The following is a 55,424-nucleotide window of genomic DNA, read 5'->3' as shown; positions in this document are numbered from 1 at the left end:
TCAAGCCGGCCAGCCTCGCCTGGCGTTGGCCCGACCTGCCCGCCGCCCGGCCCTTCCACTCTCGCGCCCCGCCTGCCTCGCCCGTCTTCGCCTGATCGCGCGGCTGCGGTGTGAACCGCCGCCCGCGCTTCGTCATCGAATTCGAATCGCGAGCCATGTCCTCCCCTATTCATTTCTCCTCGGCGGTGCGCCGCACCCCGCTGGCGGCCGTTGCCGCCTTTCTCGTCACCGCCGGCTTCACCGCTGGCGCCTCGGCTCAGGAAGCCGCGACTCCGGTTGCCCCTCAGGCCGCCCCGCAAACCCTCAAGGAAGTGGTGGTCACTGCCAATCCGCTCGGCAGCGACCTCAACGACATGGTCGCGCCGGTCTCCTCGCTCGGCGGGGACGCCTTGGCCGTGCGCCAGGCCAGCACACTCGGCGAGACGCTGAACAGCCTGCCCGGTGTGACCTCGACCTATTTCGGCCCGAACTCGAGCCGGCCGATCATCCGGGGGCTCGATGGCGACCGTATCAAGGTGCTCCAGAACGGCGGTTCCACGCTGGACGCCTCCACGCTCTCCTATGACCACGCGGTGCCCATCGACCCGCTGGTGGCCGAGAAGATCGAAGTGGTACGCGGCCCGGCCGCGCTGATGTACGGCGGCAGCGCCATCGGCGGCGTGGTGAATGTGATCGATAACCGCATCCCGCGCGACCCGATTACCGGCGTGAGCGGCGCGGCGGACGTGAGCGGCACCATCGGCGGCGACAAGGGCCGCAACGCCAGCGGCCTGATCGAGGCCGGCAATGGCCAGTTCGCCGTGCACGCCGACGCCTTCGTGCGCCAGACCAGCGACCTGAAGATCCCCGGCTACGCACGCAGCGGCAACCTGCGCGCCACCCAGCCGCTGCCCGAGGGCGAGAGCGAGGCCTACGGCAAGATCCCGAACACCAACGCGCACCAGGAAGGCGGCGCGATGGGCGGCGCCTACACCTGGAGCGACGGCTTCGTCGGCGCCAACTTCTCGACCTATCGCAACGACTACGGCACCCCGGCCGAAGCCGACGCGCGCATCAAGATGCGCCAGGACCGCTACGCGGTGGAGGGCGAGGCGCGCAATTTGTCGAACAACACCGGCGGCTTTATCGAGGCGGTGAAGGGCAAGTTCAGCTACACCGACTACGAACACCGCGAGATCGAGGACGGCGAGACCGGCACGATCTTCAAGAACCACGGCTGGGACGCCCGCCTGGAAGCCACGCACGGCAAGATCGGCAACATGACCGGGGTGATCGGCACGCAGTTCGGCCACACCAACTTCTCCGCGCTGGGCGAGGAGGCGTTCGTGCCGAGCACCGCCACGGACAACGCCGCCATCTTCGTGTTCGAGGAAATGCCGCTGGTGGCCTCGGGCGACCTGAAGCTGAACCTCGGCGGCCGGCTGGATCACAGCAGCGTCAAGGCCAGCGCCAACGGCAACGACCGCTTTACCGATGCGAACCGCAGCTTCAACGCGGGCAGCGCTTCGGCCGGGCTGCTGTGGAAGCTGGACCCGGTGTGGTCGGTGACCACGAACCTGTCCTACACCGAGCGCGCGCCCACGTTCTACGAGCTGTACGCCAACGGCCCCCACCTGGCCACCGGCTCTTACGAGGTAGGCGACCCCAACGCGAACAAGGAGCGCGCCACCTCGCTGGACCTGGGCGTGCGCTTCAAGCAGGGCGCGCATAGCGGCTCGCTCTCGGGCTACTACAGCCGATTCCAGAACTACCTGGCGCTGGTGAATTCGGGCAGCTTCCGCGACGCGGAAGGCAATGTGGTGGCCGCCGGCAGTGACGGCGCGCTGCCGGAGCTGCAATACCTCGGCGTGCCGGCCACGCTGTATGGCTTCGAGGCCGAAGGCAAGACGCGGCTGCTGCAGAAGATGCTGACGACCAGCGACACGCTGGACTTCGAAGCCCGCGCCGACTACGTCCACGGCGAGAACCGCAACACCGGCGAGGCCCTGCCGCGCCTGTCCCCGCTGCGGCTGGGCGGCGCGCTGGTCTACGGCGCCGGCCCGTGGGGCGCGCGCATGGACGTGAACTGGAACGCGCGCCAGAGCCGCGTGCCGAGCGGCGACACGCCCACCGACGCGTACACCACGCTGGGCGTGGCGCTGACGTACAAGCTCAAGGTATCGGGCGTGCAGACGCTGTTCTACGTGCGCGGCGACAACCTCACCAACGAGGAAGCCCGCAGCGCCACGTCGATCCTGCGCGACATCGCCCCGCTGCCGGGCCGCAGTGTCAAGATCGGCATGCGGACGTCGTTCTAAGGGTCAGCCCCCCGAGAACCACTCCGGCACCAGCGAGTACACCGCCGCCGCAACCGGCCTGCCGCGCAGGATCAGCCGGTTGCGGGCGATGCACTCAAGCGTGGCGCCGATCTTCACCGCCACGGCGCGGCTCGCCACGTTGGCCTCGGCCGCCACGATCTCGATGCGGGTCAGGCCGAGCCCGTGGAAGCCATGGCAGGCCATCATCGTTGCCGCGCCCGCCGCCAGCCCCTGCCGCTGGCGGCTCTCCCGAATCCAGTAGCCCAGGTTGCCGAGGTTGTCCTCCGGCCGGATCTGGTTGATCGCCACGCCGCCGTAAAGCTCCCGGCCATCGGGCGAGAACACGCCGATGTCGAACGCGGAGCCATCCGCCATATTGGCGTCGCAGCGCGCGAACCACTCCTGGGCGTCCAGCGTGTTGTAGTCATGCCGCGCCCACGGCATCCAGGCGCCGACGGTGGCCATCGACTCCCGCACCGCCGCCGCGAACGGCAGCACATCGGCCGCACGGAACGGCCGCAGCATGAAGTCCTTGCCCCGCAGCGGCGGCATCATGGCCCGGCGCCTCAGTCGCGGTTGTGGACGGTCTCGCCGTCCAGCGCCAGCGCGCCCACCGCCGCCAGCCCGCGCAGGGACTGGGCGAAGACCGTCTCGAACGGCGTCTCGGCCATGAAGCGCGCGTGGATGCGCTGCATCAGCGGCGTGCCGTGCATCCACGCCAGCAGCGCGGTGCGCGACATCGACTGCTGCTCCAGCAGCTTGAACTTCACCAGCACCTTTACCGCGTGGCTGGCGTTGCGCAGCGGGTCGCCGCGCAGGTGGGCCAGCCGGCCCTGCGCGCGCGCCACCGCCTCGGACACATCGCCGAACACGCGGCCATGGCCGGGGATGACGAGGCGGGCGTCGAGTTCGGCGATGCGCGCCAGCACGGCGGCCTGCTCCGCGAAGCCGCTTTCGCCGTCGAGTTCGGGAAAGATCACGCCGAAGCCGTTTTCCCAGAGCGCGTCGCCCGAGATCAGGATGCGCGGCCCGGGGGCGAACAGCATGACTGCGTGCGGGTCGTGGCCCGGCGCGGCCACCACGTGCCAGTCGAGCCCGCCCAGGCGCAGGTGGTCGCCGTCGTGCAGCAGCGCGTCGAAGGTGAAGCGCTGGCACTGCTGGCCGGTGGCCACGAAGCTCAGGGCGTCGTCATTCCATGCGGACACCGCCGCCGCCTCCGCGGCCGGGATCGACGTGCGTGGCTGCCAGCGCGCCTGCAGCGCGGCGTTGCCGCCGCAATGGTCCGAATGGAGATGAGTGTTGATGACCTGCCGCAGGGGCCGGCCATCGAGCGCCGATGCGACCAGCGCCTCGGTCTGGGCGGCGTGGGTCAGGTAGCCGGTATCGACGAGCGCCGTGTCGCCAGTCTCGTCATCGACCAGCAGCACGTTGTTGGCCGACAGCCAGCCGCGCTCGAACACGCGGACGGACGGCGGCAAAGAGGCGGAAAAGGAAAGCGGCGCGTTCATGCCCCGTCTCCGCCCAGCCACGCCACGCGCGCAGGCAGCAGCGCCCAGACGCGCCGGCGCTCGGCATCATCGGCCTGGGACCAGCCGGCGATTTCCTCGATGGTGCGCAGGCAGCCTTCGCAATAGCCGGTCACCGGGTCCATCTTGCAGACGTTGCGGCACGGGGACGCCACCGGCGACGTCCCCAACGCGGCTGCGGCGCCGCGCGTGAGGTCGGCTTGCAGGCGGCGCGCGGCGGGCGGGAGCACGGCGGACATCGCGCGGGTCAGTTAGCCACCGGCGCCACCTGCGCCGCCACGTCGGCAACTTCGGCGCCGGTCATGGCCTGGAGCTGGTGCGGCGTGAGGTTGAACACCGCGTGCGGATGGCCGGCGGCGGCCCACAGGCTCTCGTAGCGGAACAGGTCCTGGTCGAGCAGCATCACGGGCGGCACGGCGTGGCCGATGGGGCAGACGCCGCCAATCGCATAGCCGGTCTTCTCGCGCACGAACTTCGCATCGGCCTTGCCCAGCGGGCCCACGCGGGCGGCCACCTTGGCCTCGTCCACGCGGTTGCTGCCGCTGGCGATGACGAGCACCGGGGCGTCGTCCGCCACGCGCCGGAAAATGATCGACTTGGCGATCTCCGCCACGCTGCAACCGAGCCCGGCGGCGGCTTCGGCCGAGGTCTTGCCGGTGGCCGGCAGCATCACCACCGGGCGGTCATGGCCGATGCCGGCGAGCAGGTCGGCCACGCGCTGCGCGGCGTCGGGCAATTCGCCGAGTTCGTTCGGCTCGTTGGATGCGGGGGACGCGCTCATGGGTGGATTCTCCTTATCTATCTATATAGGGGGCAGCTCAGGTGCAGACCGCCGCGTCGTCCGCCGCCGCCCACTTGGTCAGCAGGGCGCGGCCCACGCGCGAGTTGTTCGGGCGGCCGATGGCCTGCGAGATGTAGTCGCCGGTGCGCACCACCGCCTCCAGGTCGATGCCGGTATGCAGCCCCATGCCGTGGAGCATGTAGAGCACGTCCTCGGTGGCCACGTTGCCGGTGGCGCCCTTGGCGTACGGGCAGCCGCCCAGCCCCGCCACGGACGCGTGGAAGATGCCGATGCCCACTTCCAGGCTGGCCAGGATGTTGGACAGCGCCTGCCCGTAGGTATCGTGGAAATGACCCGAGAGCCGGTCGATCGCAAACTCCATCGACGCCGCGCGCATCACTTCCTGCACCCGCGCGGGCGTGCCGACGCCGATGGTATCGGCGATGTCGATCTCGTCGCAGCCCAGGTCGCGCATGCGGCGCACCACGTCCACCACGTCGTGGACGGACACCTCGCCCTGGTAGGGGCAGCCCAGCGTGCAGGAGATGCTGCCGCGCAGCCGCACGCCGGCTTCCTTGGCGGCGGCCGCCACCGGCTCGAAGCGGGCGATCGACTCGGCGATCGAGCAGTTGATGTTCTTCTGCGAGAACGCCTCGCTGGCCGCGCCGAAGATCACCACCTCGTCGGCCCCGGCCGCCACGGCGCCCTCGAAGCCGCGCAAGTTCGGCGTCAGGGCCGAATACAGCGTGCCGGGACGGCGCTGGATGCGCGCCATGACCTCGGCGCCGTCCGCCATCTGCGGCACCCACTTGGGCGAGACGAACGACGCGGCCTCGATATTGACGAAGCCCGCGTCGGTGAGCTGGTTGATCAGCGTCACCTTGACGTCGGCGGGCACCATCGCTTTTTCGTTCTGGAGCCCGTCGCGCGGGCCCACTTCGACGATCTTCACGTACTGGGGCATGGTCATGGCTGTCTCCTCGGTTCCTTGTCTGGACGTGCCGGCCCGGCTCAGTAGCCGCGATGCAGGTCCACCACGCCGGCAATCGGCTTGCCTTCGGCCAGCGCGCGGATCTTGCCGGCGATCTGGGCGATGCTGTCCTCGCGCAGCGTCAGCGCCGAGATATGCGGCGTGATGGTGATGCGCGACTCCTGCCAGAACGGATGGTCGGCCGGCAGCGGCTCGGTGCGGAATACGTCCAGCGTGGCGCCGGCGATCTGCCCTTCGCGCACGGCGGCCAGCAGGTCGTCTTCCACCAGGTGCGGGCCGCGCGCCACGTTGATCACATAGGCGCCACGGGCCAGGCGGTAGAGCAGGCCGGTGTCGATGATGTCCTCGGTCTCGGTGGTCAGCGGCAGCACGTTCACCAGCACGCGCAGGCCGTCGAGGAAGGCGCGCTGGCCGTCCTCGCCATGGAACGACTCCACGCCTTCCACGGCCTTGGCCGAGCGGCTCCAGCCGCGCACCGGGAAACCGAAGCCGGCCAGCGTGCGGGCGATGTGGGCGCCCAGCGTGCCGATGCCCATCACGCCGATGGTGAAGTCGGCGCGGCGATGGGGCTTGAGGAATTTCCACGTGCCGGCGCGTTCCTGGGCGTCGTAGGCGTCGAGCTTGCGGAAGTAGCGCAGCACGGCGGCGGTGACGTATTCGGCCATCTGGGCGGCCATGCCGGCGTCATCGAGGCGCACGATGGGCACGCCGGCCGGCAGCGCGTCGGGGTCTTCGTCGCGCAGGCGCAGGATGCCGTCCACGCCGGCACCGAGGTTGAACACGGCGCGCAGGTCCTGGCGGCCACGCAGCATGGCCACGGGCGGACGCCAGACCACGGCGTAGTCGGCGGCCTCGCCCTGGCTTTCCTCCCACTTCAGGCATTGCGCCTCGGGCAGCGCCTCGGCAAAGCCTTCGATCCAGGGTTCATAGCGGCCATCCGGCACGTACAACTGCAACTTCATCTCGACTCCAGTTCTTTTCGGGGGTGTTGTGGGGGCATTTTGGCACGGCAGACCCTGCTTTGCTCCCCTCTCCCTCTGGGAGAAGGGAGCAAACCGTCAGGCAGCCGTTGGCTCCGCCACCGCGAACGCCAGCAGTTGCGCGCCTTCCGCTACCTGCTCGCCCACGCCGTAGAGCACCTCGCTGACCACGCCGTCGGCGGGGGCGCTGATGGTGTGTTCCATCTTCATGGCTTCCATCACCAGCAGCGGGGTGCCGCGCGTGACGGTGCTGCCGGGCGTCACCATCACGGCGATGACCTTGCCCGGCATCGGGGCGGTGAGCTTGCCGCCCTCGCTCTCGGCCTCGCCGGCGTGGCCCAGCGGGTCCAGCCACGCCAGTTCCGTGTGCCGGCCGGCGGTGAAGACGTGGAACATGTCGCCCTCCACGTGCACCTGGCCGTGGGTGCGGCGGGTGCCCAGGTCCACGCGGATGTCGTCGGCCTTGAACACGTAGGCGAACGGCGCCGCCTGATCGGCATAGATCAGCGTGCTGCGGCGCGGGTCGGCGCGCAGCACCACTTCCACCTTGTTGCCGCGATGCGAGAAGTACAGCGTACGGGACTCCCGGCCGTTCAGGCGCCACGGGCCGGCGTGGGTCCACGGCGAGTGCCGGTCGGCCTCGTCGATGCGGCGCGTGCGGGTCTCGCGCTCGAGCAGCGCAGCCACGGCCAGCGCGATGGCCTCCATGCCGGCCGCCTTGGGCGGCGGGAACAGCACCGCCTGGTTGCGTTCGATCAGGCCGGTGTCGAGGTCTGCCGTGCGGAACGCCTCGGATTTGACCAGCCGCTGCAGGAAGGCGACGTTGGTTTGCAGCCCCACCACGTGGTAGCCGGCCAGCGCCTGCTCCATGCGCGCCAGCGCCGCGTCGCGGTTGGGGCCCCAGACGATCAGCTTGGCGATCATCGGGTCATAGAACGGGCTGATGGTGTCGCCCTCGCGCACGCCGGCATCGATCCGCACGCCTGCCGGGCCGTGGGAGTCCCCGCCAAGCATGAACTGCACCGCCGGCGGCGTACGCAGGAAGCGCAGCGTGCCCGTGGACGGCAGGAACTGGTTGTCGGGGTTCTCGGCGTAGATGCGCGCTTCCAGCGCGTGGCCGTCGATGCGGAGCTGCTCCTGCGTCAGCGGCAGCGGCTCGCCGGCCGCCACGCGCAACTGCCACTCCACCAGATCCTGGCCGGTAATCATCTCCGTGACCGGATGCTCCACCTGGAGGCGGGTGTTCATCTCCATGAAGTAGAACGAGCCGTCCTGATTGGCGATGAACTCGACCGTGCCGGCGCCGACGTAGCCCACGGCCTTGGCCGCCGCCACCGCCGCCTCGCCCATCGCGCGGCGCCGTTCCTCGGTCATGCCGGGCGCGGGGGCCTCCTCCAGCACCTTCTGATGGCGCCGCTGCACCGAGCAGTCGCGCTCGAACAGGTAGACGCAGTTGCCGTGGGTGTCGGCAAAAACCTGGATCTCGATATGGCGCGGGCGGGTCAGGTATTTCTCGACCAGCACCTTGTCGTCGCCGAAGCTGGCCGATGCCTCGCGCTTGACCGAGGCCAGCGCGGCCTCGAAGCCCTCGCCCGCCTCCACCACGCGCATGCCCTTGCCGCCGCCGCCCGCGCTGGCCTTGATCAGCACCGGGTAGCCGATGCGGTCCGCCTCGCGGCGCAGCAGCGCCGGGTCCTGATCCTCGCCGTGGTAGCCGGGCACCAGCGGCACGGACGCGCTTTCCATCAGCTGCTTGGCCGCGCTCTTGCTGCCCATGGCGTGGATGGCCGAGGCCGGCGGGCCGATGAAGACCAGCCCTTCGGCGGCGCACGCCTGCGCGAACGCCTCGTTCTCGGACAGGAAGCCGTAGCCCGGGTGGATGGCCTGGGCGCCGGTCTCCTTCGCCATCTCGATGATGTGGTCCGCGCGCAGGTAGCTGTCGCGCGCGGCCGGGCCGCCGATATGCACGGCTTCGTCGCAGAACGCCACATGGCGCGCGTTCGCGTCCGCATCGGAGTAGACGGCCACCGTGCGAATGCCCAGCCGGCGGCACGTGGCCGCCACACGGCAGGCAATCTCGCCACGGTTGGCGATCAGGATCTTGTTGAACATGGCTCCTCCTTTGTTTCCCTTGTTATCCGGGGGGCGGCCAGTTGCTTACCTCACGGCAGGGCCGTCATCCCGCGTAGCCTTCCGCGCGGATGTCGAGCCGGGCCAGCAGCGCGCGGTCGCGCTCGGCCTGCGGGTTGCCGGTGGTCAGCAGCTTTTCGCCATAGAAAATCGAATTGGCGCCGGCCATGAAGCACAGCGCCTGCAACGCTTCGTCCATGGCCTCGCGGCCGGCGGACAGGCGCACCATCGCGCGCGGCATGGTGATGCGTGCCACGGCAATCGTGCGAACGAACTCGAACGGGTCCAGCGCTTCGGTGCCCGCCAGCGGCGTGCCCTCCACCTGCACCAGGTTGTTGATGGGGACCGACTCGGGGTACGGGTCCAGGTTGGCGAGCTGGGCGATCAGGCCGGCGCGCGCCTCGCGTGCCTCGCCCATGCCGACGATGCCGCCGCAGCAGACGTTGATGCCGGCGCCGCGCACGTGGCCGATGGTGTCCAGGCGGTCCTGGTAGGTGCGCGTGCCGATGATCTTGCCGTAGAACTCGGGCGAGGTATCGAGGTTGTGGTTGTAGTAGTCCAGGCCGGCGTCAGCCAGGCGCTGCGCCTGCTCGGCCTTGAGCATGCCCAGCGTCACGCAGGTCTCCAGGCCCATCGCCTTGACCTCGCGCACCATGTCGATCACCGGCTCCAGATGGCGGTCCTTCGGGCTGCGCCAGGCGGCGCCCATGCAGAAGCGGGTGGCGCCGTTGGCCTTGGCGTTGCGGGCGGCCTCCAGCACGGCGTCCAGTTCCATCAGCTTCTCGGCCTTCACGCCGGCGTCGTGGTGCGCGCTCTGCGGGCAGTAGCCGCAATCCTCCTCGCAGCCGCCGGTCTTGATCGACAGCAGCGTGGAAAGCTGCACCGTGTTGGCGTCGAAGTGTTCCCGATGCACCTGCTGCGCGCGGAACAGCAGGTCGTTGAACGGCAGCGCGAACAGCGCGGCGACGTCATCGACCCGCCATGCGGCGTTTTCATCACGCTCGGCGGCGGCTTGCAGGTTGCGGGCGGACTGGCGCAGGGCGTCGGCAGAAATCGTGGCGACGGTCTGGGCGGAGGTCTGTTGGGATTGTTGGGCTTGTTGGGTCATGGTCTTTTGCGGATTCTGTGTAGTCGGGGCTCAGTCAGCGGACTGGGCCACGGCGGTGTATCGGATATGCGGCGGCATGCTGGCCAGCAGCGGGGCGAGGTCGAGTTCCGTCGCCGCCACGGCGGGGGCCACCTGCCAGGGCAGCTCGCCCAGGCAGGGCGCGCCGAGCGCGTCGTGCAGCGTGGCGATGTTCTCGTGCGGCAGCAGCATGTCGGGGTCGATGCGGTTGGCGATCCAGCCGGCCAGCGTGAGCCCGCGCGCCCGCACCGCGTCGGCGGTCAGCATCGCGTGGTTCAGGCAGCCAAGCCGGACGCCCACCACCATCACTACGGGCACGTTGAGCATTTCGGCCAGGTCGGCGGTGTTCCAGCGCGCGGCGCCCACGTCGAGCGGCACCTGGAAGCCGCCCACGCCCTCCACCACCACGGCTTCGGCGCGATGGCGCAGCGACGCGAACGCGGCCTGGATCGGCTCGCGCGTGATGCGCAGCCCTTCCATGGCCGCCGCCAGGTGCGGAGAAACCGGCGTGCGCATCAGGAACGGGCACATCTCCTCCTGCGGCACGATCACCGAGCCGGCGGCGCGCAACTGCTCCACGTCGTCGTTCTGCCAGCGCTCGTCCAGCCACTCGCCGCCACTCGCCACCGGCTTCATGCCGACAGTGGTGTAGCCCGCCGCGTGCAGCGCGTGCAGCAGCGTGGCCGTGGCGTGGGTCTTGCCGACGCCCGTATCGGTGCCGGTGACGAAGCAGGCCACGCGGCCGGGCTTCTTCTGCGCCTTGTCGATATCCGTCATGCGGCCTCCCGGTGCGGGATGGCCCGCGCGATGGCATCGAGCAGCCGCTGCACGTCCTGCGCGGTGTGCGAGGCGGACAGCGTGATGCGCAGCCGCGCGGTGCCGGCCGGCACAGTCGGCGGCCGGATGGCGCCCACGCGGATGCCCTCGGCCTCCAGCGCGGCAGACAGCGCCAGCGCGGCGGCGTTGTCACCGACGATCAGCGGCTGGATCGCCGTGTCGCTTTCGCCCAGCGTCCAGCCGGCCTGCGCGGCCAGCCGGGCCAGTCCGTCGCGCAGCGTGGCAATCAGCCCGCCAAGCTGCGCGCGGCGTTGGCGCCCTTCCTCACCGGCGATGATCGCCAGGCTCGTCAGCAGCGCGTGCGCCACGGCCGGCGGCGCCGCCGTCGTATAGATATAGGGGCGCGCGGTGTTCACCAGATGCTCGATGATCGTGGCGTGCGCCGCCACGAACGCCCCGGCCACGCCGGCGGCCTTGCCCAGCGTGCCGATATAGATCAGCCGTTCCGAGCGCAGGCCGAGGTGCTCCAGCACGCCCCGCCCGTTCTCGCCCAACGCGCCGAAGCCGTGGGCATCGTCGACGATGATCCACGCATCGTGGCGTTCGGCCAGCGCCAGCAGGCCAGCCAGCGGCGCGATATCGCCATCCATGCTGAACACGCTGTCGGTAACGATCAGCTTCAGGCCGCCGGTGTGGGCGGCGAGCTGGGCGTCCAGCGCGGCGAGATCGCCATGCGGATAACGCTGCACATCGGCTCGGGCCAGCCGGGCCCCGTCGATCAGCGAGGCGTGGTTCAGCGTCTCGCAAAACAGCGTCGCGCCGGCGGTGCCGAGCGAGGTCAGCACGGCAAGGTTCGCCATGTAGCCAGTGCAGAAGTACAGCGCCTGCGCCTGCGGGATATGCGGCGCCAGCCACCGCGCCAGTTCCTGTTCGAGTTGGGCGTGCGCAATCGAATGGCCGCTGACGAGGTGGGAAGCCCCGCTGCCGGCGCCATAGCGACGCGCGCCATCGGCCAGCGCCTCGGCAATCGCCGGATGGTTGGCCAGCCCGAGGTAGTCATTGCTGCTGAAGGTCAGCAGCGGCACCGGCCTGGCGTCGATGGCGCCGACCGACTGGTGCGGCGCGCAGGCCGTGTGGGCGATGCGGCGCCGGCGCGTGAGCGCCTGGGCTTCGCGGTCGGCGGCGGCGCGGGTCAGTTGCTCAAGCAGCATGGCGCACCTCCGGCATCGGTCCCGCCACCGCGTGCAGCGTGGTGAGCAGCTGCTCGCCCAGCCATTCGGCGAGTTGCTGGTCGAACACGTACGGCGGCATCAGATAGAGGGTGTTGCCGATGGGGCGCGCCAGCACGCCCTGTTCGCGCGCGGCCAGATGGAAGCGCGACGCGAAATCGGCGCCGGCGACCTCCGGGTCCACATCGGCAGCCCAGATCATGCCGCGCTGGCGCACGTTGACGAGGCGCGGGTCGGCGGCCAGCGGCGCCATGGCGTCGGCCAGCCAGCGGGCGCGCTCGCGGTTGCGGGCGAGCACGTCTTCCGCGTCGAACAGGTCGAGCGTGGCCAGCGCGGCGCGGCAGGCCAGCGGGTTGCCCGTGTACGAGTGCGAATGGAGGAAGCTGCGCGCGATGTCGTCGGCGACGAAGGCGCGCTGGATCTCCGGCCGCGACAGCACCAGCGAGAGCGGCAGGTAGCCGCCGCTGATGCCCTTCGACAGGCACAGAAAGTCTGGCCACGCGTGGGCGGGCAAGGCTTCACCCTCCTGACGCTCGCGCGCCTGCTCCCAGGCGAAGAAGGTGCCGGTGCGGCCACAGCCCACGGCAATCTCGTCGGCAATCAGGTGCACGCGATAGCGGTCGCACAGCGCCCGGGCGCCTTCCAGATAGGACGGGTCATACATCGCCATGCCGGCGGCGCCCTGCACCAGCGGCTCGACGATCAGCGCGGCGATCTGGCCGGCGCGTTCGCGCAGCAGCGCTTCCAGGTCGGCCAGCGCGCGGGTGGCGACATCGGCGGCGCTCTCGCCGGGATTGGCCTGGCGGGCGTCCGGCGACATCACCACATGGGCGCGGCGCGTGAGCGGGGCGTAGGCGTCGCGGAAGATCTCCACATCGGTCACGGCCAGCGCGCCCACCGTCTCGCCGTGGTAGCCGTGGCGCAGGCACACGAACTCGCGCTTGGCCGGCAGGCCGGTGTTGTGCCAATAGTGGAAGCTCATCTTGAGCGCGATCTCCACCGCCGACGCGCCATCGGACGCATAGAAGGTGTTGCCGAGCGCCCCGCCGGTGAGCGCGGACAGCCGCTCGGCCAGCGCCACGGCCGGCGCGTGCGTGCAGCCGGCCAGCATCACGTGTTCGAGCGTCTGCATCTGGTCCGCCAGCGCGGCGTTGATGACCGGGTTGGCGTGGCCGAACAGGTTGACCCACCACGAACTGATGGCGTCGAAGTAGCGGCGGCCGTCGGTGTCGATCAGCCACGGGCCCTCGCCGCGTGCGATGGCCAGCGGCGGCTCGTTGGCGCCCGCGTCGGGCCGCAGGCGCGTGCACGGGTGCCACACGGCGCGCTGGCTGCGCGCGGCGAGTGATCCGTCAGCCGCTGGGGAAGAAAGGTGTTCCGGATGTTCCAAGGGAAGCCTCCTTTGTTGTCCGTCCACGCCGGCGCCACGCCGGACGAGGCCGGGGCGCGCTGGCAAGCAGGACGGAATGGGGAGGCTCATGGTAGGAAGGTCCTTGGGGACTTGGCAAACCGGGCTGCCCCGGCACGTTAGCGGCAACTTGACCGAGGTTGCGCGATGTTGGCGGATGCGGTGACGCGCGCGCCGCCCCATTCGGGCTTCCAGCCGCTAACGTCCGGCATCGTCCCGAAACAAATCGGCAGAAAAATCATTGCGGACGCCAGGCCGGCGCGCGTTTTTCGAGGAAAGACCGCACGCCCTCGCGCCCTTCCTCGGACGCGCGGATCGCCGCGATCCGGTTCGCGGTGTCGGCCAGCAGGTCGTTGTCGATGGCCCGCCCCGCCACTTCCTGCACCAGCCGCTTGCTCTCGCGCACGGCGTTGGGGCTGTTGGCGACCAGCGCGGCGGCCACCTCGGCCACCTTGGCGTCCAGTTGTGCAGCCGGCACCACGGCATGGACGAAGCCGAGCCGCAGCGCCTCGGCGGCGTCGAACCGCTCCGCCGTGATGAAGTAGCGCCGCGCGGCCTGCTCGCCCATCGCCCGGATCACATAGGGGCTGATGGTGGCCGGCAGCAGGCCGAGCTTGGCCTCGGACAGGCAGAAGTTGGCCGGTTCGGCGGCCACGGCGATGTCGCACGCGGCCACCAGGCCCACGCCACCCGCGTAGGTGTCGCCGTGGATGCGGGCGATCACCGGCTTGGGGCAGGCCCAGATGGTGTGGAGCATCTGGGCCAGCGTCAGGGCATCGGCACGGTTCTCGTCGTCCGTGTAGCCGGCCATCTTCTTCATCCAGTTCAGGTCCGCACCCGCGCAGAAGGCCGGGCCGGTGCCTGCCAGCACGATGGCGCGCACGTCGGGGGTATCGCCCAGCGCGCGGAACGCGCCGGTCACCTCGGCAATCACGGTTTCGTTGAACGCGTTGCGCACGTCCGGGCGGTTCAGCGTGACCGTGGCAACGTGGTGCGCGGCGGTCACGTTCAGCGTGGTGAAGTGCATGGTCTCTGTCTCCGGGGCATCGATGGGGGTGTCAGGAGGCGCGCTCGGTGGCGCCGGCTGGCTTGGGCGGGTCTTCCGGCGCGTCGTCGAACGGCATGCCGATATGGTGGAAGAAGGCGTCCACCTCGGGCAGCCACAGCGCGATGCCGTGGCGGCTGCTGAACAGCTTGTGGGAGTCGCCCTCGAACTCGCCCACGTCGACGAAGCGCGCGTCGGCGGCCGGGCCGCTCGCGGTCGCCTTGTAGTTGTTGTACAGCCGCTCGGGCAGCGGCCAGGGCCAGAAGCTGTCGTTGTCGCCGTAGAACCAGAGCGACGGGTAGCGCGCCGTGCGACCGTAGTCGCCGAACGCATCGATCAGGTTGTTCTCCCAGCCGGCGCACGCGGCATTGCGCAGGCCGCCGGCGAAGTTGACCACGCCGCGCACGCCCGGATAGCCGATGGCGGACAGCGCCATGGTCGAGAGCCCGCCATGCGACTGACCGATCACCACGATGCGGGTCGGGTCCACATAGGGCTGCTGCACGAGGTAGTCGAGCGCGGCGATGACATCCTCGGCCTGCGCCATGCCGTTGGCGCTGATGTTGCAGCTACCGCCCACGTAGGCGCCGCCGGACTTCGAGAAGCCCTGCCGCATCGGCAGCGCCACCACGTAGCCGCGCCGCACGAACTCCGCGCTCTGCGCGGCAAAGCGCGCGCGGCCCTGGTAGGCGGGCTTGCCGGGCGCCTTGCCGTGGTTGATCACCACCAGCGGGTAGCGGCCATCGGCGGCGGGCCGGAAAATGGTCGTCTCCAGGTCCACGTTGGCGTCCGCGCCGGCCTTGGGCACCATCACCACGCGCTCGATCGTGCGCGGCGGCAGCGCGGCCAGTGCCGACTGGGCGACGGCCGCCCCGCACAGCGTGACGCAGGCCAGCGCGACGGCAACGCCGCGAACGAGGGGGGCAAGGCGCAACATGGTCAGACCAGAAAAAATGCGGTGAGGGAAAGGTCGAAACGGGTACGGCAAAAACGTGGCTGACTGGCGGGCCTACATCCGGAACACGCCGAACTTCATGTCGCCGATGGGCGCGTTGAGGCTGGCGGACAGGCCCAGGCCGAGCACGGTGCGCGTCTGCGCCGGGTCGATGACGCCATCGTCCCAGAGCCGCGCGCTGGCGTAGTACGGATGGCCCTGATGCTCGTACTGGTCGCGGATGGGCTGCTTGAACGCCTCTTCCTCATCGGCGCTCCACTTGCCGCCGCGCCCCTCGATGCCATCGCGCCGCACCGTAGCCAGCACGCTGGCCGCCTGCTCGCCGCCCATCACCGAAATCCGCGCGTTCGGCCACATCCACAGGAAGCGCGGCGAGTAGGCCCGGCCGCACATGCCGTAGTTGCCGGCGCCGAACGAGCCGCCGATGATGACCGTGAACTTCGGCACCTGCGCCGTGGCCACGGCGGTCACCATCTTGGCGCCATTGCGGGCAATGCCTTCGTTCTCGTACTTGCGGCCGACCATGAAGCCGGTGATGTTCTGCAGGAACACCAGCGGGATCTTGCGCTGGCAGCACAGCTCGATGAAGTGCGCGCCCTTGAGCGCCGACTCCGAGAACAGGATGCCGTTGTTGGCGATGATGCCGACCGGGTAGCCCCAGATCCGCGCGAAGCCGCAGACCAGCGTGGTGCCGTAGCGTGCCTTGAATTCGTCGAATTCCGAGCCATCGACGAGGCGGGCGATGACCTCGCGCACGTCGTAGGGCTTGCGCGTGTCGGTGGGGATCACGCCGTAGAGTTCTTCGGTGGGATACAGCGGCGGCGTCGGCTCGTGCAGGCGGATCTGGTCCGGCTTGCGCCGGTTCAGGTGCTGGACGATATTGCGCGCCAGCGACAGCGCGTGGTGGTCGTTCTGGGCGAAGTAGTCGGCCACGCCGGACAGCCGGGTGTGGACGTCCGCGCCGCCCAGGTCCTCGGCGCTGACTTCCTCGCCGGTGGCCGCCTTCACCAGCGGCGGGCCGCCCAGGAAGATCGTGCCCTGGTCCTTGACGATGATCGACTCGTCGCTCATCGCCGGCACGTAGGCGCCGCCGGCCGTGCAGGAACCCATCACCACGGCGATCTGCGGGATGCCCTTGGCGGACAGGTTGGCCTGGTTGTAGAAGATGCGGCCGAAGTGGTCGCGGTCCGGGAAGACATCGTCCTGATTGGGCAGGTTGGCGCCGCCCGAATCGACCAGATAGATGCACGGCAGGTTGTTCTCTTCGGCGATTTCCTGCGCGCGCACGTGCTTCTTGACCGTGATCGGGTAGTAGGTGCCGCCCTTGACCGTGGCGTCGTTGCAGACGATCACGCACTCCTGCCCGGCCACCCGGCCGATGCCGGTGATGATGCCGGCGCCGGGCGCGGCGTCGTCGTACATCTCGTACGCGGCCAGTTGCGACAGCTCCAGGAACGGGGTGCCCGGATCGAGCAGTTGCTGCACGCGGTCGCGCGGCAGCAGCTTGCCGCGACCCAGGTGCTTGGCGCGGGCGGCTTCGCCGCCGCCTTCGGCCAGTTTGGCGATGCGGGCCTTGAGGTCCGCCACCAGCGCCTGCATGGCCTCGGCGTTGGCCTTGAAGGCTTCCGAGCGTGCGTTCAGTTTGGTTTCCAGCGTGGGCATGTCTCGTCCTGTTCTTTGTCTCGTTCCCGCTTACCGCTTCCCTGCCAATCCCTACCCCTGATCCTGCCCGAGCATCTCGCCATCGACATAGAGCCAGCGCGGCGTCTCCCCGGCCTCGCGCGGCTCGAACACAAAGCGGCTGCGCTCATGCAGCCGCCACGCGCGGCCACCCACCTTGTAACGGGCGACGAATTCGACGATGGCGTGGGTGTCGTCCTGCTGGGCGTGGGCCTTGACCGTCAGCCCGAGCCAGCGCGTCTCGCGCTCCGGGGCCAGGTCGTTCGGGCAGGTGGTGGCGTGCCAGGTCTGGCGCAGCCAGTCCACCAGCCCCTTGACGTAGGCGCTGTAGCGCGAGCGCATCAGCGCCTCGGCGTTCGGCGGCAGCGCCTCGCCGCGATGAAAGCGCCCGCAGCACGCGGCGTAGTCGGCATGGCCGCACGGGCAAGGCTCGGGACCGGCGCGCTGAGGGCGGCTTGGACTCATCCGATCAGCTCCGGCAGTTGGCGCATGTCAGTGAAGATGGCGCGTGCGCCGGCTTCGCGCAGCTCGCGGGCGTCGTTCAGCGCGGCGTAGCCGAGCACGGTCATGCCCGCCGCCACGCCGGCCGTCACGCCGGTGGGGCTGTCTTCCACCACCACGCAGCGCGACGGATCGACACTCATCGTGCGCGCGGCCAGCAGGTAGACGTCCGGCGCCGGCTTGCTGCGCTCGACCTCGGTGGAGGAGAAGATGTGCTCGCGCGTGTCCTGCTGGAACAGCTCGACCAGCCCGGTGCGCGTCAGTTGCAGCTTCACCTTGATGCGGTCCGCGCCGGAAGCCACGCACACGGGCAGGCCGCGCGCGGTGATGGCCTCGATGGCCTCGCGCACGTGCGGCACGGCCACCACCTCGGCCTCCAGCACCTGGTTGCGGCGCGCGAGCCACGTCGACAGCCAGTTCTCGGGCAGCGGCTTGCCCAACCGGCGTTCGATGTTCCCCAGCTCGTCGCGCACGGCGCGGCCGAGGAACCAGCGCTTCGACTCCTCCAGCGAGATGGCGATGCCCAGCTCGTTGAGCATCTCGTTGAGCACGCGGTGGACGATGGGCTCGCTGTCGACGAGCACGCCGTCACAGTCGAAGATCACGCAATCGAAGGCGGAGGGCTGCACGGGGGCCTGGGTTGCTGCGGTCATGCGGGTTTCTTTTCCTTGGTGATGTCATTGCCGCCGACGGCGCGCAGCGGGGTCTGTGCCGTCTGCCGCCGGCTCTTGAGGTAGGACTCCACCTGCTCGAAGCGGTCGAAGCCCCAGAACGGCTCCCCGTCGATGATCACGAACGGCGAGCCGAACACGCCCTTGGCCATCGCCACCTCGATCTCGGCCTTGAGCTGGTCCTTGATCTGGTAGCTGGTGGCGCCCTCGTTCATGGCGATGGGGTCGACGCCCAGCGGCTCGGCCAGCTTGGCCAGCTCCGCCGGCTCGGCGATATTGAGGTCATCGACGAACAGCGCCCGGTACACGGCCTTGGCGAACGCCGTGGCCACATCGGCGCCATGGTGGTTCTGCAGCCACAGCACCGCGCGCGCGGCGTGCTGGGTGGGCAGCGGGAAGTGGGTCGGGCGCTTGTAGTCGATGTGGTGGAATTCGGCGGTGCGCTCGAAGTCGCGCCAGCAGTATTCGCCCTTGAGCGGGATGCTCGGCAGCGGCGACGAGCCCGTCGTCTTGAACACCACGCCCAGCAGGATCGGATGCCACGCCACGTATCGGCCGTACTTCTGCGCGATCTCGTCGATGCGGGTGCTGGCGAAGTAGCCGTAGGGCGAGGAAAAATCGAAGTAGAAGTCGATCGGTGCGGTCATGGCGAAGGGGGCTCCAGGTCAGATTCGCTTGCGTTGGGGTCAGGAACTAGGAACTGCGACGGCGATTGCCAATAGTACAAGTACGATTGCCGATAGTACGCTTCCCGCCCGCGCTCAGCCGAGCGCGCGGGCGATGAGGATCTTCTGGATGTCGCTCGTGCCTTCGTAGATCTGGCACACGCGCACGTCCCGGTAGATGCGCTCGACCGGGAAATCGGTCACATAGCCGTAGCCGCCGAAGACCTGGATGGCGTCCGAGCAGACCGCCTCGGCCATCTCGCTGGCGAACAGCTTGGCCATCGCGGCTTCCTTCAGGCACGGGCGGCCGGCATCCTTGAGCGTCGCCGCGTGCCAGACCATCTGGCGCGCCACGTCGATGCGGGTGGCCATGTCGGCCAGCCGGAACTGCACGGCCTGATGCTGGAACAGCGGCTGGCCGAAGCTTTCCCGCTCCTTCGCGTAAGCCAGCGCGGCGTCGAACGCGGCGCGGGCCATGCCGATGCTCTGCGAGGCAATGCCGATGCGCCCGCCTTCGAGCCCGGACAGCGCCATCTTGTAGCCGGCGCCCTCCTCGCCCAGCAGGTTCTCAGCCGGGATGCGGCAGTCCTCGAACACGATCTGGGCGGTATCGGACGAATGCTGGCCGAGCTTGTCCTCGATGCGCGCCACCACGTAGCCGGGCGTGGACGTGGGCACCAGGAAGGCGCTGATGCCGCGCTTGCCAGCAGCCTTGTCGGTCACGGCCATGACGATGGCCACGTCGGCGTGCTTGCCGCTGGTGATGAACTGCTTCACGCCGTTGAGCACGTAGTGGTCGCCGTCACGCCGGGCGGTGGTGCGCAGCGCGGCGGCGTCCGAGCCGACGTGCGGCTCGGTCAGGCAGAAGGCGCCCAGCATCTCGCCGCGCGCCAGCGGGGCCAGCCATTGCTGCTTCTGCGCGTCGTTGGCGAAGGCCATCAGCATGCTGCACACCGGGCAGTTGTTCACGCTGATGACGGTGGAGGTGCCACCATCCCCGGCGGCAATCTCCTCGAGGATCAGCGCCAGCGACAGATAGTCGAGCCCCGCCCCGCCCAGTTCCTCCGGCACGGCCACGCCGTAGCAGCCGAGCGCGGCCAGCTCCTTGTGCACGGCCTTCGGAAAGGTCTTGTCGCGGTCCCACTGCGCCGCCTGCGGGGCGATGACGTCCTGCGCGAACTGCCGCACGGCATCGCGGATCATTTCCTGTTCGGGAGTCAGCAGCATGGTGTCCGGTGTCCTTTGTCTCCCTCCCCTTACCAGGGGAGCGGGGTGCCGTCGTAGTTGTGGAAGCTGCCGTTGTCGCGCTGGGTCAGGCCGGCCAGCGTGCGGCGCAGGCCGGTCACGCTCTGCTGCGGCGTGAGGTCGGCCTTGGGGCCGCCCATGTCGGTCTGCACCCAGCCGGGATGCAGCGCCACGCAGATCGCATGGCGCGCGTCCAGCGAGACCGCCTTCAGGGCGGCGTTGGCGCCGGCCTTGCTGACGCGGTAGAGCCAGCTGCGGTTGCTGTCCATCGCGCCGATGCTGCCCATGCGCGACGACAGCACGGCCAGCACGCCGCCACGCCCGTGGTTGCCAGTCTCGACGAACGGCAGGATCAGCGGCAGGGCCATCATCGGACCGAGCACGTTGGTGTGCATCACGCCGTCGAAGTCCTCGCGCGTGACCGGTTGCGCGCCTTCGCTGCGCGGGCCGATCACGCCGGCGTTGTAGATCGCCACGTCGAACGACTCGCCATCCAGCTTCCAGCCCAGCCCGGCCAGCGCGCCGGCGTCGGTCAGGTCCAGCTGGTGGGCCTCGGCGCCGAGCGCCTTGAGCGCTGCCACGCCCTCGTCGCTGCGGGCGGCGGCGATGACGCGCCAGCCGTCGGCACGGTACTGGCGGACAAACTCGAGACCGAGACCGCGCGAGGCGCCAAGGACGAGGGCTGTGGGCATGGGAGGACTCCTGTCGTGTGGGTAGGCGAGGTTGGAAGGATCAGACGATTTCGATGCCGACCGCCGTGGCCTCGCCGCCGCCGATGCAGAGGCTGGCCACGCCGCGCTTGCCGCCGGTCTTGCGCAGCGCGCCGATCAGCGTGGTCATGATGCGCGCGCCCGAGGCGCCGATCGGATGGCCCAGCGCGCAGGCGCCGCCGTGGATGTTGACCTTGTCGCGCGGAATCTTGAGGTCGTGCATGGCCGCCATCGGCACCACGGCGAAGGCCTCGTTGATCTCGAACAGGTCCACGCTGTCGGTGGTCCAGTCCAGCTTGCGGTAGAGCTTGGCGATGGCTTCCACGGGCGCCGTGGTGAACCAGCCCGGCGCCTGCGCGTGCGAGGTATGGCCGAGCATGCGCGCCAGCGGCTGCAGGCCGAGCGACTTCGCGGTCGATTCGCGCATCATCACCAGCGCGGCGGCGCCGTCGTTGATCGACGATGACGAGGCCGCCGTGATCGTGCCGTCCTTGGCGAAGGCCGGCTTCAGCGACGGGATCTTGTCCACCTTGATGCGGCGCGGGCCTTCATCGGTGTCGATCACCGTGTCGCCGCCCTTGCCCGACACCGTGACCGGCGTGATTTCCCAGCGGAAGGCGCCGCTCTCGGTGGCCTGCTGGGCGCGGCGCACGGACTCCATCGCGAATTCGTCCTGCTGGGCGCGGGTGAACGCGTACTTGGCGGCGCAGTCCTCGCCGAAGGTGCCCATCGCGCGGCCCCCGCCTTTTTCGTCACGAGAGTAGGCATCTTCCAGGCCATCGAGCATCATGTGGTCATAGATCATGCCGTGACCGATGCGGTAGCCGCCGCGCCCTTTCGGAATCAGGTACGGCGCGTTGGTCATGCTTTCCATGCCGCCCGCGATGGCGATCTCGAACGAACCGGCCAGCAGGCCGTCGAAGACCGTCATCGCCGCGCGCATGCCCGATCCGCACATCTTGTTGACCGTGGTACAGGCCACGTCCAGCGGCAGCCCGGCGCCGAGCGCCGCCTGGCGCGCGGGCGCCTGCCCCTGCCCGGCCGGCAGCACGCAGCCGAACACCACTTCCTGCACCTGCTCCGGCTTCAGGCCGGCGCGCTCCACGGCGGCGCGGATGGCCGCGGCGCCGAGCTGCGGCGCCGTCAGGCTGCTCAACTCGCTCTGGAACGCGCCCATGGGCGTGCGGGCGGCGGATACGATGACGATCGGGTCTTGCATGGTTGTCTCCTGAATACCGGTTCGTACTGTCTTGAAATCAGCGGATCGAAGCCTGCGGGGGGTCGCCGTACTGGCGATAGGCCGCGGCCAGTTGTTCGTGCAATTCCTCATTGCTGCTGGCGGCCATGCCGAGGTCGCGCAGCAGGCCATCGGACACGCCGTAGACCCAGCCATGCACCGTCACGGCCTGGCCACGGTCCCAGGCGTCCTGGAGCACCGTGGTCTGGCAGACGTTGTTGACCTGTTCGATCACGTTCAGCTCGCACAGCCGCGTGTGGGCATCGTCCTCGCGCAGCACCGTGCCGAGGTAGGCGGCGTGCTTGTCGGCCACATCCTGCACGTGGCGCAGCCAGTTGTCGGCCAGGCCGACGCGCTCGCGCTTGAGCGCTACCTTGACGCCACCGCAGCCGTAGTGGCCCACCACGGTGATGTGACGCACCTTGAGCACCTCCACGGCGAACTGGAGCACGGACAGCGCGTTCAGGTCGCTGTGCGAGATCACATTGGCGATATTGCGATGGACGAACACCTCGCCCGGCGCCAGTCCGAGGATCTGGTTGGCCGGCACGCGCGAATCGGAACAGCCGATCCACAGGTACTCGGGGGCCTGCTGGTTGGCCAGTCGCGTGAAGAAGGTGGGGTCTTCCGCGTTGACGCGGTCCACCCAGTCGCGGTTGTTCTTGAACAGTTGCGCGATGGCATCAGTCATGCCGCCCTCCTTGGAAGATCTGTGGGGTGGTCGTCGGCGCCGGGGCCGTAGCGGTGGATAAAGCGGTCTTTACTCTGATAGGCAAAAAAGTCATGGACGTGTCCGGCCATCAGCCGGTCCTTATGGTGCTGCCACATGGCAGCATCGAAGAAATCCTCGTGGTGCCGCAGGAAGGCGGCGCGCACGCGTGGGTCGCCGAGCAGGAACGTGCGGAACGTTTCCGGAAAGATGTCGTGCGGACGTACGGTGTACCACACCTCGCCCGACATTTCCTCCTCCTCGTTGCGCGGCTCGGGCACGCGGCGGATGTTGCAATCGGTCAGGTATTCGATCTCGTCATAGTCGTAGAACACCACGCGCCCGTGGCGCGTGACGCCAAAGTTCTTGTAGAGCATGTCGCCCGGGAAGATATTGGCGGCGATCAGTTCCTTGACCGCGTTGCCGTACTCGACGATGCCGTGCTCGACCTGCTCGTCGGTGCCCTCCTGGAGCCACAGGTTGAGCGGCGTCATGCGGCGCTCGATATAGACGTGGCGCACCACGATCTCCTGCCCGCCGTCGCGGCCTCGCTGGTACTCGATCATCGACGGCGCGTGGGCTTCCAGCTCGCGCACCAGCGATTCGTCGAAGCGCGACAGCGGGAAGGCCACGTCGGAGTACTCGAGCGTATCGGCCATGCGCCCGACCCGGTCGTGCTGCTTCACGAGCTGGTACTTCGACTCCACCAGCGCGCGCGTGGTTTCCTTGGGCGGCGCGAAGGCATCGCGGATGACCTTGAACACGTACGGGAACGACGGCAGCGTGAACACCAGCATCACCAGGCCCCGGATGCCGGGCGCGACCACGAACTTGTCCGACGAATGCTGGAGATGGTGGAGGAAGTCGCGGTAGAACAGGTTCTTGCCCTGCTTCTGCAACCCCAGCGCGGTGTAGATCTCCCCGCGCGGCTTGCGCGGCAGGATGTCGCGCAGGAAGGTCACGTAGGCCGACGGAATCTCCATGTCGACCATGAAATAAGCGTGCGAGAACGAGAACAGGATCAGCAGCTGTTCCGGGCGCAGCAGCACGGTGTCCAGCACGAGCTGGCCGGTCGGGCCGTGGATGATCGGGATCGCCAGCGGGTAGGTCTGGTCGCCGTTCAGCACCCGGCCGACGATGACGGCGGCCTTGTTGCGGAAGAACAGCGACGATAGCGCATGAATCTGGAAGTTCGGCGCAATCCGCGCCTCGCCCAGGTGCTCGGCGAAGGCGCGCACCACGTAGCCGATGTCCCGCGCCAGATCCTCGAACGGCCGCTCCAGCTGGTAGTTGTGCACCATCCGCTCGAAACAGGCGGCCATGCCCTCGCGGCTGCCCGGGTAGTAGGCGCGATAGGTGGGCCGCATCGGCGATTCCTCGTTCTCGATGTACTCGGTCGAGATCGCTGGCCGCACGAAGATGAAATCGTTATTGAAGTACGAGCGGTGCAGGATGCGGGTGCAGACCGAGTTGAAGAAGGTCTCGGCCAGTTCTGGCTGGTGGTGCCTGGTCAGCAGGCCGATGTAGTGCAGCTTGATCTGCTGCCAGATGCCGTCCTCGATCCGCGCGGCGTCGTACTCGTCCTCGAGGATCACCGTGGTCTCGCGCACGCGCTCGTTATAGAACGCGATGCGATCGCGCTGGAGTTGCTGCAGCCCGTGCCAATCCCCTGCCTCGAAACGCAGCTTGGCCGCGTGGCTGACCTCGCGGAACAGCCGGTAGTGCTTGTCGAAGCCGTCCAGCATGGTCCGCGCCACATCGTAGGCAATCTGCGACGAGAGCAGCTTGGGGAAGTGCGACATGTTCGAGGCGGCGGCTGCGGTAAGGGGTCAGGGAATTGTAAAGGGGTTCGCTAGCGTCGGATGGGTTGACGATAGATCACATTCGATCACATCGTCTCGGCAAACAGCTCCCGGCCGATCAGCATCCGGCGGATCTCCGACGTACCCGCGCCAATCTCGTACAGCTTGGCATCGCGCCACAGCCGGCCGGTGGGATAGTCGTTGATATAGCCGTTCCCGCCGAGGATCTGCACCGACTCGCCGGCCATCCACGTGGCCTTTTCCGCCGTGTACAAGATCACCGCCGCGCAGTCCTTGCGGACCTGGCGCACGTGGCCGCTGCCCAGCGAGTCCAGGTTCTTGCCCACGGTATACAAATAGCTGCGCGCGGCCTGGAGCGTGGTGTACATGTCCGCCACCTTGCCCTGGATCAGCTGGAACTCGCCGATGCTCTGGCCGAACTGCTTGCGGTCGTGGATGTACGGCGTCACCACGTCCATGCACGCCTGCATGATGCCGACCGGGCCGCCGGACAGCACCGCGCGCTCGTAGTCGAGCCCGCTCATCAGCACCTTGGCGCCGCCATTTTCGGCGCCGAGGATGTTCTCCACCGGCACCTCGACGTCCTCGAACACCAGTTCGCCCGTGTGGGAGCCGCGCATGCCCAGCTTGTCCAGCTTCTGCGCCACCGAGAAGCCCTTCATGCCTTTCTCGACGATGAAGGCCGTCATGCCGCGCGCGCCGAGGTCCGGCTCGGTCTTGGCGTAGACCACCAGCACGTCGCAGTCCGGCCCGTTGGTGATCCACATCTTGGTGCCGTTCAGCACGTAGCGGTCGCCCCCGGGTCCGCCAACCCTGTCGGCCCGCAGCTTCATGCTGACCACGTCCGAGCCCGCGTTCGGCTCGCTCATCGCCAGCGCGCCGATCCAGTCCCCCGACACCAGCTTGGGCAGGTATTTCGCCTTCTGGGCGGCCGAGCCATTGCGGTGGATCTGGTTCACGCACAGATTCGAGTGCGCGCCGTAGGACAGCCCGACCGACGCCGACGCGCGGCTGATCTCCTCCATCGCGATCATATGGGCGAGGTAGCCCATGTTCGCGCCGCCGTACTCCTCGGCCACGGTGATGCCCAGCACGCCGAGGTCGCCCATCTTCTTCCAGGCATCCATCGGGAACTGGTCCGACCGGTCGATCTCGGCCGCGCGCGGCGCCAGTTCGGCCTGCGCCCAACTGCGCACGGAGGCGCGCAGCATCTCGATGTCCTCGCCCAGATCGAATCTCAGGCCTGGCAGTTCGGTCATGTCGGTCTCCTGTCTGTTCGTGTCGGTGTTGTGGGGCGTATTTTATTGACGTTTACGTAAACGTCAATTCCATCCGAAGGCGGATGGCTGAAAGTGCGGCATCAGGCGGTTCTGGTCTTGGGGGCTTCGCCATGTGCCGCTAGCAGCGCCCGGCAATGGCGCTCGTGCTGGTCGATCTCGGCAAGCTGGGCCTGGAGGTCTTCCATCTGGCGCTCCAGAACGTCCCGATGCTGCGACAGGGCGCCCAGGAAACGCTCCAACTGCGGCGCGGTATCGCGTGGCGACTCGTAGAGATCCAGAATTTCGCGAATCTCGTTGAGAGTGAGCCCTAACCTTTTGCCGCGCAGCGTGAGCTTGAGGCGGGTGCGCTCGCGTCCGTTATAGACGCGCTTGCGGCCGCCCGGGCCCTCGCGGTCAGGCGAGAGCAGGCCCTGATCCTCGTAGAACCGGATCGCGCGCGGGGTGACGTCGAACTCGCGCGCGAGGTCGGTAATGGTGTAGGTGGCGGAGGATGGCTGTGCCGGCATGGTGCGCCCAGGAAAGTGAACGGTCGTTCGTTGTACGGTCAAGTTTTGGTCTAAGATGACGAGCAGGCCGCGACGATTGACGTTAACGTTAGCGTCAAGTGCCGCCGCTGACAATGACTGGACAACATGACCCCACAGAGCGCCCGGTGCCCCGCTGCACCCGAAGGCGCCAGATTCGACCGAGACAAGCCCCATGAACGCACTCGAAAGCCAGCTCCACTACCCGTTTGACGAGACCATGCCGGCGCCCGGCACGCGCCAGGAAGTGGCGCCCGGCGTCTACTGGCTGCGCATGCCGCTGCCCTTCGCGCTCGACCACATCAACCTGTGGCTCCTGCGCGACCGCCTGGACGGGCAGGACGGCTGGACCATCATCGACTGCGGCATCACCAACGACATCATCAAGGGGCATTGGGAGACCATCTTCGCCAACGAGCTGGACGGCCTGCCCGTGCTGCGCGTGCTGGTGACCCATTGCCACCCGGACCACGTGGGCCTGGCGCACTGGCTCTGCAAGCACTGGGACGTGCGGCTGTGGATGAGCCTGGGCGACTACATGACCGCGCGCGTGATGTCCGGCGGCAGCGGCGTCGGCTCGAATGCCGGCGGTGACTTCGCGGCGAGCCACTTCGCCCGCCACGGCCTGACCGACCCGGACAACCTCGAAAAACTGCGCGGCCGCAAAGCCTACTATCCGTCGATGGTGCCCGACGTGCCGACACAATACCGCCGCCTGATGGACGAGGACACCGTGACCATCGGCGCCGATCCGGCCACGGCCGGCTGGCGCGTGATCACCGGCTTCGGCCATGCCCCGGAGCACGTGGCGCTCTACAACGCCGCCACCAATGTACTGATCTCGGGCGACATGGTGCTGCCGCGCATCTCGACCAACGTCAGCGTGTTCGACATGGAGCCGGAGGCCAATCCGCTCCAGCTCTACCTCGACTCATTGAACAAGTACGAAGACCTGCCGGCTGACGTACTGATCCTGCCGTCGCACGGCCGCCCGTTCCGCAACCTGCATACCCGCATCCGCCAGTTGCAGGAGCACCATGTGGACCGGCTGGCCGAGACGCTGGCCGCCTGCGCCGAGAAGCCGTGCCATGCGCACGACATCGTCGGCGTGATCTTCCGGCGCCAGTTCGACATCCACCAGCTGACCTTCGCGATGGGCGAGGCGCTGGCGCACCTGCACGCGCTCTGGCATCGCGGGCAACTTGTGCGCGAATGCGGCGATGACGGGATCATCCGCTTCCGGACGGTCTGAGGATCAGAACGGATTAGGACGAGTCAGAACGACTCGGCAAGCGTCCTGAGGTAGCGCACGCCGGCCACGGCGCGGCTGCCGTACCAGGACAGCATCTCGCCATCGACCAGCATCACCGGCCTGCCGATCTGGCGCTCGAGCGCATCGGCATGGTCCTCGGTGAAGCGGTATGGCTCGGTCGACAGCAGCACAGCGTCCAGTTCGCGCACCAGCGCGTCGCTCCAGCGGAAGGTGGGATAGCGCTCGCCGGGCGCATTCGGCCGGCTGCAATCCCCATCGACGCAGGCCGCGAGGTCCGCGCCGTCATCGGGCCAGGTGGCCCAATTCACCAGCGCCAGCATCCTGCTGATATAGGTGGCGCGCGACACCGTCATCCACGGGTCCTGCCAGATCGCGTACAGCACGGTGCGCGCCGGCCAGCGACGGGCGCGGATCGCGTCGAGTTCGGCCTGGAGCGCCTGCGCCAGCCCCTCCGACTGTTGCACTTTGTTGAAAATGCCACCGAGCAGCCGGTACAGCGCGAAGTTGTCCTCGGGCGCGCACGGGTGGGTGACGATCACGTGCGGCACGAAGGTGCGGATCTCGTCCACGGTTTCGCGCCGGTTCTCGTCGATATTGACCACCACGTGGGTCGGCGCCAGCGCCCGCAGCTTGTCCAGCTTGACGTCCTTGGTCCCGCCGACCTTCTCCACCGCCCGCACCGCCGGTTCGGGATGGATGCAGAAGCCGGTGCGGGCCACCATCTGGTCGGCCAGGCCGAGATCGAACAGCAGCTCGGTCACGGACGGCACCAGCGAGGCGATGCGGACCTCGCCACTGGCCGGGCCGTGGGCCTGCCCGAGGGCGTCGGTCCGCATCAGGCGTCTCCCCCACCGGCGCGGTCTGCCTTGCGCGGCTTGCGCGGCGCGCGGGCGAACAGCTTGTCGTAGAGCCACAGCGGCATCACGTGCAGGATCGACGCCACCACCCCCATCTGCCACGGAATCACCTTGTAGCGCGTGCCGGCGGCAATCCGGCGGATGGCCTTGCGCGCGAAGACGTCGGCATCCATCAGGAACGGCATGCGGTACGGGTTGTGCGCCGTCATCGGCGTGCGGATATAGCCGGGCGCGATGGTCACCACGCGGATGCGGTGCCGCGCCTGCTCCAGCCGGAGGCTTTCCAGCAGCTTCACCACGGCGGACTTCGAGGCGCTGTAGGCCCCGCCGCCGGGCAGGCCGCGCACGCCGGCCACGCTGGCGATACCGACCAGCGTGCCGCGCCAGCCGCCGACGCCGGGCGCGCGCTCGCGCATCGGGTGCAGGAAAGGCTGGAAGGTGGTCAGGGTGCCGAACCAGTTGGTGTCCATGACCAGGCGGAAGTCGTCCAGGTCCTCGCGCTCGCTGGCCACGGTGCCCACGGAGATCCCCGCGTTGGCGATCACCACATCGGGGCAGCCGAAATGGTCGAGAAAATCGGTGGCGGCGGCGTGCATGGCGTCCGCATCGCGCACATCGGCCGCATAGATGCGCACGGCGTTGGGGTTGGGCAGGGAGGCGGCGAAGTCGCGCAGGGCCTCTTCGCGCCGGCCTACCAGCCCGAGTACGGCGCCCTGCGCCGCGTAGGCGCGCGCCAGCGCCTGGCCGATGCCGCTCGATGCGCCGGTAAGGAAGACTTTCAGGGGTCGCATCGGATCAATATAGTGAATTCGGAGGGAGAACGGCCCGGATCAAGCAAAACGGCCCGGCACGCTTCTCGCGCACCGGGCCGTCGGGGTCATGCCGCGCGGATCAGAGCTTCTTCGCGCGCACGCCCGTGACCAGGAAATCCATGGCCTGGATGGCAGCCGGCTTGGTGCCGGCAATGCTCGGGGAGGTCTCGTACTTGCCCTGCACCACCACGGTCGGCACACCCTCGATCTTGTACGAATCGGCGATCTTGTTGGCGCGCTGGGCGTTCGTGGTCACCGTGAACGAGTTGTAGGTATCGAGCCACTGCTTGCGGTCGATGCCGTTCTTGGCCATGAAATCGGCGATTTCGTCGGTGGTCAGCATGCGCTTGCGGTCCTTGTGGATCGCCTCGAACACCTTGCCGTGCAGGGCGTCCAGCTTGCCCAGCGACTCCAGCGCATAGAAGATCTTGGTGTGCGGCAGCAGGTCGTCGCGGAAGGCTACCGGCACGCGCTTGAACACCACGTCCTTGCCCTGCTTGCTGACCCAGGCTTCCAGTTCGGGCTCGAAGTCGTAGCAGTGCGGGCAGCCGTACCAGAAGAACTCGGTCACTTCGATCTTGCCCGCCGGTACCGGCTGGGGCGACTTCAGCACCGTGTAGTCCTTGCCCTCGGCCGGTGCGGCCATGGCTGCGGGCGCAGTCATCAGCAGACCGCCCACGGCGGCGACGGTGGCGAGGAAAGCGGCGATTTTCTTCATCTTCGAAGGGCCTTCTGATAGGTCAGAGAGATCAGGGGGATGGCCCGCACGCAGCGAGCCGACCGGTAAGACAAGTGCGGCGGCGCCCGGTTCCTCCGCGGCGCCGCCCGCCATGTTACTGCTTTGTAAAGCGGATCACCGAAGCTTCGAAACCGTTCGATTGCAGGCGGTCGCGCGCCCGGTTCATGTCCTCGATACGGTTGAACGGCCCCAGACGAACGCGGTACATCTTCACGCCGTTGACATCGCGCTCCGTGACCTTGGCTTCGAAGCCCTGCATGGCCAGATTGGCCTTCTGGCGGTCCGCGTCGTCCTGCGAGCGGAAGGCGCCCACCTGGAGCAGGTAACCCACCTTGTTGGCGTCAGCCTGGGCGATCTCGGCGATCGGGTCGGCTACCGGCTTCTCGGCCGGGCGCGTGGCGGGTTTTTCGGCCGGACGCGAGGCATCGGCCGGCTTGGCGGCGCTGGCCGCGCCGTTGGCGGGCTGGTCAGCCGGGCGGGTGGTCGCCACCGGCGGCTGCGCCGGGGTAGCCGGCTGCCCGTCGGGCTGGCCCACCGGCTTGGCCGGCGTCTTGCTCCACAGCGGCCGGTTCGGGTCGCTCGGGCCCTCGGCCTGCTGCTGCGGTTGCGTCGGCGCCGGCAGCGGCGTGGCCACGTTGCCGGGCTCGCTCGGGCGCTGCTGGGCATTGCCGTTGGCGCCCTTCTGCTGGAACGGCGCGGGCGACTTGGTGATATACAGGGCCACCACCACGGCGATGGCCAGGCCGACGATCAGCCCGAGCACCAGGCCCAGGAACGTACCACCGCGCTGCATCCGGACATGGGTACGGGTTGGGCGCGCGGCGCGCTTGCGTTGCTGTTGCATGAAGTCCTCTTCGGTGTTGCCGGGGATTATAGGGCCTGTCCCGGCAGGCACGATTGAGACCACTCTGAAAAGTGGCCCAAGAATCCGTCACAGGGGCGTTGCGGCTCAGTTGGCGGCGGGCTCGCGGTCCATGCGTTGCGGCGCCGAGACGCCAATCACGGCCAGGCCGTTCTTGAGCACCTGGCGCGTGGCCGCCAGCAGCGCCAGCCGGGCGCGCTTGACCGCCTCGTCGTCCACCAGCACGCGGTCCGCGTTGTAGAAGGCGTGGAAGTCGCCGGCCAGGTCGCGCAGGTAGAACGCCACCGCATGGGGCGCCAGCTCGCCGGCGGCAGCCGCCAGCATGTCCGGGAACTCGGCCAGACGGCGGCCCAGGGCGATGGCCTGGGCGCTCACGTCCGCGGCGGTCACGGCGGCCAGGTCTGCCCCGGCCAGTTCCGGCAGGCGGGCTTCCCAGCCGGCGCCGCCCCAGGCCTCGAAGATCGAGCAGATCCGGGCGTGGGCGTACTGCACGTAATACACCGGGTTTTCGTCGTTCTGCTTCAGGGCGAGGTCCACGTCGAACACGAATTCGGTGTCGGCCTTGCGGGACAGCAGGAAGAACCGCACGGCGTCGCGGCCGCGCGTGAAATGGGCGGGCCAATCCGCCACGCCGGCGTCCAGCAGGCCGCGGATGGTCTCGTCGCCGCCGTTGCTCCACTCGATCAGGTCGCGCACGGTCACGTACGAGCCGGCGCGCTTGGAGATCTTCACCTCCTCGCCGTTCTTCATCACCGTGACCATCTTGTGGAGCACGTAGTCGGGGTAGCCCTGGGGAATGCCCATGTCCAGCCCCTGCAGGCCGGCGCGCACGCGGGCGATGGTGCCGTGGTGGTCGCTGCCCTGCACGTTGATGACCTTGGCGAAGCCGCGCTCCCACTTGGTGGTGTGGTACGCCACGTCCGGCACGAAGTACGTGTAGGTGCCGTCCGTCTTCTTCATGACGCGGTCCTTGTCATCGCCGTCGTCGGTGGTGCGCAGCCACAGCGCGCCTTCGCTCTCGTAGGTCTTGCCCTTGGCCACCAGCGACTGCACGGCGCCTTCCACGCGGCCATCGCTGTACAGCGACGACTCCAGGTAGTAGCGGTCGAACTTCACGCCGAAGGCCTGGAGGTCGATATCCTGCTCGTTACGCAGGTAGGTCACCGCGAATTTGCGGATCGAGTCGATATCGTCGATGTTGCCCGAGGCGGTCACCGGCTCGCCGTCGCTGGCAGCCACCGTCTTGCCGGCCAGGAAGTCGGCGGCGATATCGGCGATGTAGTCGCCGTTGTAGGCGGACTCGGGCCAGCCGGCCTCGCCCGGCTTCAGGCCGCGCGCGCGGGCCTGGACCGAGATGGCCAGCGTCTGGATCTGCACGCCGGCGTCGTTGTAATAGAACTCGCGGTGCACCGCCCAGCCGTTCCAGGCCAGCAGGTTGGCCAGCGCGTCGCCCAGGGCGGCCTGGCGGCCGTGGCCGACGTGGAGCGGCCCGGTCGGGTTGGCGGAGACGAACTCCACCAGCACCTGGCCATGCTCGCCGGCCGGCCGGGCGCCGAATCGATCACCTTCGGCCAGCACGGCGCGCAGCACGTCGGCGCGGGCGGCGGGGGTCAGGCGCAGGTTGATGAAGCCGGGGCCGGCAATCTCGGCCTGGGCGACGATCGCCGTGGCACGGGGGTCGGCCTGCACGGCGGCGACGATCTTCTGGGCCAGTTCGCGCGGATTGCTCTTGAGCGCCTTGGCCACCTGCATGGCGATATTGCACGCCAGGTCGCCGTGGGCGGCCACCTTGGGGCGCTCGAAGGTGACGGCGGGCAGGGCGGCGTCGGCCGGGGCGAGCGCGCGCACGGCGTCAGTGAACGCGGCGGCAAGATTGGAGGTCTGAACAGGCAGCATGGATGTCTTTGCCCTGAAGGCGCTAAAGAGAGCGATGAACGGTCCGGAGGCGTTGCGGCAAGTGCGCCGCGCGTCGCGTGACCGGCACCGGAAATCGGGAAACGCGGAATTTTATCAGGTGCTATGCTGACATCATGCGACCGTGCCGCGCGGCTTGTGCGGAACTTCGTCACTCGTGAAAGGAAACATCATGCTGATCACCTTCAAATCCCACGCGGCGCAGGACCTGATCATGATGAAGGATCTTGCCCTCACGCTGCTTGGCATCATCGGCAAGCACATGGGCGAGCGCGGGGTGATCACGTCCGAGGAACTCCCGCGCGCCATCAAGAAACTCGAGGCCGCCGTGCAGGATGCGAAGAAGGTGCACCCCGCCGATACCTCTGTCCACTCCGACGCCCGCGACGAGGACGAGGAAGAACCCCTCCACCTGGGCCAGCGCGCCTACCCGTTCCTGGACATGCTGCGCGCGTCCGAGCGGGAAGGCGCCAACGTGATGTGGGGCGTCTGACGGCCCGCGGGCCGTAGTCGACAAGAAACAGGCAAAAAACAGGCAAAAAAATGCCCGGCCACCATCGAGGTGCCGGGCGTCCCGGATCAGGGATATATCCGGAAAGGGGGTTTTGCTGCAGGGGTAAAACGGTACAGGCCCGGCGTGCCGGGCCAGGATATTCGGTTACTCGTCGCTGCGGCGTCCCGCCAGCAGCAACCCGATACAGGCGCCGATCAGCGCGGCAATCCCCACCGCCTTCAGCGGGCTTTCGGCCACGCGCGCACGGCCGTGATCCACGGCTTCATCCATGTGTTCCCGGGCCCAGTGCATGCCATCGGTCCCCCGGGCGCGAATCCGTTCCGCCATCTCGTTGGCCCGCATGCGCAGGCGGCGGCCGGCCGCCAGGCCCTCTTCCGACCCCTCGTGCGTGAGCACGTCGATGGTCTGCTGGAGCTGGGCGATCAGGGCCTTGACCTCGCCCGAAACCGGTACGGCGGCGTCACGCGCCGCGTCGCGGGTATCCCGGGCGGCATGTTTCAGCTGGCGCACGGCAGCATCGGCGCTGTCATGCAAGTGATTGATTTCCTTCCGGACTTTGGGGTTCTGCGTGAGCATAGGGACTCCTCATTGCGGTTCGGGGTACTGAGCACCGCGCCCGCCGGCCGATCCGGCGTGGGCGCGTGCCGCGTGCGTGCCCCTTACCTTCTGCGGATCAGGCCCATCACGAAGGTGACAAGCGCCACGACCAGGAAGATGAAGAACAGGATCTTGGCAATTTCGACGGCACCGGCGGCAATGCCACCAAAGCCGAAGATCGCCGCGATCAGCGCGACAACGAAGAAAACGAGTGCGTAATGCAGCATGGCCAGTCTCCCGAGGTTAGCGGGCGCACCCCGGTTGCTGCGGTGCGCCCGGCTTGCGCCACGGTGCGCAAGCTCATAGCCTCATCGTAGGGTCATGCCCCGGCGCCAGACACCGACCCCCGACCGATTCCCGTGTCAGCCAAGTCCTACAATGCACACCGCGCCGCACCGGGTGCGCCACTCGGGGGCCGTCTGTACGATTGACCCTGCCATGTCGATGTGATTCCATGGCCGCACGTGCGCCCGCGCGTCCGCCCAAACCGGTATTTCCTGGTATTCGTGATGGCCAAGCACTCCCTACTTCTCAGAAATACCCTGCTGCTCGCCGGCGGCATCGTGCTGACTCTGGCCGTCCTGATTGCCTCGGAGACGGGCAACCTGCGCCTGCGCGAGGGCTATACCGAGGCCATCCGCTCCCAGCAGCTGCAAAGCGACCTGGGCGCGCTGATGGGCGAACTCGTCAATGCCGAGGCGGGCCAGCGCGGCTTCCTGCTGACCGGCCAGGACAGCTACCTGGAGCCGTACTACAAGGCGCTGCCGCAGATCAACGCCCTGATGGCGCGCATCCGCCAGCACTACGCCAACGACGCCGAGGGCCTGCGCCAGTTTGGCGAGGCGTCCCAGTTCGTCACGCGCAAGCTCAACGAGATGGCCCTGACGCTGGTCTACGGCAAGCGCGATGTGGACGTGGCGATGGACCTGATCCGCACCGATTTCGGCCGCCAGACCATGGAAGCCGCCCGGCGCGGGCTGGAGCAGCTGCAGGTGCGCGAGTCCGGCACCGTCACGCACAACCTGGAGGCCGCCGAGCATGACCTCCAGCTCTCGCGCTACGGCATCGGGCTGCTGACGGCGATCAACATCCTGCTGCTGGTGACGGTCGGGCTCGGCCATTCGCGCCGGATGTCGATGGCCGAGGCGGCCCGTATCCAGCTGGAAGAAGAAAGCGCCCGGCTCGACCGCAAGGTGCGCGCGCGCACGCGGCAGCTTTCCGCGCTGGCGGCCCACTTGCAGCGCGTGACCGAGGACGAGAAGACCCGGCTGGCGCGCGAACTCCACGACGAACTGGGCGCCATCCTGACGGCAATCAAGCTCGACCTGCACTGGGTGCGCATGCGCGTGCAGGAGACCCACCCCGAGGCCCGCGACAAGCTGACCCGCGTGATGCTGCACGTGGACCAGGGCATCCAGATCAAGCGCCAGCTGATCGAGGACCTGCGCCCCACCGTGCTGCTGAACCTGGGCCTGCGCGAGGCCATCATCCAGTCCGTGGAAGACGGCGGCGCGCGCAACCAGTGGGAAACCGACGTGGAGCTACCCGATTCCCTGCCGCCGCTGCGCGACAGCGCGGCCATCGCGCTATACCGGATCGTGCAGGAATCGCTGACCAACGCCAGCAAGTACGCCGAGGCGCGCCACGTGTCCGTGGCGCTGGCCTGCACCGACGACCATCTCACCATGACCATCCGCGACGATGGCAAGGGGCTGCCGCCAGACTTCGACGCCGGCAGCACGGCCGGCCACCATGGCCTGCTGGGGATGGAGCAGCGCGTGCTGGCGCTGGGCGGGACGATGCAGATCGATTCCGCGCCGGGCCAGGGCGTGAGCGTGCGCGTCGAGGTGCCGCTCACCACATCGGTGCTGGCGCCGCCGGAGGAAGCAGAGAAGGAAGCCGAGCTGTAGGCCGTCAGGCCGAAGTCGCGCCGCGGCCGTCAGGCCGAGGTGGCGTATTCCTCGATCACGCGGAACACCTGCTCCAGTTCCAGCGACTTGTCGAAGAAATAGTCGGCCCCGGCCTCCGTGCACTGGCGGCGGTACATCGAGACCTGCGCATGATTGGTGTAGACGATGCGGATGCCGGAGAGCCCGGCGCGCTGCATCTCGCGCAGCACGTTGATGCCGTTGCCCTGCTTGAGCTGCAGGTCGACGATCACCACGTCATAGTGCCCGCTCGCGGCCAGCCGGATGGCCATGGCCTCGGTATCGGCCCAGTCCACGGATTCGACGAACGGGAAAGCCGTCAGGTATTCCAGCAGCATGCCCCGCAGGACCGCGGAATCCTCGATCAGGAGGACACGCAGCGATCGGGTCGAGGAGGCCGTGGCTTGCTCCGGCATGGTGCGATAGGGGGCGGGGAAAAAGGTCTGTTTGCTGACTGGGGACGACGGGACGCTACTCCACCAGGCCATTCTTGATGGCGTAGTACGTCAGGTCGGCGTTGGTCTTCATGCCCATTTTTTCCAAAATGCGCGAGCGATAGGTACTCACGGTCTTCACGCTCAGGAACAGCTCGTCGGCGATGACCGAGACCGACTGCCCGCGCGACAGCTTGCAGAAGATCTGGAACTCGCGCTCGGAGAGGGTCTGGTGCACCGGTTGCTCGGTCGGCTTGTCCAACCCGCCGATCAGCAGGTCGGCCACGGTCGGGCTGACGTAGCGGCGGCCCTGGGCCACCGTGCGGATCGCCTTGACGAGGTCGTCCGGCGCCGATTCCTTGGTCAGGTAGCCCGACGCGCCGGCACGGATCAGGTTGATCGCGTACTGGTCTTCCGGATAGGTGGACAGGATCAGCACCGGCAGGTTGGGCAGGCGCTGCCGGATCAATTTGAGTACGTCGATGCCGTTCCGGTCCGGCATGGATATGTCGAGTACGAGGACATCGAACTCGCTGTCGCGCAACTGCGCCATCACTTCGTCGCCGCTGGCGGCTTCGCCCGTCACCTTGATGTCGGGTTCCTCTGAAATGAACTGGCGCAGACCGGCGCGAACGATCTCATGATCGTCGGCGATCAAGACGCGGATCATCGGTGTCTCCCACGGTGAGGGGCCGGCCGGGCTGAAGAAACACGGCCCGCGCCGGTTTCTGCATTGTAGTGCCGGCGCCGCAGCAAATATGTCAGTGTCAGGCTGACATGATGCGCCACGGCACAAGCGTGCTGCACTGCGCCAAATCGGGCGCCCGGCACACAAGTACGTCAAGGCGCCAGAACGCCAGAACGGGCGCCGAAGCGCCCGTTCTGGTCATGCATCCCGCGTCCTGCGCCCCGGCCTGGGGGTGAGGCGGCCTGGAGGGTACCGCCCCGGCCCCGGCCGGACACCGAGCGCTGGGATAGCGATCGACTACTGGATCTTGGTACCGGCGTCCGCCCCCGCCCCGGCATTGGCGCCGAGCGGCGTCACGCCGTCTTTCGACTCGCCCTTCTTGCTCTTGGCCTTGGCGTGGCTGCCCTGCTTGCTCTTCGACTTGGTCTCGGCCTTGGTGCCAGCCTCGGCACCGGCATGGGCGCCGAGGTCCGCCTTGCTGTCGGCGGCCGTCGGCGCGCTCGTCGTGGCGGCGCCACCTTGCGTGCTCAGGCCGCCCGATGCGTTGGCGCCCGCGCTCACACCTGGCGCGTTCACCGAGGCGCCCAGTCCGTTTTGCGCACCGGCGGTGACGCCGGTACCTTGGGCCATCGCCACGGAGGAAGCGGCAGCAATCGACAGGGCGGACAGGGAGATCAGCAGCTTGTTCATGGAAGAGACTCCTATTCTGGAATGCTCCGCGACGAAACATTCGTCGCGGCATTCACGCGGTGTCACGTGAACTGAGGCTCAGTCTAAGGAGTCTTTCCGGCGCGGTCTGTGAGGACTTGTAATGCCCTGTAAGCAGTGGTGAGGCCCGTTACAGGTTCGGCGCGAGCGCGCGTGCCAGCGTGGCGCGGTCTTCGCCACGGCGCGCCACCATGTCGTCGAGCTGGTCCTGGCCGATCTTGCCCACGCTGAAGTACGTGGCGTCCGGATGCGCGAGATAGAAGCCGCTCACCGAGGCCGCCGGCGTCATCGCCAGCGATTCGGTGATGCCCATGCCGATCTCGGCGGCATCGAGGAACTCGAACATCGCGCCCTTGACCGTGTGCTCCGGGCAGGCCGGATAGCCGGGCGCCGGGCGGACACCGGGATACGACTCGGCGATCAGCTCGTCGTTGCTCAGCGTCTCGCCGGCGTTGTAGCCCCACAGGTCCGTCCGCACGCGCGCGTGCAGGCATTCGGCGAAGGCTTCGGCCAACCGGTCGGCCAGCGACTTGAACATGATCGCGCTGTAGTCGTCGTGGTCGGCCTCGAACTGGGCCTCCTTCTTGTCCACGCCAATGCCGGCCGTGACCGCGAACAGGCCGATGTAGTCGGCCACGCCGCTGTCCTTCGGGGCGATGAAGTCCGCCAGGCAGCGGTTGGGGCGGCGCACGCCGTCCACCACCGGGCGCTCGCTCTGCTGGCGCAGGTTGTGCCAGGTCAGGGCGACCTTGGTGCGGGTCTCGTCGGTGTAGATCTCGATGTCGTCGTCGTTGACCGTGTTGGCCGGCAGCAGCGCCATCACGCCGTTGGCAGTCAGCCAGCGGCCCTGGATCAGGCGGGCCAGCATGCTCTTGCCGTCCGAGAACACGCGGCGGGCAGACTCGCCCACGATCTCGTCGTTGAGGATGTCCGGGAATTTTCCGGCGAGGTCCCAGGTCTGGAAGAACGGACCCCAGTCGATGTAGTTCGCCAGTTCGGCGAGGTCGTAGTTGCGGAACACGCGACGGCCGATGAACTTCGGCTTCGGCGCGACGTAGCCGCTCCAGTCCACCGGCGTCTTGTTGGCGCGTGCCTGGGCCAGCGTCACCATCGGCGTGGCCTTCTTGCCGGCGTGCTGGGTGCGGATGCGGTCGTAGTCGACGCGCAGGTCATCCAGGTATTTCTTGGCGCCTTCGTCCGACAGCAGGCTGGAGGCCACGCTGACCGAGCGCGAGGCATCGGGCACGTAGACCACCGGGCCTTCGTAGTGCGGGGCGATCTTGACCGCCGTGTGCACGCGCGAGGTGGTGGCGCCGCCAATCAGCAGCGGAATCTTCTTGATGCGGAAGTAGTCGTCACGCTGCATCTCGGACGCCACATAGGCCATTTCCTCGAGCGACGGGGTGATCAGGCCGGACAGCCCGACGATGTCGGCGCCCTCGACCTTGGCCCGCGCCAGGATCTCGTTGCAGGGCACCATCACGCCCATGTTCACGACTTCGAAGTTGTTGCACTGAAGCACCACCGACACGATGTTCTTGCCGATGTCATGCACATCGCCCTTCACCGTGGCGATGACGATCTTGCCGCGCGCGCGCACGTCGCCGCCGGCCTCGGCCACCAGGCGCTTCTCTTCCTCGATGAACGGCAGCAGGTGCGCCACGGCCTGTTTCATCACCCGCGCGCTCTTGACCACCTGCGGCAGGAACATCTTGCCGGCGCCGAACAGGTCGCCGACCACGTTCATGCCGTCCATCAGCGGCCCTTCGATCACCTCGATGGGGCGACCGCCGCGCGCGAAGATCTCCTGGCGCGCCTCCTCGGTGTCCTCGACGATGAAGTTGGTGATGCCGTGCACCAGCGCGTGCGCCAGCCGCGCGGCCACCGTCACCGGCTGCTCGGGCGTGCCGCGCCAGGCCAGGTTCTCTTCCCGCTTGGCGCCGCCGCCCTTGAAGCGGTCGGCGATTTCCAGCAGGCGGTCGGTGGCATCGTCGCGGCGGTTCAGCACCACGTCTTCCACGCGCTCGCGCAGTTCCGGGTCGAGCTGGTCGTACACGCCGAGCTGGCCGGCGTTGACGATGCCCATGTCCATGCCCGCCGCGATGGCGTGGTACAGGAACACGGTGTGGATGGCCTCGCGCACCAGGTCGTTGCCGCGGAACGAGAACGAGACGTTCGAGACGCCGCCGCTCACCTTCGCGTACGGCAGGTTCTGCTTGATCCAGCGCGTGGCCTCGATGAAGTCCACCGCGTAGTTGTTGTGCTCCTCGATGCCCGTGGCCACCGCGAAGATGTTCGGGTCGAAGATGATGTCCTCGGGCGGGAAGCCCAGCTCGTTCACCAGCAGGTCGTAGCTGCGCTTGCAGATCTCGGTCTTGCGCGCGAAGGTGTCGGCCTGGCCCTTCTCGTCGAACGCCATCACCACGCTGGCGGCGCCGTAGCGGCGGATCAGCCCGGCGTGGTGGCGGAACTGCTCCTCGCCTTCCTTGAGCGAGATCGAGTTCACCACCGCCTTGCCCTGCACGCATTGCAGGCCGGCCTCGATCACCTCCCACTTGGACGAGTCGATCATGATCGGCACCCGCGCGATGTCCGGCTCGGAGGCAATCAGGTTCATGAAGCGCACCATCGCCGCCTTCGAATCCAGCATGGCCTCGTCCATGTTGATGTCGATGATCTGCGCGCCGTTCTCCACCTGCTGGCGGGCCACGGCCAGCGCCTCGTCGAACTGGCCGTTCAGGATCATGCGCGCGAACGCCTTGGAGCCGGTGACGTTGGTACGCTCGCCCACGTTGACGAACAGCGTGTCGTCGTCGATGGTGAACGGCTCCAGGCCGGAGAGGCGCATCGGACGCGGGGGCAGGTTTTGCTGGCTCATGGGAAGGCTATGTGTCTTGTGTGGGGCGGGCGATGGATCAGGCTGCCGTGGTGGCAGTTGCGGTGTCGTCGCGGTACTGGCCGGGCCAGGCGCGCGGCGCCTTGTTGGCCACGCGCGCGGCGATGGCGGCGATGTGCTCGGGCGTGGTGCCGCAGCAGCCGCCCACCAGGTTCACCAGCCCGGACGCGGCGAATTCCTCCACCAGCGACGAGGTGACCTCGGGCGTTTCATCGAAGCCGGTGTCGCTCATCGGGTTGGGCAGGCCGGCGTTCGGGTAGCAGGACACCGCGGCATCGCACACCTTGGCCAGTTCGGCGATGTACGGGCGCATCAGCGTGGCGCCCAGCGCGCAGTTCAGGCCGAAGGTGATCGGCCGGGCGTGGCGCAGGCTGTTCCAGAACGCCTCGACGGTCTGGCCGGACAGGATGCGCCCCGAGGCGTCGGTCACGGTGCCGGAGATCATCACGGGCACGCGCTCGCCGGTGTCCTCGAACAACTGGTCGATGGCGAACAGCGCGGCCTTGGCGTTCAGCGTGTCGAAGATCGTCTCGACCAGGAACACGTCGGCGCCGCCCTCGAGCAGCGCCTTGCCCTGCTCGTAGTAGGAATGGCGCAGTTCCTCGAACGTGACGTTGCGCGCGCCGGGGTCGTTCACGTCCGGGCTGATGCTGGCGGTCTTCGGCGTGGGGCCGAAGGCGCCGGCCACGAAGCGCGGCTTCTCCGGCGTGCTGAACTTGTCGCAGGCGGCGCGCGCCAGGCGGGCGGCCTCGACGTTCATCTCGTAGGCCAGATCGGCCATCTTGTAGTCTTCCTGCGCCACGCGCGTGGCCCCGAACGTGTTGGTCTCGATCAGGTCCGCGCCGGCGGCGAGGTATTGCTCGTGGATCTCGCTGATGACGTCCGGGCGCGTCAGCAGCAGCAGCTCGTTGTTGCCCTTCACGTCGATGCGATGGTCCACGAAGCGCGCGCCGCGGTAGTCGGCCTCGCCAAGCTTGTAGCGCTGGATCATGGTGCCCATGGCGCCGTCCAGGATCAGGATGCGGTCGCGCAGCAACCGGGGCAGGTTGGCGGCCCGCGTGTACGGACGGACAGGTGTGGGAGTGGCGCTCATGACGGGGCTGGGGGCGGAAGACTGCCGAATTTTGGGTAAGAGCGGGATTTTATCAGGGTGATCAAGGCATTGCGGGCAGAAAGGACATCGGAATCCCCGCTATTCCGCGCCGCACCCGGGTTGTCAGTGCCGGGCGTGGCCGCCTACACTGGGAGACGTAATCGCCACCGCACATGTTCCTAACCCGCCCCAACCGGCCATCCGCATGCAACACCTGAGTCCCGCCGACGCCCGCGCCCTGCTCGACAACGCCCCCGATGCGCTGTTCATCGACTGCCGCAGCGAGATGGAATACCTGTTCGTCGGCCATCCGCAGGGCGCCCACAACGTGCCCTGGAACGACGGGCCGGACTGGGAGGTGAACCCGCATTTCGTCCAGGCGGTGAAGAAACTGGCCGGCCATGCCTCGGCCCGCCCGGTGCTGCTGATCTGCCGCAGCGGCAACCGCTCCACGGCGGCGGCGCGTGCGCTGGAAGGCGCCGGCTTCACCACGGTGTACAACGTCCTGCACGGCTTCGAGGGCGACCTGGACCCGCAGCGGCATCGCAATACCCTGAATGGCTGGCGCCACGACGGGCTGCCGTGGGAACAGTACTGACAACGCCGCTGACCCGCCCCCACCATGAAAAACGCCCGCTTGCGCGGGCGTCGTCGTATCGCGGTGTGGCAGACGGTGCCGGGATCAGTGCATGACCAGCGGGTTGTTCATCACCGTATCGAACTTGCCGAGGAATTCATCCACCTCTTCCACGGATGGCTCGCTCTCGATCAGACGCGTCACGTCGGCGCGGAAGGTCTCGGCCATATGGCCACCGAGGAAAATTTCGCGTTTCAGGTTCTTGTCGACGATTTCGTAGCCGCCCGAGGCAAGGGGCGCATGCTCGACATCTGCTCCAAACTCGACAATGCAGTAATTGTCGCTGTTGTAGATCATTTGCATTGCGCTACCTCCTGGCGTCATGGTTGGCGACAATCCCGCGGATTATTGCGGTTTCCGGCGTAAACCGGCGTGAATGCCGCGATTTCACCTCCAAGCTGAGGGTAGTCGTCCGTAATTCAAGTTCTGCTGCCGGACGAAACCTTGCGTGCAATTGCTGCCCTCCTAGGTTGGGCATCGGCGCCGCACGCAAGTTTCTTGAGCGCCGAGCAGTTCTGTATTCCAAAATCTTTCAGCTTCTTACTACGGCACGTCGCATTGACCGCCACATGCCGCATTGCCGAGGAACGCATCGAACACCGCGAAAAAGCGTTCCGGCTGTTCCAGGAACGGCAAGTGCGCGGCCTCGGGCAATACCTCGAGCTTCGCACCGTGGATCTTGCTGGCAATGGATTGCGCCATCGAAACGGGCGCACCCTCGTCGTTTTCGCCCACGATCACCAACGTGGGGCAATGAATCCGGCCGATGGCCTCCGAGAGGTCGAAGGCCACGATGGCTTGCGCCACCCCGACGTAGCCTTCCACCGGCGTCCCCAGGAGCATCCTGCGGATCCTCTCGACCGGCTCCGGATGCGCTTCCCGGAATCCGGCCGTCAACCACCGCGCCAGCGTGGCGTTGACCATGCCCGCCATGCCATGGGCCTCGGCCTGGCCGATGCGGTTGGCCCACATCGGGTGCGCCGTCATCGGCGTATGGTCGTGCGTGTCGACCAGCGTCAGCGACAGCAGCCGCTCCGCATGCCGCACGCCGAGCGTCTGCCCGATCATGCCGCCCACCGACACCCCGCAGAAATGCGCCTGCGGTATCTCGAGGGCGTCCATCAGCGCGGCCACGTCATCGGCCAGTCGCGCCATCGTATAAGACCCGATCGGGGCATCGCTGCCGCCATGGCCGCGCAGGTCGTACCTCAGTATGCGATAACGGGGCGCCAGATGCTGCACCGTGTCGTCCCAGAGCGACAGATTCGCCCCCAACGCGTGCGCCAACACCACCCACGGGCCGTCCGAACCATCGATGCGGACTTGCAGGTCCACGTCGCCAGTGCGTATGCGTCGGGGGGTCGTGTCAGCCATATGTCGGTCTCCGGGGTGTCACAGCACGAATCATTCTCATCGTCCCTCAGTACTACGATAGACGAGATCAATCTGTGTGCCATCGGGTTCCGTCTGACGGAGGCGCGCCGGCAGCCATTTCAGCGCCGGCGCCAGCCACACTTCCACGCGCCGTTTATCGCCCGGATGCCGTGGCAGGCGCACGAAGTGCTTCGTCGTGACCATGCCGTGCACGCCGATCTCGATGGTCTCCTCGCCCACGTATTGCACCTGCATCGGCTCCACCTCGCGGGTATCGGCCACATTGAAGGTGTCCGTCACGCCCGGCGCGGCATAGCGCTGGGGGTCGGCGGCGACCCATCCGACCAGTTGCAGGAACACGCTGAAGCGGTCCTGGAAGTTCTGCGGCATCGGCACCTGGCCGCCACGCGTTTCAAACACGATTTGCCCGGCGGCCGGGTCGAAGCGCGCCACTTCCTTCTTGCTGCGGCGGGCTTCCTCGTAGCGCAGCGGGGTCAGCCCGCCCGGCCCCATCTGGCCGGCGCTCTGGAACACGAAGCGGAACCACAGCACGCGCGTCTCCACCACCAACCGGTAGTGGCCGCCGTCCTGCTCCCAACGGATCAGGCCGTCCGGGTTCTGCACGCCGTTGACGTAGCTCGAGTAATGCATGGTGGCCGAGGGCGGCGGGCTGTACTGGGGCGATGCCGGCGCGGGCGGGGCCGGGGGGGCCGGCGCGGCGGTGGCGGTGGCGGTGGCGCCGGCTGGCGCGGCACCCTCCCCGCCGGTGCCGGTCACGGCGCCGGTCTCGCCGGACGGCGTCGTGGCCAGGTCCGGCGCCGCCTGGGGCTCGGCCGGGGCGGGCTGGGGCTGCGGGGCAGGCTGGGTCTTGGGCACCGGGCGGGGCCGGGGGCGCGGGGCCGGGGCAGGCGGGGCGGGCGGCGGCAGCAGCATCGCCTCCATCGATGGCGGAATGCTGATCTCGGGCAAGCCCGGCAGCGGCATGCGCAGCAGCCCGAGCAGCACCAGCAGGTGCGCAATCACCACGCACGCCACGACCGCGATCACCGCGACCCAGCGCCGCCTGAGTCGCCTGCGTGGCTTCGTGCTATCGCGAGGGGTGGCCGGCGGGTCCGGCCGAGTGGCTTGCGCCAAGGTATCCGAGTTCCGAAGAGATCTGTCGGGCGATGTCCCGCACGCGGCGGTCCACCGAACCGCCCCATTCTGCATCGAATACGCGCTGCGCGCCGAGCACAATCAGCGCCATCGACAAATGCCCGTTGGCGTCGAACACCGGCAGCGAGATCGCGTTGATGCCCGGCAGCACGCCGCCGCGCGTGCGCGCCGCGCCCTGGGCGCGCACTTCGGCGCAGATCGCGTCGTAGTCGGCCAGCGAGGCGGGCATGTCCGGCAGCGGCGTGGCGCCGCGCGTAGCGAATTCCCGTTCGATCAGCGGCAGCGTCTGGCGCCGCGACAGGTAGGCGCCATACAGCCGCCCCGTGGCCGAGTTCAGCATCGGCATGACATCGCCCAGCCGCAGGCTCACGCTGACCGGATGGCTCGATTCTTCCCAATGGACGATGGTCGGCCCGTGGTTGCCCCACACGGCGATGCCGACGGTCTGGTCGATCTCGTCGCGCAACTGGGACAGCACCGGCCGCGCCTTGCGCACCGGATCGAGCCGGTTCAGCCCCGCCAGACCCAGTTGCAGCGCGAACGGCCCGAGGTCGTAGCGCCCGCTCACGGCGTCCTGCGCCACCGCGCCAAGGCGCTGGAAGCTCACCAGGTACCGGTGGGCCTTGGCCGGCGGCATGTCGGCGGCGGCGGCCAGGTCGCGCAGCATCATCGCGCGCGGCGAGGCCGCCAGCGCCTGGAGCAGCCGGAAGCCGACCTCGATCGACTGGATACCCGCGCGCTTGCCATCGTCCTCATTGGAAGGATCGGCGGCGTCATCGAGGCGGGAATCGTCGGGTGCGGTCATGCGGGGCGAAGGTGGAAGCGGCGTTGCCGGCCATTCTATACGGCAGCCGGCGGCCCGGCGCCCCGGGTCCGGTAGACTACCGGCCACCGCACATCGACGATTGCCCGCACCCCCATGAAACTCGCAACCCTGAAGGACGGTTCGCGCGACGGCCAGCTCGTGGTCGTCTCCCGCGACCTCAAGACCGCGCACTTCGCCACCGACATCGCCGGCACGCTGCAGCGCGCGCTCGACGACTGGGCTTTCCACGCCCCCCAGCTCCAGGACCTCTACGATGCCCTGAACGCCGGCCGCGCCCGCCACCCGTTCCCGTTCCAGCCGAAGGACTGCATGGCGCCGCTGCCGCGCGCCTACCAGTGGGCCGACGGCTCGGCCTACGTCAACCATGTGGAACTGGTGCGCAAGGCGCGGGGCGCCGAGATGCCGCCCGAGTTCTGGACCGATCCGCTGATGTACCAGGGCGGCTCGGACGACTTCCTCGGCCCGCAGGACGACATCGTCTGCGCCAGCGAGGCGTTCGGCATCGACTTCGAGGCCGAGGTGGCCGTGATTACCGGCGACGTGCGCATGGGCGCCACGCCCGAGCAGGCCGGCGAAGGCATCCGCCTGGTGATGCTGGCCAACGATGTCTCGCTGCGCAACCTGATTCCGGCCGAACTGGGCAAGGGCTTCGGCTTCTTCCAGAGCAAGCCGGCCACGGCGTTCTCGCCGGTGGCCATCACGCCGGACGAACTGGGCGAAGCCTGGCACGACCGCAAGGTGCACCGGCCGCTGACCGTGCACTGGAACAGCAAGAAGGTGGGCGCGCCCGACTGCGGCACCGACATGGTGTTCGACTTCGGCCAGCTCATCGCGCACATCTGCAAGACGCGGAACGTGCGCGCGGGCAGCATCGTCGGCTCGGGCACCATCTCGAACGTGGACCGGAGCAAGGGCTACTGCTGCATCGCCGAGCAACGCATGATCGAGACCATCGAGGGCGGCCAGCCGGTCACCGCGTTCATGAAATATGGCGATGCGGTGCGCATCGAGATGCTCGACGCCCAGGGCCAGTCGATCTTCGGCGCCATCGACCAGCTCGTGGCGCCGCGCTGACGCGCAATGTGCCTATAATTGTCCGACCGACCGGTCGGACAATTGATCCCATGCCGGCGGAACCCTCCCTTGCCACGGAAGCCGCCCCATGACCGCAGAGACCCCCGAGACCCCGGACACCACCCTCTCCCCGCGCCTGGCGCGCTACGCGTCGCTGACGCTGCGCCGCCACGGCCCCGTGCTAGAGGTCATCATGGGCGCGGCGCAGTCCGCCAACCAGAAGCTGGCCACCGCCGACGCCGGCATGCACCGCGAGCTGGCCGAGATCTGGCGCGACATTTCCGCCGATCCGGACATCCGCGTCGCCATCATCCGGGGCGAAGGGCGCGGCTTCTCGGCTGGCGGCGACCTGTCCCTGGTCGAGGAGATGGCCAACGACTTCGCCACCCGCACGCGGGTCTGGCACGAAGCGCGCGACCTGGTCTACAACGTCATCAATTGCGACAAACCCATCGTCTCGGCCATGCACGGCCCGGCCGTGGGCGCCGGGCTGGTGGCGGGGCTGCTGGCCGACATCTCGATTGCGGCCAAGACCGCGCGGATCGTCGACGGCCATACCCGGCTCGGGGTGGCGGCGGGCGATCACGCCGCCATCGTGTGGCCGTTGCTGTGCGGAATGGCCAAGGCCAAGTACTATCTGATGCTGTGCGAGTCGCTCAGCGGCGAGGAGGCCGAGCGCATTGGCCTGGTATCGCTGGCAGTGGACGAAGACCAGCTGGTGGCCAAGGCGTTCGAGGTGGCGAACCGGCTCGCGACGGGGTCCCAGACGGCCATCCGCTGGACCAAGTACGCGCTGAACAACTGGCTGCGCATGGCCGGCCCGGCGTTCGATACCTCGCTGGCACTCGAATTCATGGGCTTTGGCGGCCCCGACGTACATGAAGGCATGGCGAGCCTGCGCCAGAAGCGGCCGCCTGAATTCCAGTAACCGGCCAGCCAAGGTGGAATGATCGGCCCTGGCGGCCCCCCCACGGAGAGCGCGCGACCATGTTCGGACAGATCCCCGATTTCACCAATGGCTTCGAATTCCTGCGCCGCATCTGGAGCGCCGGCGGCAGCCTGCCGGGCGGCGGCATGATGCCCGGCCTGAGCGCGATGACCCCGCCGATGGACCTCGACGAGGTCGACAAGCGCATCCACGACCTGAAGGCTGTGGAAGGCTGGCTGCAACTGAACGCGAGCCTGCTGCGCACCACCATCCAGGGGCTGGAGGTACAGCGCGCCACGCTGGTGGCCTTGCAAACCTTCGGCAACGCGCTCTCCCCGGAAGCCATGCAGACGGCGATGGAGAACGTGGCGCGCGCGGCCAACGCGCCGAGCACCTCGCCGCCGCACCCGTTCCGTCCGTCCCCCGCCTCCGAGACCGTCTCCGAAGCGGAAGCCGACGCGGCCAATGCCGAGGACGACGAGGACTTCGACGCGCCGCCTGAAGTGACCGCCGGAGCCGCCGAGGGCGAGGAACCCGAAGCCGCCCCATCGCCCGAATCCGCCGGTCCCGCCCCACTGCCGCCCAACGCGAGCCTGTGGTGGGACCTGCTCCAGCAACAGTTCAGCCAGATCGCAGGCAGCGCGACGGCGGCCACCGCAGCGCCGTTCGGCAACCTGGGCGGATTCGGCGCGATGGGTGGCATGGGTGGGACGGCCGCCCCGGGCGCGGAGGGCGTGGCGCCCGCCGCACGGGACAATCCTGCCCCGAACGGCAAGGCAAGCCCGAAGCCGGCGGCCAAGCGCGCGGCGGCGAAGAAGCCCGCCGCGAAGAAGGCTGCCACCAAGGCTGCGAAGCCCGCCACCAAGACGTCCGCCACGAAAAAGCCGTCGACCAAAAAGCCCGCCGCGAAGGCACCCGCCGCGCCGGGCACCCCCAAGGACAGCGTCGAGTGAGCCGCCTGTGAGCGTCACGCACGCCGACCCGGCCCTCCGCGCCAGCCAGCGCCAGCGCACGGCGCTGGTCATGATGGGCGGCGGCGCGCGGGCGGCCTACCAGGCCGGCGTACTGGCCGGCATCGCCCGCATCGCCACGCGGCATGGGCTCGGGCATTGCCCGTTGCCGTTCGGCATCGTCACCGGCACCTCGGCCGGGGCGATCAACGGCGCCGGCATGGCGGTGGGCGCCGCGGACTTCCAGGCCGCCACCGACCGCCTCGCCGCGCTCTGGCACGGCATTCATGCCGATGACGTCTATCGCACCGGCGTGCTGGGCGTGGGTGCCTCGGGCGCGCGCTGGCTCTCGTCGCTGGCGTTCGGCTGGATCACCCGCCAGGCCCCGCGCGCGCTGTTCGACAGCGCCCCGCTCGACAGCTTCCTGACCGAGCTGTTCGAACCCGGCCGCGTGCAGGCCAGCCTGGACGCCGGCGTGCTCCAGGCCTTCGCCGTGACCGCGCTGTCGTACAGCACCGGCCGCCATGTCACGTTCTACCAGTCGCACCGGCGCATCCACCCGTGGCAGCGCAACCAGCGGCTGGCCGTGGAAGCGCCGATTGGCGTGGACCACCTGCTCGCTTCCTCATCGATTCCGTTCCTGTTCCCGGCCGTGCCGCTCGAGATCGAAGGTCATCACGAGTGGTTCGGCGACGGCACGATGCGCCAGATGTCACCGCTTTCGCCGGCCATCCACCTCGGCGCGTCGCGCATCCTGGCCATCGGCGCGGCGTCGCGCCCGCGGCCGGGCTGGTTCGATACCGTGCCGTCCGGCGGCTATCCGTCGCTCGCGCAGGTGGGCGGGCAGGCGCTGGCCAGCATCTTCCTCGATGGCCTGCAGGCCGACATCGAGCGGCTGATGCACATCAACCGGCTGCTCGCGCGCATGCCCGAGGCTGCCGGCGAGACCGACGGCTGGCGCCCGGTGGAAGTCATGACGATTTCTCCGAGCGAACCGATCGAGTCCATCGCCGCCCAGCATGTGCACCGGCTGCCGCGCACGGTGCGCGCGATGCTCGCCCCGCTCGGCGGTACCGAGGCGCGCGGCGCCGCGTTCGCGAGCTACCTGCTGTTCGAGCCCGAATTCACCCAGGCCCTGCTGGCGCTGGGCGAGCGCGATGCCGCAGCGGAGGCGGACGGCATCGCGGCCTTCCTCTATGGCGTGGTGCCCGAAACCGGCCACGCCACCGCGCGCGCCACCGATCCCGCGCTGACGCCCTACTAGCCCCCTGAGCAGCCGTCCCGGCGTCGCTTTTCGGCCTCTCAGGTCGCAATTCGTCCACTTTCCTGGGGCCAGCCCCGCTGGTTCCTCAGCCGGCACAGCGCAAGAAAAGGGCAACGTCTGTTGCAATCCCTAGTAATCGCACTAAAAAGGAACTAGAGAAAAGATTCGAGAATAATTCCCATCTGGTAGAATCCGCCCGTAATTTCAAAGGCTTACCATGCTCTACCCCGAACTGTTCAAATCATTGGAATCGGTCCGCTGGCACATGGACAAGGACATCCCCTGGGATTCCTTCGACCCCAGCCTGCTGACGGACGACCAGGCGAAGACCATCCGCATGAATGCCATCACCGAATGGTCCGCCCTGCCGGCCACGGAGATGTTCCTGCGCGATAACCGCCACGATTCCGACTTTTCGGCGTTCATGAGCATCTGGTTCTTCGAGGAACAGAAGCACTCGCTGGTGCTGATGGAGTACCTGCGCCGCTTCCGCCCGGACCTCGTGCCGACGGAAGAAGAACTGCATGCCGTGCGCTTCGAGTTCGATCCGGCCCCGCCGCTGGAGACACTCATGCTGCACTTCTGCGGCGAGATTCGCCTGAACCACTGGTATCGCCGTGCTGCCGAATGGCACACCGAGCCGGTGATCAAGCACATCTACCGCACGCTGTCGCAGGACGAAGCCCGCCATGGCGGCGCCTACCTGCGCTATATGAAGAAGTACCTGGCGCAGTTCGGCGACTCCGCGCGCGCCGCCTTCGCCAAGATCGGCGTGCTGATGGCTTCGGCCCGCCGCACGGAAAAGCCGCTCCACCCGACCAACCTGCACGTGAACAAGGCGTTGTTCCCCAACGACACCGTGCAGTCCCGCCTGCCGGACCCGGACTGGCTCGAGCACTGGCTCGACGAGCAGATCCGCTTCGACGAAGTGTGGGAAAAGAAGGTGATCGAGCGCATCCTGCACAACATGTCGCTGCTGTTCGAACGCACGTTCGACACCGTGCAGGAACTGAACCGCTACCGCAAGGAACTGAACGCCAGCCTCGTGGCAGCAGGCCAGCAACCGGCCTGATCCCCGCGACCCACGCCGTTCAATGACCGCTCCCGCTTTCGAATCGAAGCTCGTTCCCGCTGACGACGCGGCCGCGCTGCGCGCCGCCGTGGCCGCCCTGCCGCGCCCGCTGGTCTTCACCAACGGCGTGTTCGACATCATGCACCGTGGCCACGCCACCTACCTCGCGCAGGCGCGCGAGCTGGGCGCGGCGCTGATCGTGGGCGTGAATAGCGACGGTTCGGTGAAGATGCTGGGCAAGGGCGATGACCGCCCGCTGAACCATGAGTCGGACCGCATGGCGCTGCTCGCAGCGCTGACCTCGGTCGATCTGGTGGCGATGTTCCGCGAAAAGACGCCAGTGGAGCTGATCCGCCTGGTGCGCCCCGACATCTATGTGAAGGGCGGCGACTACGACATCGACACCCTCGAGGAAACCCGCCTCGTCCGTAGCTGGGGCGGCCAGGCCTACGCCATCCCCTTCCTGCACGACCGCTCCACCACCAAGCTGCTGACCAAGGTGCGCCAGCAGGGCTGATCAGCCTCGCTGTTCAACCTTCGGCGCCCGATCCGGGCTGTTTCGCGCCGCGCGCCTGCGTGCCGGCGCGGCACGCCTGGAGCGACTCCGCGCCATACCGCAGGCGCACTTCATCCATCCTTGCCCGCACCGCATCGTCCGAGGACGTCACGCGCAGCCATTGGCGCGCTACCGGCCGCGGCGCGTCCGTAATCAGCGCCGTGCGCACGCCCTGGGCGCGCAGGGATTCGAGGAAGCGGTCGGCGCGCTCGCGCTCCCGGAACAGCCCCAGCGACACGGTATAAGACGCCGACGACGCCTCATCGTCCTCGTTGCTCACCACGGACACATCGGTCACCTTGCGGCGCTTCAGCTCCGCCAGCTTGCGGTCGGCGTTCTCGCGCGTGGGCTGGGCCGGCAGGTGGACCCACCAGCGCACCTGTTCGGTCCGTTCGAACTGCTGCACCGGCAGCGAAGCCCCGGCGGCGATGGCGGCGAGGTCTTCACGCGCCCGCGCCACGGTCTGGGCCGAGAAACCGCCGATCTCGAAGCAGGCATCGGCGCGCGGGGCCGGCTGGGCCACGGCCAGCGAGACCGTGCCGGCGGGGGTGGGCGTCAGCGCGCCGCGCGGGGAGCCTGCCGGAGCGCCCGGGGCCGGGCGTACAGTGGCGGTATCGGCAGGCGGCTCAAGCCGCATCCGCTCGCCGCGCACCTGCTGGGACACCCGCTGCGGCTCGCGCGGGCTTTCCATCCAGCCAGCCAGCGGGTCCGGGCCGAACCCGCCCAGCACGGCGGCCAGCAGCAGCGCGTTGACGAGCAGCAGGATCAGCAGCAGGGCGGTCGGGCCTTTCTGGGACATGGAAGACGGTTCGGTTGGGCGATGCAAGATCGCCTGGCGGCTGCCTCAGGCCCCGGTGGCCATCGCGTGCAGTCCAAGCAGCACGAGATTATCGTGCATCTCGAACGGCATCGCGAGTGCGCCGGAGAGCGCCTGTCGCGCCCCGCCCGAAAGCAGGCAGCGCACCGGCCCGCGTTCGGCCAGCGCCCGCCAGGAGCGCTCCACGGCGCCAGCCTGGGCGGCCAGACAGCCGGCGGCAATGGCGTCGTGAGTGTTGTCAGCGCCCAACGCTCGCACCGCCCGCGCGGCGCCCGCGCCGGTGTCGAGCACGTCGAGCGCCGGCAGTTGGGCCGTGTTGCGGGCCAGCGAGCCGAGCATCAGCGCCACCCCGGGCAGGATCAGCCCGCCCTCGAAGCGTGCCCCGCCATCGGCCTGCGTGGTGACGATGTCCAGCGTGGTGGCCGTGCCGGCCGTGACGATCAGCAGCGTCTCGCCGGGCAGCCAGCGATGCGCGCCGATGCTGCCGACCCAGCGGTCCACACCCAGTTGCGTGGGTTCGCGGTAGCCGTTGGCGAGGTCGCCGTGGGCGGCCGTGGTGCGTACCCATTGCAGCGTGGGGGCGGCCCCGAAGGCGTCGGCCAGCGTCGCCGCCACTGCCTTGCCAATCGCCGCCCCGGCCACATTGGCGATCCAGACCGACGGCACGCCGCCATCCGCCAGCCCCCGCCATGTGCCGACCAGCGCCGCCAGTTCCGCCGGCGCGGCGTGCGTGGCGGCGCCCGCGTGGCGCCACGGGGTGGGCAGGGTGCCGGCCGGCGCGGTCGCGTCGGTGTCGTCCGTGCTCCACGCCCACTTGAGCCGGGTATTGCCGATATCTATCAGCAGGCGCGCGCTCATGCCGCCGCTCCGCGCAAGGACACCTCGCCGCTGGCGATCCGTTGCAGCCCGTCCGCCGTCTCCAGCAGCAGGTGGCCGTCGCCGTCCACGCCCCGGGCGAGGCCCTCGGCCAGCAGCGTGCCGTCGTGCAGCAGGCGCACCGGCTCGTCGCGGAAGGCATCGCGCGCAGACCAGCGGGCCGCCATCGGCGCGAAGCCTTCGGCCAGGAACACGGCGCGCATCGCCGCCAGCCGGTTCAGCACCGCGCCGAGGATCTCGGTGGGATGGTGGGCGGGGTCGAAGCCCGGCAGCGCCTCGGCCACACCGGCCAGCGGGCGGCCCAGCGCGGCTTCCATACGGGCATCGCGCACCAGGTTCAGGCCGATGCCGATCACGGCCCAGAGCGCGCCGGGCCGCGCCGGCACCGATTCGATCAGGATGCCGGCCAGCTTGCGGCCGTCGATCTGAAGGTCATTGGGCCATTTCAGGCCCACGCGGGTGCCGAGCGCGGGGTTCACGTCCTCGAGCGCCTCCGCCAGCGCCAGTCCCACGGCCAGGCTCAGGCCACTCAGGCGGGCCGGCGGCAGCGCCAGCGGCATGGCCACCGAGAAGGTCAGCCCCGCCTGCCCCTGCCAGGGCCGGCCCTGACGGCCGCGCCCGGCGGTCTGGCGATAGGCCACGCGCACCTGCGCGCGCTCGTCCCCCTCCACCCAGCCCTCCACCCAGCCGGCGCTGCGGCAGGCCTGGGTCAGGTCGGCGTTGGTCGAGCCGGTTTCCTCCACCACCTCCACGGTCCAACCCCGTGCGGGGCCGGTGTCCAGCGCGGTGCGCAGCGCGCCGGCGTCGATGTGCCACGCGGGCAGCGCGGCGGCATCGTCGGCAAGGCTGGGAATGCTGGGGTGGGGGCGGTCGGGAGGCGCGGTCATGCGGGGCGGGTCAGGGTGGCTTGGGGCAGTTAGCCGCGATTGTAGCCGCGTCGCCCGATTTGGCCGGATTGGCCCGATCCCGTGGCTGTCGGACAGCCCCGCGTGGCCGTGTCAGAGGATGCCCGGTCGCCACGTCACGGCCGGTAGCATAGAATCGAGACTCCCCCATCACATCGCCGCCCCCCTTTGGATTCACCCTTGGATCGCCCATCGACGCCGGCCATCGAGATTTCGCGCCAGGACGGAGCCTGCAGCATCGCGCTGCAGGGGGACTGGACCGCACTCGCGCTCGCCGGCTGCCACGAAGCCCGTGGGCTGCGCGCGCAGTTGCACGAATTGACCGAGGCGCCCCAGCACGCCGCGTGGTCGCTGGCCGGGGTGAACCGGCTCGACCATATCGGCGCGCAACTGATCTGGCAGGCCTGGAACAGCAAGATGCCGGCGAACGTCGAACTCAACGACGGCCAGCGCCGCGTGTTCGACCGCATCGCCGCGCTGCGCCGCGACGGCTGGAAGAAGCGCATGGTGGATCGCTTCAACCCGGTCACCATCCTCGGCGCGAGCCTGCTGTCGTTCTTCGCCCAGTTCGCCATCGGGGTGACCATGCTCGGCCAGCTCACCTTCGACCTGCTGCGCTTCGCCCGCGCGCCGCACCGGGGGCCATGGCGCGAGATTTCGGCCAACGTCTATAACGTGGGATACAAGGCGCTGGGCATCACGGCGCTGGTGGGCTTCCTGATCGGCATCGTGCTGTCCTACCTGTCGGCCAACCAGCTGCGCACCTTCGGCGCCAGCACGTTCATCGTCAACATTCTGGGCATGGCCGTGATCCGCGAACTGGGGCCGGTGCTGGCCGCCATCCTGATTGCCGGGCGCTCCGGGTCCGCCATCACCGCGCAGATCGGCGTGATGCGCGTGACCGAGGAACTCGATGCGATGCGGGTGATGGGCATCTCGCACGGCTTCCGGCTGATCATGCCGCGCGTGATCGCGCTGGCCGTGGCCATGCCGCTGCTGGTGGCCTGGACCGACCTGATGGCGCTGCTCGGCGGCATGACCGCCGCCCAGTTCCAGCTTGGCATCAGCTACGCCTTCTTCCTGCGCCAGCTGCCCGAGGCCGTGCCGGTGGCCAACCTCTGGCTCGGGCTGGGCAAGGGCGTGGTGTTCGGCATGCTGATTGCGCTGACGGCCTGCCACTTCGGCCTGCGCATCCGGCCGAACACGCAGAGCCTGGGCGAAGGCACGACAGCCTCGGTGGTCACGTCGATCACCGTGGTCATCATCGCCGACGCCATCTTCGCCATCCTGTTCAAGGACGTAGGCCTATGAACCATCCGGCCAATCCCTCCCCCGCCCGCCGCGAGGCGATCATCGAGGTGCGCGACCTGGTCAAGCGCTACGGC

At 68.5% G+C, this 55,424-nt stretch carries 57 protein-coding genes (2 of these 57 only partly in view); 14 read left to right on the top strand and 43 right to left on the bottom strand.

All coding sequences use genetic code 11. The features are described 5' to 3' along the window. Positions 1-95: the end of a hypothetical protein gene (locus tag BM115_RS05265; RefSeq protein ID WP_255370704.1), read on the top strand. The gene continues 391 nt to the left of window position 1, outside the view; the window shows 95 of its 486 coding nt (coding positions 392-486); its start codon lies beyond the left edge, outside the window; the stop codon is at positions 93-95. Between the two features lie 60 nt (positions 96-155). Then, on the top strand, positions 156-2,297 hold the full coding sequence (locus BM115_RS05260; protein ID WP_092292095.1) for a TonB-dependent receptor: 2,142 nt from the start codon (positions 156-158) through the stop codon (positions 2,295-2,297). Positions 2,298-2,300: 3 nt separating this feature from the next. Here the strand turns inward: BM115_RS05260 and BM115_RS05255 are convergent, their stop codons facing one another. From BM115_RS05255 to BM115_RS05140, 24 genes are all read right to left on the bottom strand, one after another. Next, on the bottom strand, positions 2,301-2,849 hold the full coding sequence (locus BM115_RS05255) for a GNAT family N-acetyltransferase (protein WP_092292093.1): 549 nt from the start codon (positions 2,847-2,849) through the stop codon (positions 2,301-2,303). 14 nt (positions 2,850-2,863) lie between these two features. Further along, positions 2,864-3,805 (bottom strand): MBL fold metallo-hydrolase, encoded by a 942-nt coding sequence (locus BM115_RS05250; protein WP_092291367.1) that lies wholly within the window; start codon positions 3,803-3,805, stop codon positions 2,864-2,866. Then, positions 3,802-4,062 carry a DUF1289 domain-containing protein gene (locus BM115_RS05245; RefSeq protein ID WP_092291365.1) on the bottom strand — a complete coding sequence of 87 codons (261 nt, stop codon included), beginning with the start codon at positions 4,060-4,062 and terminating at the stop codon, positions 3,802-3,804. Before BM115_RS05245 ends, BM115_RS05250 begins: the two co-directional genes overlap by 4 nt. An 8-nt stretch (positions 4,063-4,070) precedes the next feature. Beyond that, positions 4,071-4,604: a YbaK/EbsC family protein gene (locus tag BM115_RS05240; protein WP_092291363.1), complete on the bottom strand. Its 534-nt coding sequence runs from the start codon at positions 4,602-4,604 to the stop codon at positions 4,071-4,073. A 37-nt stretch (positions 4,605-4,641) separates the two neighbouring features. After that, positions 4,642-5,574 carry a hydroxymethylglutaryl-CoA lyase gene (locus BM115_RS05235; protein WP_092291361.1) on the bottom strand — a complete coding sequence of 311 codons (933 nt, stop codon included), beginning with the start codon at positions 5,572-5,574 and terminating at the stop codon, positions 4,642-4,644. A 41-nt stretch (positions 5,575-5,615) separates the two neighbouring features. After that, a complete protein-coding gene (locus tag BM115_RS05230) occupies positions 5,616-6,557 on the bottom strand; it encodes a 2-hydroxyacid dehydrogenase (RefSeq protein WP_092291359.1) in 942 nt (313 codons plus the stop codon). 96 nt (positions 6,558-6,653) lie between these two features. Further along, complete coding sequence (locus BM115_RS05225) at positions 6,654-8,687, bottom strand: acetyl/propionyl/methylcrotonyl-CoA carboxylase subunit alpha (RefSeq protein ID WP_092291357.1); 2,034 nt, start codon at positions 8,685-8,687, stop codon at positions 6,654-6,656. A 64-nt stretch (positions 8,688-8,751) separates the two neighbouring features. Beyond that, a complete protein-coding gene (gene bioB / locus BM115_RS05220; RefSeq protein ID WP_092291355.1) occupies positions 8,752-9,813 on the bottom strand; it encodes a biotin synthase BioB in 1,062 nt (353 codons plus the stop codon). A gap of 30 nt (positions 9,814-9,843) precedes the next feature. Continuing rightward, positions 9,844-10,608, bottom strand: a complete 765-nt coding sequence (gene bioD, locus BM115_RS05215; RefSeq protein ID WP_092291353.1) for a dethiobiotin synthase — start codon at positions 10,606-10,608, stop codon at positions 9,844-9,846. Next, on the bottom strand, positions 10,605-11,819 hold the full coding sequence (bioF, locus tag BM115_RS05210) for an 8-amino-7-oxononanoate synthase (protein WP_092291351.1): 1,215 nt from the start codon (positions 11,817-11,819) through the stop codon (positions 10,605-10,607). The genes bioD and bioF overlap by 4 nt, the downstream gene beginning before the upstream one ends. Continuing rightward, positions 11,809-13,227 (bottom strand): adenosylmethionine--8-amino-7-oxononanoate transaminase, encoded by a 1,419-nt coding sequence (bioA, locus tag BM115_RS05205; protein WP_369823458.1) that lies wholly within the window; start codon positions 13,225-13,227, stop codon positions 11,809-11,811. The genes bioF and bioA overlap by 11 nt, the downstream gene beginning before the upstream one ends. Before the next feature lie 256 nt (positions 13,228-13,483). Further along, positions 13,484-14,272 carry an enoyl-CoA hydratase/isomerase family protein gene (locus BM115_RS05200; RefSeq protein ID WP_092291347.1) on the bottom strand — a complete coding sequence of 263 codons (789 nt, stop codon included), beginning with the start codon at positions 14,270-14,272 and terminating at the stop codon, positions 13,484-13,486. A gap of 31 nt (positions 14,273-14,303) precedes the next feature. Next, positions 14,304-15,227: a dienelactone hydrolase family protein gene (locus BM115_RS05195; RefSeq protein WP_092291345.1), complete on the bottom strand. Its 924-nt coding sequence runs from the start codon at positions 15,225-15,227 to the stop codon at positions 14,304-14,306. A gap of 72 nt (positions 15,228-15,299) precedes the next feature. Then, complete coding sequence (locus BM115_RS05190) at positions 15,300-16,907, bottom strand: carboxyl transferase domain-containing protein (RefSeq protein WP_092291343.1); 1,608 nt, start codon at positions 16,905-16,907, stop codon at positions 15,300-15,302. A 51-nt stretch (positions 16,908-16,958) separates the two neighbouring features. Continuing rightward, complete coding sequence (locus BM115_RS05185; RefSeq protein ID WP_092291341.1) at positions 16,959-17,390, bottom strand: YchJ family metal-binding protein; 432 nt, start codon at positions 17,388-17,390, stop codon at positions 16,959-16,961. Further along, the gene (locus BM115_RS05180; protein ID WP_092291339.1) at positions 17,387-18,079 is read right to left on the bottom strand and encodes an HAD family hydrolase; all 693 of its coding nucleotides are present in this window, start codon (positions 18,077-18,079) and stop codon (positions 17,387-17,389) included. Before BM115_RS05180 ends, BM115_RS05185 begins: the two co-directional genes overlap by 4 nt. Continuing rightward, the gene (locus BM115_RS05175) at positions 18,076-18,744 is read right to left on the bottom strand and encodes a 2-hydroxychromene-2-carboxylate isomerase (RefSeq protein ID WP_092291337.1); all 669 of its coding nucleotides are present in this window, start codon (positions 18,742-18,744) and stop codon (positions 18,076-18,078) included. Before BM115_RS05175 ends, BM115_RS05180 begins: the two co-directional genes overlap by 4 nt. Before the next feature lie 114 nt (positions 18,745-18,858). Beyond that, positions 18,859-19,989, bottom strand: a complete 1,131-nt coding sequence (locus BM115_RS05170) for an acyl-CoA dehydrogenase family protein (RefSeq protein WP_092291335.1) — start codon at positions 19,987-19,989, stop codon at positions 18,859-18,861. Positions 19,990-20,018: 29 nt separating this feature from the next. Continuing rightward, the gene (locus BM115_RS05165; protein WP_092291333.1) at positions 20,019-20,699 is read right to left on the bottom strand and encodes an SDR family oxidoreductase; all 681 of its coding nucleotides are present in this window, start codon (positions 20,697-20,699) and stop codon (positions 20,019-20,021) included. Between the two features lie 40 nt (positions 20,700-20,739). Continuing rightward, a complete protein-coding gene (locus BM115_RS05160) occupies positions 20,740-21,936 on the bottom strand; it encodes an acetyl-CoA C-acetyltransferase (protein WP_092291331.1) in 1,197 nt (398 codons plus the stop codon). 37 nt (positions 21,937-21,973) lie between these two features. Further along, positions 21,974-22,645 carry a carbonate dehydratase gene (gene can, locus BM115_RS05155; protein ID WP_092291329.1) on the bottom strand — a complete coding sequence of 224 codons (672 nt, stop codon included), beginning with the start codon at positions 22,643-22,645 and terminating at the stop codon, positions 21,974-21,976. Next, positions 22,642-24,465 (bottom strand): bifunctional isocitrate dehydrogenase kinase/phosphatase, encoded by a 1,824-nt coding sequence (gene aceK / locus BM115_RS05150; protein ID WP_092291327.1) that lies wholly within the window; start codon positions 24,463-24,465, stop codon positions 22,642-22,644. The genes can and aceK overlap by 4 nt, the downstream gene beginning before the upstream one ends. 86 nt (positions 24,466-24,551) lie before the next feature. Further along, complete coding sequence (locus BM115_RS05145; RefSeq protein ID WP_092291325.1) at positions 24,552-25,745, bottom strand: isovaleryl-CoA dehydrogenase; 1,194 nt, start codon at positions 25,743-25,745, stop codon at positions 24,552-24,554. Between the two features lie 101 nt (positions 25,746-25,846). Then, positions 25,847-26,272, bottom strand: a complete 426-nt coding sequence (locus BM115_RS05140; protein WP_092292091.1) for a MerR family transcriptional regulator — start codon at positions 26,270-26,272, stop codon at positions 25,847-25,849. A 193-nt stretch (positions 26,273-26,465) separates the two neighbouring features. Between BM115_RS05140 and BM115_RS05135 the strand changes: the two genes are divergently transcribed. Then, positions 26,466-27,542 (top strand): MBL fold metallo-hydrolase, encoded by a 1,077-nt coding sequence (locus tag BM115_RS05135; protein ID WP_092291323.1) that lies wholly within the window; start codon positions 26,466-26,468, stop codon positions 27,540-27,542. Between the two features lie 23 nt (positions 27,543-27,565). Here the strand turns inward: BM115_RS05135 and BM115_RS05130 are convergent, their stop codons facing one another. The 5 genes from BM115_RS05130 to argS all read right to left on the bottom strand — a co-directional run bounded on the left by BM115_RS05130 (position 27,566) and on the right by argS (position 32,729). After that, the gene (locus BM115_RS05130) at positions 27,566-28,399 is read right to left on the bottom strand and encodes a helical backbone metal receptor (RefSeq protein WP_092291321.1); all 834 of its coding nucleotides are present in this window, start codon (positions 28,397-28,399) and stop codon (positions 27,566-27,568) included. Then, the gene (locus BM115_RS05125; RefSeq protein WP_092291319.1) at positions 28,399-29,211 is read right to left on the bottom strand and encodes an SDR family oxidoreductase; all 813 of its coding nucleotides are present in this window, start codon (positions 29,209-29,211) and stop codon (positions 28,399-28,401) included. The genes BM115_RS05130 and BM115_RS05125 overlap by 1 nt, the downstream gene beginning before the upstream one ends. 100 nt (positions 29,212-29,311) lie before the next feature. Next, positions 29,312-29,950: a thiol:disulfide interchange protein DsbA/DsbL gene (locus BM115_RS05120; protein WP_092291317.1), complete on the bottom strand. Its 639-nt coding sequence runs from the start codon at positions 29,948-29,950 to the stop codon at positions 29,312-29,314. A 115-nt stretch (positions 29,951-30,065) separates the two neighbouring features. Beyond that, positions 30,066-30,815, bottom strand: a complete 750-nt coding sequence (locus tag BM115_RS05115; protein WP_092291315.1) for an SPOR domain-containing protein — start codon at positions 30,813-30,815, stop codon at positions 30,066-30,068. A gap of 105 nt (positions 30,816-30,920) precedes the next feature. Continuing rightward, positions 30,921-32,729, bottom strand: coding sequence for an arginine--tRNA ligase (gene argS, locus BM115_RS05110; RefSeq protein ID WP_092291313.1), 1,809 nt, complete (start codon positions 32,727-32,729; stop codon positions 30,921-30,923). A gap of 190 nt (positions 32,730-32,919) precedes the next feature. Between argS and BM115_RS05105 the strand changes: the two genes are divergently transcribed. After that, entirely contained in the window at positions 32,920-33,240 is a 321-nt protein-coding gene (locus BM115_RS05105) for a DUF1840 domain-containing protein (protein ID WP_092291311.1), read from the top strand. Positions 33,241-33,405: 165 nt separating this feature from the next. On the opposite strand, the gene BM115_RS05100 is transcribed toward BM115_RS05105, so the two are convergent. Beyond that, positions 33,406-33,837, bottom strand: coding sequence for an ElaB/YgaM/YqjD family protein (locus BM115_RS05100; RefSeq protein WP_092291309.1), 432 nt, complete (start codon positions 33,835-33,837; stop codon positions 33,406-33,408). A gap of 83 nt (positions 33,838-33,920) precedes the next feature. Next, positions 33,921-34,085: a DUF1328 domain-containing protein gene (locus BM115_RS05095; protein ID WP_092291307.1), complete on the bottom strand. Its 165-nt coding sequence runs from the start codon at positions 34,083-34,085 to the stop codon at positions 33,921-33,923. 282 nt (positions 34,086-34,367) lie between these two features. Between BM115_RS05095 and BM115_RS05090 the strand changes: the two genes are divergently transcribed. Then, entirely contained in the window at positions 34,368-35,768 is a 1,401-nt protein-coding gene (locus BM115_RS05090; RefSeq protein WP_092292089.1) for a CHASE3 domain-containing protein, read from the top strand. 29 nt (positions 35,769-35,797) lie between these two features. On the opposite strand, the gene BM115_RS05085 is transcribed toward BM115_RS05090, so the two are convergent. From BM115_RS05085 to BM115_RS05065, 5 genes are all read right to left on the bottom strand, one after another. Next, a complete protein-coding gene (locus BM115_RS05085; protein WP_092291305.1) occupies positions 35,798-36,202 on the bottom strand; it encodes a response regulator in 405 nt (134 codons plus the stop codon). A 55-nt stretch (positions 36,203-36,257) separates the two neighbouring features. Then, positions 36,258-36,890: a response regulator gene (locus BM115_RS05080; RefSeq protein WP_061956399.1), complete on the bottom strand. Its 633-nt coding sequence runs from the start codon at positions 36,888-36,890 to the stop codon at positions 36,258-36,260. Positions 36,891-37,205: 315 nt separating this feature from the next. Further along, on the bottom strand, positions 37,206-37,598 hold the full coding sequence (locus BM115_RS05075; RefSeq protein ID WP_092291303.1) for a hypothetical protein: 393 nt from the start codon (positions 37,596-37,598) through the stop codon (positions 37,206-37,208). A 148-nt stretch (positions 37,599-37,746) separates the two neighbouring features. Then, the gene (gene metH, locus BM115_RS05070) at positions 37,747-40,494 is read right to left on the bottom strand and encodes a methionine synthase (RefSeq protein WP_092291301.1); all 2,748 of its coding nucleotides are present in this window, start codon (positions 40,492-40,494) and stop codon (positions 37,747-37,749) included. A gap of 37 nt (positions 40,495-40,531) precedes the next feature. Then, positions 40,532-41,605 (bottom strand): homocysteine S-methyltransferase family protein, encoded by a 1,074-nt coding sequence (locus tag BM115_RS05065; protein WP_092291299.1) that lies wholly within the window; start codon positions 41,603-41,605, stop codon positions 40,532-40,534. A 205-nt stretch (positions 41,606-41,810) separates the two neighbouring features. Between BM115_RS05065 and BM115_RS05060 the strand changes: the two genes are divergently transcribed. Beyond that, positions 41,811-42,203, top strand: coding sequence for a rhodanese-like domain-containing protein (locus tag BM115_RS05060; RefSeq protein WP_092291297.1), 393 nt, complete (start codon positions 41,811-41,813; stop codon positions 42,201-42,203). 84 nt (positions 42,204-42,287) lie between these two features. Here BM115_RS05060 and BM115_RS05055 read toward each other — a convergent pair whose 3' ends face one another. From BM115_RS05055 to BM115_RS05040, 4 genes are all read right to left on the bottom strand, one after another. Further along, the gene (locus BM115_RS05055) at positions 42,288-42,545 is read right to left on the bottom strand and encodes a BTH_I0359 family protein (RefSeq protein WP_092291295.1); all 258 of its coding nucleotides are present in this window, start codon (positions 42,543-42,545) and stop codon (positions 42,288-42,290) included. Positions 42,546-42,785: 240 nt separating this feature from the next. Then, on the bottom strand, positions 42,786-43,616 hold the full coding sequence (gene pcaD / locus BM115_RS05050) for a 3-oxoadipate enol-lactonase (protein ID WP_092291293.1): 831 nt from the start codon (positions 43,614-43,616) through the stop codon (positions 42,786-42,788). Between the two features lie 36 nt (positions 43,617-43,652). Further along, positions 43,653-44,663, bottom strand: a complete 1,011-nt coding sequence (locus tag BM115_RS05045) for a DUF3108 domain-containing protein (RefSeq protein WP_369823456.1) — start codon at positions 44,661-44,663, stop codon at positions 43,653-43,655. A 40-nt stretch (positions 44,664-44,703) separates the two neighbouring features. Continuing rightward, on the bottom strand, positions 44,704-45,576 hold the full coding sequence (locus BM115_RS05040) for an IclR family transcriptional regulator (RefSeq protein WP_092291291.1): 873 nt from the start codon (positions 45,574-45,576) through the stop codon (positions 44,704-44,706). Between the two features lie 114 nt (positions 45,577-45,690). Here BM115_RS05040 and BM115_RS05035 point away from each other — a divergent pair, with 114 nt between their 5' ends. The 6 genes from BM115_RS05035 (at position 45,691) to rfaE2 (ending at position 51,402) form a co-directional block, all read left to right on the top strand. Further along, positions 45,691-46,671, top strand: a complete 981-nt coding sequence (locus BM115_RS05035) for a fumarylacetoacetate hydrolase family protein (RefSeq protein WP_092291289.1) — start codon at positions 45,691-45,693, stop codon at positions 46,669-46,671. Positions 46,672-46,759: 88 nt separating this feature from the next. After that, complete coding sequence (locus BM115_RS05030) at positions 46,760-47,599, top strand: enoyl-CoA hydratase/isomerase family protein (RefSeq protein WP_092291287.1); 840 nt, start codon at positions 46,760-46,762, stop codon at positions 47,597-47,599. Between the two features lie 59 nt (positions 47,600-47,658). Further along, the gene (locus BM115_RS05025) at positions 47,659-48,552 is read left to right on the top strand and encodes a PhaM family polyhydroxyalkanoate granule multifunctional regulatory protein (RefSeq protein WP_092291285.1); all 894 of its coding nucleotides are present in this window, start codon (positions 47,659-47,661) and stop codon (positions 48,550-48,552) included. Between the two features lie 70 nt (positions 48,553-48,622). Then, positions 48,623-49,813, top strand: a complete 1,191-nt coding sequence (locus BM115_RS05020; RefSeq protein WP_092292085.1) for a patatin-like phospholipase family protein — start codon at positions 48,623-48,625, stop codon at positions 49,811-49,813. 217 nt (positions 49,814-50,030) lie between these two features. Beyond that, positions 50,031-50,885, top strand: a complete 855-nt coding sequence (locus tag BM115_RS05015; protein WP_092291283.1) for a ferritin family protein — start codon at positions 50,031-50,033, stop codon at positions 50,883-50,885. A 22-nt stretch (positions 50,886-50,907) separates the two neighbouring features. Further along, positions 50,908-51,402 (top strand): D-glycero-beta-D-manno-heptose 1-phosphate adenylyltransferase, encoded by a 495-nt coding sequence (gene rfaE2 / locus BM115_RS05010; protein WP_092291281.1) that lies wholly within the window; start codon positions 50,908-50,910, stop codon positions 51,400-51,402. Positions 51,403-51,415: 13 nt separating this feature from the next. On the opposite strand, the gene BM115_RS05005 is transcribed toward rfaE2, so the two are convergent. From BM115_RS05005 to BM115_RS04995, 3 genes are read right to left on the bottom strand one after another with little or no spacing between them, the layout of a single operon-like run. Further along, positions 51,416-52,240 (bottom strand): SPOR domain-containing protein, encoded by an 825-nt coding sequence (locus BM115_RS05005; protein ID WP_092291279.1) that lies wholly within the window; start codon positions 52,238-52,240, stop codon positions 51,416-51,418. Positions 52,241-52,285: 45 nt separating this feature from the next. Further along, on the bottom strand, positions 52,286-53,116 hold the full coding sequence (locus tag BM115_RS05000; RefSeq protein WP_092291277.1) for a type III pantothenate kinase: 831 nt from the start codon (positions 53,114-53,116) through the stop codon (positions 52,286-52,288). Then, the gene (locus BM115_RS04995) at positions 53,113-54,021 is read right to left on the bottom strand and encodes a biotin--[acetyl-CoA-carboxylase] ligase (RefSeq protein WP_092291275.1); all 909 of its coding nucleotides are present in this window, start codon (positions 54,019-54,021) and stop codon (positions 53,113-53,115) included. The genes BM115_RS05000 and BM115_RS04995 overlap by 4 nt, the downstream gene beginning before the upstream one ends. A gap of 198 nt (positions 54,022-54,219) precedes the next feature. Here BM115_RS04995 and BM115_RS04990 point away from each other — a divergent pair, with 198 nt between their 5' ends. Next, positions 54,220-55,350: an MlaE family ABC transporter permease gene (locus tag BM115_RS04990; protein WP_092291273.1), complete on the top strand. Its 1,131-nt coding sequence runs from the start codon at positions 54,220-54,222 to the stop codon at positions 55,348-55,350. Next, positions 55,347-55,424 carry the beginning of an ABC transporter ATP-binding protein gene (locus BM115_RS04985; RefSeq protein ID WP_092291271.1) on the top strand. The gene runs 765 nt beyond the window's last position, so the window shows 78 of its 843 coding nt (coding positions 1-78); its start codon is at positions 55,347-55,349; the stop codon falls past the right edge of the window. Before BM115_RS04990 ends, BM115_RS04985 begins: the two co-directional genes overlap by 4 nt.

The organism is Cupriavidus sp. OV096 (assembly GCF_900115455.1).
GTDB lineage: Bacteria > Pseudomonadota > Gammaproteobacteria > Burkholderiales > Burkholderiaceae > Cupriavidus.
The sequence above is the reverse complement of the archived record's forward strand: the minus strand, read 5'-3'. Positions and strand labels throughout refer to the sequence as shown.

Coding starts and splice junctions, on each gene's coding strand:
- BM115_RS05080 (WP_061956399.1), bottom strand. CDS start 36,890: ATGATCCGCGTCTTGATCGCCGACGATCATGAGATCGTTCGCGCCGGT.
- BM115_RS05120 (WP_092291317.1), bottom strand. CDS start 29,950: ATGAAGAAAATCGCCGCTTTCCTCGCCACCGTCGCCGCCGTGGGCGGT.
- BM115_RS04995 (WP_092291275.1), bottom strand. CDS start 54,021: ATGACCGCGCCTCCCGACCGCCCCCACCCCAGCATTCCCAGCCTTGCC.
- BM115_RS05175 (WP_092291337.1), bottom strand. CDS start 18,744: ATGACCGCACCGATCGACTTCTACTTCGATTTTTCCTCGCCCTACGGC.
- BM115_RS05035 (WP_092291289.1), top strand. CDS start 45,691: ATGAAACTCGCAACCCTGAAGGACGGTTCGCGCGACGGCCAGCTCGTG.
- pcaD (WP_092291293.1), bottom strand. CDS start 43,616: ATGGCTGACACGACCCCCCGACGCATACGCACTGGCGACGTGGACCTG.
- BM115_RS05200 (WP_092291347.1), bottom strand. CDS start 14,272: ATGCACTTCACCACGCTGAACGTGACCGCCGCGCACCACGTTGCCACG.
- BM115_RS05165 (WP_092291333.1), bottom strand. CDS start 20,699: ATGCCCACAGCCCTCGTCCTTGGCGCCTCGCGCGGTCTCGGTCTCGAG.
- can (WP_092291329.1), bottom strand. CDS start 22,645: ATGACTGATGCCATCGCGCAACTGTTCAAGAACAACCGCGACTGGGTG.
- aceK (WP_092291327.1), bottom strand. CDS start 24,465: ATGTCGCACTTCCCCAAGCTGCTCTCGTCGCAGATTGCCTACGATGTG.
- BM115_RS05015 (WP_092291283.1), top strand. CDS start 50,031: ATGCTCTACCCCGAACTGTTCAAATCATTGGAATCGGTCCGCTGGCAC.
- bioB (WP_092291355.1), bottom strand. CDS start 9,813: ATGACCCAACAAGCCCAACAATCCCAACAGACCTCCGCCCAGACCGTC.
- BM115_RS05225 (WP_092291357.1), bottom strand. CDS start 8,687: ATGTTCAACAAGATCCTGATCGCCAACCGTGGCGAGATTGCCTGCCGT.
- BM115_RS05180 (WP_092291339.1), bottom strand. CDS start 18,079: ATGACCGCAGCAACCCAGGCCCCCGTGCAGCCCTCCGCCTTCGATTGC.
- BM115_RS05025 (WP_092291285.1), top strand. CDS start 47,659: ATGTTCGGACAGATCCCCGATTTCACCAATGGCTTCGAATTCCTGCGC.
- BM115_RS05115 (WP_092291315.1), bottom strand. CDS start 30,815: ATGCAACAGCAACGCAAGCGCGCCGCGCGCCCAACCCGTACCCATGTC.
- BM115_RS05140 (WP_092292091.1), bottom strand. CDS start 26,272: ATGCCGGCACAGCCATCCTCCGCCACCTACACCATTACCGACCTCGCG.
- BM115_RS05260 (WP_092292095.1), top strand. CDS start 156: ATGTCCTCCCCTATTCATTTCTCCTCGGCGGTGCGCCGCACCCCGCTG.
- BM115_RS05100 (WP_092291309.1), bottom strand. CDS start 33,837: ATGCTCACGCAGAACCCCAAAGTCCGGAAGGAAATCAATCACTTGCAT.
- BM115_RS05095 (WP_092291307.1), bottom strand. CDS start 34,085: ATGCTGCATTACGCACTCGTTTTCTTCGTTGTCGCGCTGATCGCGGCG.
- BM115_RS05245 (WP_092291365.1), bottom strand. CDS start 4,062: ATGTCCGCCGTGCTCCCGCCCGCCGCGCGCCGCCTGCAAGCCGACCTC.
- metH (WP_092291301.1), bottom strand. CDS start 40,494: ATGAGCCAGCAAAACCTGCCCCCGCGTCCGATGCGCCTCTCCGGCCTG.
- argS (WP_092291313.1), bottom strand. CDS start 32,729: ATGCTGCCTGTTCAGACCTCCAATCTTGCCGCCGCGTTCACTGACGCC.
- bioD (WP_092291353.1), bottom strand. CDS start 10,608: ATGACGGATATCGACAAGGCGCAGAAGAAGCCCGGCCGCGTGGCCTGC.
- BM115_RS05250 (WP_092291367.1), bottom strand. CDS start 3,805: ATGAACGCGCCGCTTTCCTTTTCCGCCTCTTTGCCGCCGTCCGTCCGC.
- BM115_RS05160 (WP_092291331.1), bottom strand. CDS start 21,936: ATGCAAGACCCGATCGTCATCGTATCCGCCGCCCGCACGCCCATGGGC.
- BM115_RS05055 (WP_092291295.1), bottom strand. CDS start 42,545: ATGCAAATGATCTACAACAGCGACAATTACTGCATTGTCGAGTTTGGA.
- BM115_RS05090 (WP_092292089.1), top strand. CDS start 34,368: ATGGCCAAGCACTCCCTACTTCTCAGAAATACCCTGCTGCTCGCCGGC.
- rfaE2 (WP_092291281.1), top strand. CDS start 50,908: ATGACCGCTCCCGCTTTCGAATCGAAGCTCGTTCCCGCTGACGACGCG.
- BM115_RS05145 (WP_092291325.1), bottom strand. CDS start 25,745: ATGACCGAACTGCCAGGCCTGAGATTCGATCTGGGCGAGGACATCGAG.
- BM115_RS05085 (WP_092291305.1), bottom strand. CDS start 36,202: ATGCCGGAGCAAGCCACGGCCTCCTCGACCCGATCGCTGCGTGTCCTC.
- BM115_RS05230 (WP_092291359.1), bottom strand. CDS start 6,557: ATGAAGTTGCAGTTGTACGTGCCGGATGGCCGCTATGAACCCTGGATC.
- BM115_RS05170 (WP_092291335.1), bottom strand. CDS start 19,989: ATGCTGCTGACTCCCGAACAGGAAATGATCCGCGATGCCGTGCGGCAG.
- BM115_RS05185 (WP_092291341.1), bottom strand. CDS start 17,390: ATGAGTCCAAGCCGCCCTCAGCGCGCCGGTCCCGAGCCTTGCCCGTGC.
- BM115_RS05190 (WP_092291343.1), bottom strand. CDS start 16,907: ATGCCCACGCTGGAAACCAAACTGAACGCACGCTCGGAAGCCTTCAAG.
- BM115_RS05060 (WP_092291297.1), top strand. CDS start 41,811: ATGCAACACCTGAGTCCCGCCGACGCCCGCGCCCTGCTCGACAACGCC.
- BM115_RS05030 (WP_092291287.1), top strand. CDS start 46,760: ATGACCGCAGAGACCCCCGAGACCCCGGACACCACCCTCTCCCCGCGC.
- BM115_RS05235 (WP_092291361.1), bottom strand. CDS start 5,574: ATGACCATGCCCCAGTACGTGAAGATCGTCGAAGTGGGCCCGCGCGAC.
- bioF (WP_092291351.1), bottom strand. CDS start 11,819: ATGCTGCTTGAGCAACTGACCCGCGCCGCCGCCGACCGCGAAGCCCAG.
- BM115_RS05075 (WP_092291303.1), bottom strand. CDS start 37,598: ATGAACAAGCTGCTGATCTCCCTGTCCGCCCTGTCGATTGCTGCCGCT.
- BM115_RS05240 (WP_092291363.1), bottom strand. CDS start 4,604: ATGAGCGCGTCCCCCGCATCCAACGAGCCGAACGAACTCGGCGAATTG.
- BM115_RS05000 (WP_092291277.1), bottom strand. CDS start 53,116: ATGAGCGCGCGCCTGCTGATAGATATCGGCAATACCCGGCTCAAGTGG.
- BM115_RS05105 (WP_092291311.1), top strand. CDS start 32,920: ATGCTGATCACCTTCAAATCCCACGCGGCGCAGGACCTGATCATGATG.
- BM115_RS05125 (WP_092291319.1), bottom strand. CDS start 29,211: ATGCGACCCCTGAAAGTCTTCCTTACCGGCGCATCGAGCGGCATCGGC.
- BM115_RS05005 (WP_092291279.1), bottom strand. CDS start 52,240: ATGTCCCAGAAAGGCCCGACCGCCCTGCTGCTGATCCTGCTGCTCGTC.
- BM115_RS05255 (WP_092292093.1), bottom strand. CDS start 2,849: ATGCCGCCGCTGCGGGGCAAGGACTTCATGCTGCGGCCGTTCCGTGCG.
- BM115_RS05195 (WP_092291345.1), bottom strand. CDS start 15,227: ATGTTGCGCCTTGCCCCCCTCGTTCGCGGCGTTGCCGTCGCGCTGGCC.
- BM115_RS05135 (WP_092291323.1), top strand. CDS start 26,466: ATGAACGCACTCGAAAGCCAGCTCCACTACCCGTTTGACGAGACCATG.
- BM115_RS05065 (WP_092291299.1), bottom strand. CDS start 41,605: ATGAGCGCCACTCCCACACCTGTCCGTCCGTACACGCGGGCCGCCAAC.
- BM115_RS05020 (WP_092292085.1), top strand. CDS start 48,623: ATGATGGGCGGCGGCGCGCGGGCGGCCTACCAGGCCGGCGTACTGGCC.
- BM115_RS05130 (WP_092291321.1), bottom strand. CDS start 28,399: ATGCGGACCGACGCCCTCGGGCAGGCCCACGGCCCGGCCAGTGGCGAG.
- BM115_RS05040 (WP_092291291.1), bottom strand. CDS start 45,576: ATGACCGCACCCGACGATTCCCGCCTCGATGACGCCGCCGATCCTTCC.